Below are 57,671 nucleotides of genomic sequence, written 5' to 3' on the forward strand. Positions count from 1 at the left end.
ATGGTACCTTCCAGGGTCGTGGTACCGCCGGCGCCGGTCGTTGCGCCAGTGCTTGCGAAGACGCCGATGCTGGCGCCGAGCGTCGTGGTGCCGGTCGCCGCCGTGGTGCCGCCGGCCGCGCCGCTATACAGCACGTTGCTGGATGCCGTGGCGCTGGCATAGGAGGTCGTGCCACGCAGGTCGGCCGCCGTCGCACCGGAGATGGTGGCGGAGACGTTGGACTTGGTGGAGTAGCCGACCGTGGTCTGCAGAGCCTGGTTGGCGATCGACTTGGCGCTGTCGATCAGCTTCTGCAGCGAGGTGATGCCGGTGTTGGCCGCCTGCAGCACCTGCACGCCGTTGGCGATGCCATCGAGCAGGTTGTTGATGTCGCTGGCGCGGTTGTCGAGCGACTGTGCGGTGAAGAAGTTGGTGGGATTGTCCAGGGCCGAATTGACGCTCTTGCCGGTCGACAGACGGTTCTGCGTGGTGGCGAGAAGATCAGCGGTGGACTGGAGGGAGAGGAGGTTCTGGCGAACCGACGCGGAGAGGACGATGCCTGACATAACTCTGTTACCTTTCTGGTAAACGACGCAACTGTTACTCGTCTGCTTGGATCGAGCTTGACCCAGCGACCGCCGGACCGTGGCGCCGAGACCTCTAACGAAACATGAAATGAAATCCGTGCCTTTGCCGGGTTTCGCGTGATTCGGCCGGGGACGCCGCGCAAGATCGCCGCGCAGCCGCATGGGTACGACCTTGAAACTATTGCGATTTCCCGCGCGAACGGCGGGAATTTACAGGTCGTTAACTAATTCCGAGCGAGAATCACGTCTTCATAGGCCGCAACGAGCGCTCGGTTACGAAAGCGTTGATGGAGAACAGGCAATGGCCCTCAAGGTCGAGCTCAGACCGCACGAACGCATCATCGTCGGTAACTGCGTGATTACCAACACGGACCAGCGCGCGCGCCTCCTGATCGACGGCGACAACGTACCGATCCTGCGCGAGCGCGACATCCTCACGCCGGAGACCGCGGATTCGCCAGCGAAGCTCGTCTATCTGGCGGTCCAGCTCATGTACATCTCGCCGGATCCGCAGAGCCAGCACGGCACCTATTTCAACCTGGTGCGCGATATCGTCACCGCGGTGCCGAGCGCCTGGCCGATCATCGAGGGTATCAACAACAACATCCTGAACGGCGACCTCTACCGGGCGCTGAAGGATGCCCGCAAGCTGATCGCCTATGAAGAGAAGCTGCGGAGCCAATTCGAGGCCACCCATCCCCAGACGGAAGCGGCCAAGGACGTGAGCTCCGCCGCCTGACCATCGACGTTCACCTCCGCAAACGACAACGGCCCCGGATCGCCTCCGGGGCCGTTGTCGTTTCAGCCATGCACCAGTGCTATTGCGCCGCGAGCGGCGGTGCCTCGACCTCGATCATCCCGTCGCCGCACCGCCGGCTGCCGAACTCCAGCACGGCTGCGACCAGCGCATCAATGTCCGCCTCCTCGGTGCGGTGATTGACGATCGCGGCGCGGATCGCAAACCTGCCGCCCAGCGTCGTGCTCGAGGGAGCTGCTATTCCGGACTCCTGGATGTCGGCGACAATCTCACGATTGACCGCATCATCGGCGCGATAGCGGAAGCAGACGATATTGAGGTTGACCGGCGCCAGCAATTCCAGCCGCGGTTCGGCCATTACGCGGGCCTCCAGATATTTCGCCAGCGCGCAGCTTCTCGTGATCGTCGCACCCAGCCGATCGGTGCCGAATGTCTTCAGCGTGAACCACGTCTTCAGCGCACGGAAACCGCGCGACAGATCGGGGCCGAGATCGCAGGGCCAGACCGCGCCCGCCGCAAGCCCCCTCGCCTCGCGGCGCAGATAGGCCGCGGGCTGCGCAAAGGCCTGCCGATGCTGCTCGCCATCACGCACCAGCAGGAAGCCGGCGTCGTAAGGCACCTGTCCCCATTTGTGGAAGTCGAGCGCAATCGAATCTGCGAGCTCAATGCCGCCGAGCAGCGGCGCGAGTTCGGGCGAGAAGATCGCAAGCGCACCGAAAGCGCCGTCGACGTGAAACCAGATTCCCTCCTCGCGGCACAGCTCCGCGACAGCCTTGAGGTCGTCGATCGCACCAATGTCGACCGTGCCGGCAGATCCAACGACCAGGAACGGCTTGAAGCCGACCTCGCGATCGATTGTGATTTGCGCACGCAGCGCGGCGACGTCGATGCGATGATCGGCATCGACGTCGACCTTGCGCAGCGCATCGGTGCCGAGCCCGGCGATATCCATCGCCCTGGAGACGCAGCCATGCGCGGCCTGCGACGCATAGGCCGTCAGCACCGCACCGTCATTGCCGATGCCGTATTGCCGCGCCAGCGTGCCGAGCGCAGCCGTGCGCGCCACCAGCACCGCCATCAGATTGGCCATCGACGTGCCCGTGACGAAGATGCCGCTCGCACTGTCCGGAAACGCGAACAGACGGCGCATCCAGTCGACGATCTGGCGTTCGACCTCGATCGGCATGTGGTCGCGTCCGCCGAGATTGGCGTTGAGGCCGGCCGCGAGCATGTCCGCGACCATGCCGACCGCGGTGCCGCCGCCATGCACCCAGCCCATGAAGCCGGGATGGACGTTGCCGGTCGCATAGGGCGCGACGTGATCGGCGAACTCGCGATAGACCTCCGCGAGGTCGCTCGCCTCGCGCGGCACGTCGGCCTTGAAGGCTGAGCGGGTCGCATCGGGAATCGGCTGCCAGACCGGGCGCGCCCGAACGTTGGCGATGCCGTCGATCGCATCGTCGAGCATGCGATGGGCGAGCGCGCGAAATTCGCTCCAGTCCTGCGGGTCGAGCGAGCTGTGCGCAGCGGAGCTTTGCGCGTTGCGGATAATCTCGTTCATGCTGCACTCCCCTCGCCTGCTCCTGCATGCCGCGACAGCATCGCCGAGAACGCCGCAAAGATCTTGCGCATCTGTGGCGGCTTGTAAGGAAACACGACCGGCGAATCCATGTTGTGCACGACGGCGGTGTTGTCGGCCTCGAACACCAGGAGCTCGCCGTCCTGGTTCTCGGCGCAATCGACGATGAAATAATCGAGGCCGACGCGCCTGCTCATCTCGTCGAGCGCCTTTCCGTGACGCGCCGCGAAGGCATGATCGAAGTCGCGCATGAAGATCGCCTCTTCGGCACGCTTCTCCTCGCTGAACGCCATGTAGGCGTTGAGATACCAGATGTCCCAGCGGTCGGCGATCGCCATGTGGCAGGCGTAGGGTTTGCCGTCGACCATCGCGAGACGATATTTGCGATAGAGCCCGTCAGGATTCACATAATCGACGAAGCGCGCGACGAAGAAATCCTGCTCATCACGCTCGGCAAGATAAGCTGCGAGCGCTGTGGCATCGTCTAGCTTCGCGAGCCCGACGCCGGCATGCGAGCCGCGCGGCCGCGCGATCATCGGAAAGCGCAATTCACCCGCGATGTCCCGGCAGGCGATCTGCCCTCGCGAAAGATCGGACAATTGCGCGCGCGTCGCGTGGATGGTCGCAGGAATATCGAGACCCGGCACGCCGGCCAGCAGCCGATACAGCTTGTCGCGATCGAGGTTGCCGATGCGATCGGGACGATTGAGCAGCGGCCGCGGCCAATGCGGCGCGGCCTTCTCGATCGAGGCGAGCGCCTCGCGGCATTCCTCGGAATCGGAGGCGACCACGATGGCAACGTCGTGCTCGGGCAAATTCTCCGGCAAACCGACGCCCTTGACCACGTAGAGCGTCAACAGCTCGATGTCGGAGCCTTCGAGCAGAAAATCGATCGGCGTGTTGCCGCCCATGTCGATGTCGGCTGCTAGCGCGAGCACGCGCAAGCCCGGCTTCGGAGCAGCGCTCGGCGTGCGAAACAATTGGTGGAAGCTCAGCAACTCCGACTGGATCGCAAGTCCTCGATCCTTGTCGCCGAGAAGCTGGGTGATCAACGACAGATCCAACCCTTCGCCCGCCAATGCGGTCCCGGCCGCGATCCGCGCCAGCAACTGGTCGCGCAACGGATGCAGGTCGACACCTTCGAAGGCCTGGCGCGTCAGCTGCGCAAAGCCGATGCGATCGGCATAGTTCGCCGCGGTCATACGAAGCGGCGCGGAAACCGGATGCTGCATCTCACACCTCGAACGCGGAGTTTACCGGCGCAGCCGCGACCGCGCCACGGTCGAGCAGCAGCTCGATCTTTACCAGGACATGAGCGATGCGATCGAGAATGTCCTGCACGTTGCGTCGCGCCTGCGCGATGTCGGGAGACCAGGCCTCGGTCACGAGCCGTGCGCCGACACAGAGGCGCAGCACCGCCTGCGGTGCCTCGTCCTGCCACTCCAGCCGGACCGGCTGGCCGATCAGGCAGCGCTGCATCGCGACCTGCCGGTCCAACGCACTGCCGCCGATCGCCTCGTTCATGTCACGCGCCAGCGCGCGATGAACGGCCGCGGTCTCGGCGATCGAGACCGGCTTGCCGTCGCGCAGCAGGATGAACGGAAAGATCGTGGTTTGTGCAAATTCCTCGTCATCCACGCCGGCGGTCCCGATCGCGGATGGGACGGGGCGAAGCGACGGCGACAGCGCGATCATGCTGTCGATGCCGGCGGCGAGCTCGGCGAGCATCTCGGCGCGGAAAGCCCCTGATACGGCGTAGTAGCGGCCGATCTCGGCCAACGCCGCTTCCCAGCGCAGCCATTGACCGAAGTTCGGACGGCGTTCGAAGCGCGAACGCAGCGCCGTCCAGGCCACCGGCCAATCGCAACGGCCGGCATAGTCGAAGATTCCGGGCGCAATCCCCTCGACCCGGTCGAGCGACCGCGAAAGGCCCTTCGGCACCAGCACCGCGCCACTGAAAGCGGGTCCACCGAAGAATTTCGAGCCTGTCATCAGCACCATATAGCCGCGGTCGAGATAGGAGCGCAGCCGGCGGCGGCCGAGCCGGGCCTGACAGGCGTCGACGACGATCTGGACCTTGCGCGGCCAGCGCCGCGCGATCTCGTCGAGACAGGCCGCGCTCGGTGCGCGCCAGCCGAGCTTGGATGCATCCATGATCTGGAGCAGCACGGGCGCGCCTTGCGCGATCGTGGCCTCGATCGCATGCAGCACCGCGGCATCCGCGTCCGCGCGCATCGCAATCCCGGGCGCGGTTCCGAGCAGCGGCAATGCGAGACTGGCGCCGGCGAGCCCCGCAACCGCACCGTCCTTGCGAACCGCAAGGCCGCTCGCCGTCATGGAGCTGAAATGGTGCCCGCGGGCGGTGTGGATCGTCCCGCTTCCGGTCTGGTCGGCGCCGACCACGATCGTCACCGGCGGCGCCCCGAGCACCGCGCGCGCCAGGAACAGGGCGTGGAGCTGGGAGTCGGTACCGGAGGGCGAGAACACGACGTCGACGCGCGGCGAGAGCTGGAGATGGCCGCCCAGCTCGTCCCGCATGTCCTCGCAGCGCGCATCGAAGGCGATCTCGACCTCGTCGAGCAGGCACTTGTGCATCAGCTCTTCGCGCGCCAGCGCGGCACGGTCGTAAGCCACTTGCGAGATCGTCGATGCGGTCGAGGAGGCGAAATTCCAGATCTCCGGCTCCGGCGAAGCCGCGCAGCCATAGCCGTTGACGCGATCCCTGGCGTCGAGCGCCAGCCGCGGGTCGCCGCCGGAGACGAGCAGCGTGTCCAGAGGTGTGAAGAGATCGCGCAGGCGATAACGCGAGCCGCCGTCGGGGGCGCGCTCCTGACCTGACAGACGGGATGCGCCGGCGCTCATCCCGGAAGGCTTACGCCGCATCGGCCGCCGCCGCCGGCGCGAATTGCGAGGCGATATCGCCGTGGAACACCGACGGCCCGACGTGATCGAGCGAGCTCTGGATGTCGGCCCAGATCTCGCCGCCGATATCGGTCCAGCGCTTGCAGAAGGCGAAGTCCTCGGACAGATACGTGCCGGTCGCCGGATCGATCACGCATTCGAACAGCGCAAACCGGTTCTGGCTCGCCGCCAGCGTGTCGTGCGAATGCTCGCGGAAGAACTGCAAGGCCGCATAGTCCGGATGACGGCACATCGCCTCCAGCGCCTGGCGCCGGATCATCAGGAAGCCCGTGCCCGCATAACGCACCCGGGTAAAACCGTTGACGACGACGATGCGGTCGGGGTCCTCGATCTCGAGCACGTAGTCGAGCGAGGCGGCCGGCACGTCGGTGCGGCCCGACTGGATCGCCCGCGCGGCCTTGTCCCAATTGACCCGCTTGATCGGATAGCAGCCGGCGACGACGTCAGCGCCGCATTCGATCAGCCTGAACACCTGCTCCGGCTTGAAGCCGATATCGGCGTCGATGAACAGGAAATGCGTCGCCTTGGGATCGTCCAGGAACATCGCGACCAGATTGGCCCGTGCGCGGGTGATCAGCGCATCGCCGTCGCGCAGCAGCACCTTGAGCTCGAGATTGGACATGCCGTGCACGGCGCGCTGCAGCGCGAAGATCGAGCTCGCATAGATGCTCGACACCTGCCCGCCGAAGCACGGCGTTGCCACCACCAGTTGCATCCTGTCCGACATCGGCAGCTCCGCCCCGCTCCAATCCTCACCAAGAGGTAAAGAGGCATGGTTAACGGCGTCTTAACGCATCCTTACAGGAACTTGACGAGCGAGAGCTGCGCGAGGTTCGAGGTCACCTGGTAGGACGCCTGGAGCGCGTTCTGCAGCGCCAGCAGCTGGCTCGCGACCTCGTCCGGCGAGGCCGATTCCGCCTGGTCGATGATGGTCTGGAGCTGCGCCTTGGCCTGAGTCTGGCGCGTGCTCGCGTCCTTCATCGTGTTCTGGGCCATCGCAATGTCGGTCTGGATGTCCTCGATGCGCTGCTGGCCGGGCTGCTGGGTCAGCGCCTGGGTCGTGCGCAGGCTCAGCGCGGCGACCTGCCCGCCCGAATACTGCCCGGTCGGCGAGGTCGAGAAGATCCCGAACACCGCGATCGCCTGCAGCTGCCGGCGGATCGCGTCCTCGTTCGCCTGGGCGCCGTACTGCACCGTGACGGAATCGTCGACCCGCGCCATCGCGGTGGAGCGCGCCGAGCCGGGCCCGTCATTGCCAAGGTACCATTCCACGGTGGTGGCCGAGCCGTTGACCAGCGTCGTCGCCGAGCTCGCGGGCGAGGAGCCGACGCGGAGCGGCGGCTGCGTGGCAGTCACCGGCGTCGAGGCAAAGCCGAGCGAACCCAGCGCGCCCGTATTCGAGCTGGTGATGTTCAGGCTGGCCGCATCGTCGGTGTTGATCGTGATCGAACCGCCATGGATTGTCGACGGCTTCGACGTCCCCGTGATCGCGTCGATCTTGCTCATCAGCGTCTGGATGCTGTCGCCGACGTTGAGCTGGTTGCCGGTCGCGCCCGAGGCCACGAAGGTCAGCGTGGTGCCGTTGACGGTGATGGTGTCGCCCGCGACGAAACCCGGCGAGATCGAGTCGGTGGGGCTGGCCCCGGACAGCGCCGTCGCTCCGCTGATCGGTACGAGCGGGCCCGCCTGGCTGGTCTTGGGCGCGCCGATCGCAGAGCTCGCGGTGTTGAAGAAATTGTCGCCCGCGGTAACCGCGGATGCTGCCACCAACGAGGTGCCCGCGAGCTTCTTGATCGCGGTGTTCAGCGCCGTGTTGAGGTTCGTCGCGGTGTTGGCCGGGTTGACGGGGATGCTGGCGTCGATCGCGAAGCTGCCCACCGGGGTCGGCGTCGCCGTCGAGGCGGTCAGGTCGATCTGCTCGGTCGAGCCGTCCGGCAAGGTGAACTGAACGCTGAGCTTGTCGCCGTTGTTCGGATTGACGCCGTTAAGATTGACCGAGAACGACACCGGCGAGCCGCTCGGGCCGGTGATGGTGGCGCCCGTCAGTGTCGAGGAGACCGCCGCGATCTTCAGACCGAACGGCGAACCGGCAACGTCCTCGGACACCTGTATCGCGCCCGACGGCAGCGTCGACTGCACGAGACGCCCCATTCCGTCGCCGAGGTCGGCGGCCTGGCGCTCCGCCATCACGGTCTTGAACCCCGCCTGCGTCGTGGTGCCGTTGATGATGTCGCCGGCATCCGCAACCGACTGCGTGTTGACGGCGGTTCCGGAGAACAGATAGCGGTTGCCCGTCTGCGTGTTGAGCACGCCGACCATGGAGCCGAACTGGGCCGCGGCGGTGTTCTGCGCGATGGTCTGACCGTTGACGTTGAGATCCTGCGCGGTGTTGGCGGAGCCCGTCTGCACCGTGCTGCGGATCTTGGTCAGCGACTGCAACGCGGTGTTGGCGAGGTTGATGCTGACATTGACGTTGGTGATGGTGTCGGTATAGGCGGCGATGTTGGAGAGCTGCGCGCGTCCGGCGATCGCAAAGCCCTCGTTGGTGCCCATCCCGGAATAGTTCTGCGACAGCTTGCCGGTCGCAAGCTGCGTCGACAGATCGGTGAGCTGCTGATTGATGTTGCGGATCTGCGCTCCGAGAACCGACGAAGAGTAGTTGATGCTGCTGATCGACATGTTTCAGAGCCTGTTACTGCTTACACTTGAGCCTGGATCAACGTGTTCATCATGCTCTGCACCACCGACATGACGTGAGCGTTGGCGGCATAGGCATTCTGGAGCTGGATCAGGTTCGACATCTCGGAGTCGAGGTTGACCTTGGCGGTGGAATCGAACTTGGCCTGCAGCGTCGAGACCACGACGCTCTGGCCCTGCTGGAGCTGCGTGGCCTGCGTCGAGGCGTTGGCCTGGATGCTCAGGAACTGCTGCAGGTAGTTCGAGACGCTGCCGCTGAAGGGCTGGTTTGCCGAGCCGAGGCCGGTCGCCGGCGAATAGGAGAACACCGCCGAGGTGAGCTGCGCGTAGAGATAGTCCGAACGCGTAGTGTCGCCCGCGGGGGTCACCGGCGAAGTGTTGTAGACCGACATCCTGGTCGGGTCGGCGGCCAGCTGCGTGTTGACCTTGATGCGTCCGGCAAGGCCGGTCAGCTGCGAGCCCGACGATGTGATCGCGCCGGTGTAGAGCGCCTGCCCGCCGTCGGTGAACACGGCCAATTGCGGATTGCCCGAGGTCAGCGACGAGATCGTCTTGCTGATCGAGGCCGAATTGACCTTGGCGAGCCCGGAATTGTCGTCCGTGACCCGCAGCGTCGTGGCGCTCGCCGGCGCTGGCGCCGCAGAGAAGCTGAGATGCGAGGTCGAAAGCGCGGTGTTGAGCGCCGAGGCGATCGCGCCCATGCCGCCGGAAAAGTTCACGCCGATCTGCATCGGGTTGGCGTTGGTCGCATTCTGCAGCGGCAACGCCGCCGGGTCGGTCACGTTCACCAGCGTGATCTGGCGCTGGGTGTTGGTGGCCGTGTCGGTGTAAGTGAAGGTGGCGGTGTTGCCCGGGAGGGCACCGCCGAGGTCGATGTCGAAGCCGGCAGGCGGACCCGATACCGTGCTACCGGCCGTGGTCTTGTCGGACAATGCGCTCGACATCGTCGCGGCGAGCTGGTCGATCTGGTTCTGGGCCTGCACCAGCGTCTGGTCGCGCAACTTCAGATCAGCCGCGATCTGGCCCGATGAGACCACGTTGTTGGCGACGACGTCGACCTTCGAGCCGTTCGGCAGCACGATGTTGAGCGCGCCGACGCCGGACTTGGCCGGATCGATGTTGTAAAGCGAGGTCGCAGACATCGCCCCGGCGGAAGCAAAAGTGAATTGCGAGGCGAGCCCGGCGCCGACCAGCTGGATGCCCGTCGTGGTGTAGAGGTTGGCCTGGTTCGAACCGTCGGTGGTGACGCGGACGTCGACATATTTCGACAGCGTGTTGATGGCCTGGTCGCGCTGGTCCATCAGCGTGGCAGCCGAGGGGTCGTTGGCCGACAGGCCCTGCAGCTTGGAGTTGATGGTGGCGACCTGCTGCATGGCAGCGTTCGCGGCCTGCGCCGAGGTGCCGAGATCCTGCTCGACGTTGGAGCGCAGCGACTGGATGCCCTTGGTGGTGACGTTGAGCTGCGTGGCCAGCGCCTGCGCCGCACCGAGGGCAACCGTTTGCGCCGACGACGCGCCCGAGCTGGTCGACAGCGCCTGCAGCGCCGTGGTGAAATTGTTCAGCGCGGTTTCGAGCGTGCCGCTGTTGCCGGGCGTGCCATAGACACTCTGAAGCTGCTTCAGAATGTTGGCCATCTGGTCGGCGTAACCACCGCCGCCGGTCTCGGTGCGCAGCTGGTTCAGCACAAAGCTGTCGAGCTCCCGGCTGACGCCGGTCGTCATCGCCGTCGAGCCGAAATCGCCGGTAGTGACCTCGATCTGGTTCGGGCTCTGGACGACGTAACCCGGCGTCTGCGAATTCGCGACGTTCGAGGAGACGATCGAGAGCGCGGCCTGGTTGGCACGCAGACCGCTCATCGCACTGGCGAGGGCTGAACTCAAACCCATGTTACTTGCCGCCTTTGGTTACGTTACGCGCCGGTCAGCGCAACACGTTCAGAAGGTCCTGCACCATCGAATTCGCGGTCGTGATCACCTTGGTGTTGGCCGAATAGGCCTGCTGCGTCACGATCAGCTTAGTGAATTCGTCGGCGATGTCGGTGTTCGAGCCTTCCAGCGAAGAACCGCTGATGCTTCCCGATGCGCCGTCGATCGCGGCGCCCGACTGTTCGGTCGCTGCATACGCGCCACCATCCATCGCCTTCAAATAATTGGTGCCGTTGAAGTGCGACAGCGAGACTTGGGCGAGGTTGAGGTTCTGGCCGTTCGAGAAGGTGCCGACCACGAGACCGCTGTTGTTGACCGCGACCGACCGCAACTGGCCTGCGGCGTAGCCGTTCTGCGTGATGGTGTTGATGGTCACGGCACCCGACGTGCTGGCATATTGCGTCAGGCCGCCGCTCGAGATGTTGAAGGCGACGGAGCCAAGCGACTGGCCGCTGACGCTGACATTGTTGATGGTGATGCCGGAGCCGGCCGGCGTGGTCAGCGAGCCGTCGGAAGCGAAGGTGAAGGCCTGGCCCGTATTGACCCAGCCGACCGTCGTGCCGGTCGCGTTCGGATCAGTCTGGTAGAACAAATTCCAGCTGTCGGAGTGACCTGCGCCCAGCGAGGCGCTGTCAGTCTTGGCCCAGCGCAATTGCAGGTTCACCGGCGTACCGGCAGCGTTGTAGGCGGTCACCGCGCCACCGCTGATCGACTCCTTGGTGAAGGTCGCGATGTCGTTGCCGATCACGCCGCCGGTGCCCGCGGTGCCGCCGCCGTTACGGTTCTTTGTGATGGTGGAGGTAAAGCCGAGCGCGGCGAAGGCGGCGCTGTTGGAGCTCGACACCGACAGGTTGGACACGGTGCCCGTGTTCAACGTGATCACACCGCTGGTGCTGACGGAGGAGCCGGTGGCGCCGGAGAGCGCATCGATCTTGCTGAGCAGGGTCGTGATGTTGTCGGTGATGTTGATCTGGTTCGGACCGCTCGCGCCCGAAGCCATGAATGTCAGCGTCTGGCCGTTGACGGTGATCGTGTCGGCAGGCGGGCCCGCCGAAAAACCCGAGGAGAGAACCTGGGCGCCGCCGGCCGTCGCGCTGCCGCTCAACAGCGTCGCCCCGGAGATGGCGGGCGAGGACAGCACGTTGCCGCCGCGCGTCACGCTGGTGATGCCGAGCGCCGTGGCCGCTGTGCCGCTGTTCACCGCCACGTCTGTGGTGGTGCCGCTCGAAATCACGATGTTGCCGCTGGCGCTCAAGGAAGCGGTGACGCCGGGGCCGGCTGCGTTCTGAATTGCGGTCAGAATGTCCTGGACCGTCGCAGGCGTGCCGGCGCCCAGACCGATGGTCGAGTTGGTGCCGAGCGTGACGGTGTTGCCGGCGTTGAAGGTGATCGTGTTGCTGCCGTTGATGGTCAGCGTCTGGCCGCTCAACGCGGTGAGGATGCTCGATGCCAGATGCGTGCCGGCGGCATTATCCAGCGATGTCGTCGTCGATGCCACGGCCGACGAGTTGTTCTGGAGAGCGACCGATCCGGTGTTCGTCGTCGACGAATAGGGCGAGCGGAGGTTGCCCGTTGCCGCGGCGCCCGAAGCGGTGTTGTTGGTGTAAGGCGCGGGCGGCGTGCCAACCGGAAGCGGGTTGGCAGCGAAATCCGATGGGTTGAGGCCGCCGGCCGCCAGCAGCGTCCCGGGCGAAGCGGTCGAGCTCGCCGCAGTGTTCGGCTGGGTCGGCAGGTTGGCCGCGTACTGGATCGAGGTCGTCGCCTGGGCGGGGATGAAGTTATTCTGGAATTTCAGGACGTTCGCAACGTTGCCGGTCGGGTTGCCGGTCTTCGGGTCAACCGTGACGCCCATCAGGTAGTAGCCGGCGCCGTTGACCAGATTGCCATTGGCGTTGAGCTGGAAGTCGCCGCGGCGGGTGTAATAGGTGACGCCGCTGAACACCGGCACGTTGTCGACGACGCCGGTCGCCTTCTGAATGGAGAAGAAGCCGTCGCCGGTGATCGCCATGTTGGTGGCGACGGTGGAGCCGGAGATCGTGCCCTGCGTGGTGATGGTGGCCTTGGCGTTGGCCGTCACGCCGCCCGCGACCTGCTTGCTCGGGACCGAGGAGTCGGGAATGAGATCGACGAAGCTGGTGCCGATGCCCTTGTAACCGGTGGTGGATGAGTTCGCGATGTTGCCGGAAATGTTCTGCAGCGCGTAGGACTGCGCCTGCAGGCCACCCACCGAGGTGTTCATTGCATCGAAGATACCCATAACTTTGTCTCCAAATCCGATCTCGGCGGCGGGTCGACATGGCCGCAGTCGGAGGAGACAGTCGCAAGGGCTATGCCAATGCGGGTATTCTCAGGAAATCAATGACTTAATGAAAAAGCCCCAGCCTGACGACCGGGGCACATTTGCCGGGACCGGCAACAATTGCCGGGAGATGGGGTCGTTCCGGAGCGGTCCGCAGGACGAATCCGGAAGTTCGAGATTCCGGGTTCGGTCCTGCGGACCGCCCCCGGAATGACACTTCAACTCACTACGTCGCAGACGCCGCCGCCGGGCGGAAGACCAGCCCGAAACCGTCGATGCAATAGCGCAATCCGGTCGGCTTCGGACCGTCGTCGAAGACGTGGCCGAGGTGGCCGCCGCAGCGCCGGCAATGCACCTCGGTGCGAACCATGCCGTAGGCGCGGTCCTCGGTCTTGCCGACATTGCCCTCGATCGGCTGGTAGAAGCTCGGCCAGCCGGTGCCGCTCTCGAATTTGGTCTCGGAGGCAAACAGCGGCAGATCGCAGCCGGCGCAGGCGAAGATGCCCTTGCGGTGCTCCTTCAGCAACGGGCTGGAGCCGGGCCGCTCGGTGCCGTGGTTGCGCAGGATCTCATATTGCTGCGGCGTGAGCTGGGCGCGCCATTCAGCCTCCGTCTTCGTGATCTCGAACTTTTCCGCGGCTTTCTCGCCAGCCTCGGCAGGCGTTCCTCTCAGCCAGCGGAAGGCCCCAAGGCCGAACAGGCCGGCGGCAGTCGTCAACAGGATGCGGCGGTCAAACATCTCATTCTCCGTGCGGGAGCTCCACGCCCTGAGATACGGGCTCTGTCGGCCGACGTTACACTGGCGGGCGGAATTTCTCTCAACTTATTGGGAGGCGACGCCATCTTCCGAGGCCGGTTCCACGGCCTGTTCTGCCTCCCGGACCGCGGGTTTCGGCGGCGGGGCCGGCCGCGGCCGGACGCCGGCCGGTGGGCGGCGCGGACCGGTGCCGGCGGCCCGATTGGCTTCGGCCAGACGCGCCTCGCGCTGCCGGTCCTTGACCCTGGCACGTTCGCGGTAGCGGGCGAGCGAACCCGCGGCGGCGGAACTCGCCCTGCCCCAGATCCCGACCAACTGGCCCGCGACCCGCCCGGTGGCTCCGCCCGCCCAGACCAGCTCGAACGGCGAGAACAGCTTCCAGCGCTCATCGCCCCACAGGATGCTGCGGGCGATCATCTGCCCGGCCATGGCCGAAATGTTCATGCCCTGGCGGCCGAACCCGCTCGCCACCCACAGGCCTTTGCGCAACTGGCCGATCTGCGGCATGCCGTGCACGGTCTGGCCGGTGGCGCCGCCGAACATTTCGCTGATCTCGACATTGCCGAGCTCCGGAAAGATCGTGCGGATCCGCCGCCTGATGCTGCCTGCAAAGCGCTGCGGCCGCGCGGCCCAGGTGGTCTCCGGGCTCTCCCACAGCAGCCGGTCACCCTCGACGATGCGGAAATGGTCGACGCCGTCGGAATCCATCACCGCTCCCTTGAAGGCGATGACCTCGTGCACGCGCTCGCCGAGCGCCGCGGTGATGCCGGCATAGCGCCAGACCGGCAGCAGCGTCTCCGACAGCCGGCGCAAGGGCGCGCCGAGATGGATGTTGCCGGCAAGCACGATGTGGGTTGCGCGCATACGCGCCGAGGGCGTGACGATGCGCTTGCGGATGCCGGAATGATCGATGCTGACGACCGGCGTGTCCTCGAAGATGCGGGCGCCTGCCCGCCGCGCCAGCGCCGCGAGGCCGTGCACATATTTGCGGCCGTCGACCTGGAATCCTTTGGGATAATACACGCCGTGGAAGTAGCGATCGGTCTTGAGCACCTCGCGGACGCGATCGACCTGCCAGCCCTCGACCTCGGTGTCGAAATCCTCGTTCAGCATCTGCAACCGGCTGATCAGTCGGTCGCCGGCATCGACGTTGGAGACCTCGAGCACCCCGTTGCTCAGGGCGATCCCCGGCATGTTCTCTTCCGTGGCATTGGCACGGACGAACTCGGCCCCCTCCTTCGACAGCGTCCACAATTCACGCGCGTCCTCGAAGCCGATGCGCTCGATCAGGTCGGTGAGCGGCAGCGCAAAGCCAGGCGTCACCGTGCCGAGCTGGTTGCCGGAGGCGTTCCAGCCGATATGACGGCCCTCGAGCACCGCGACACTGGCCCCGAGCCGGGCGGCCTCCAGTGCGATGGAGAGCCCGGCAAGCCCGGCCCCGATGACGCAGATGTCGGCGTCGAGATCGAACGACAGCCGTACACGGTCGCGAAAGCCGGCTTCTTCCTGGGACATGCTTGTGAAAGTCTCGCTCATGCCGTTTTCTTAGAGGACTGAGCGGGCGCTTGTCACCTTGTCCTCACCCGCGTCTGTACATTATCCGCGACCGTAACGATTCGAGAATGCCATGCGCCGTTTGATGCTGCTGCGTCACGCCAAAACCGAGACCGACGCGCCGAGCGGCCGTGACCAGGACCGACGGCTCGACGATCGCGGCCACAAGGATGCCGCCCGGATCGGCGACTGGATCGCCGCCCATCCGCCCTTCCCCGAGACCGTGCTGGTGTCGCACGCCGTCCGGGCCCGGCAGACCTGGGACATCGCCTGGGAGGTGATGAAGGACCGCGTCCCGACGCCGCAGGTCGAGATTCTGCCGGAACTCTACGGCGCCGATCCTGCGCAGATCCTGGAGTCCATTCGCACCGCAACCGCCCCGGCCGACCCGAAGCAATTGCTGCTGGTCGCCCATAATCCCGGCATGCACGAGGCCGCCTTGATGCTGATGGGCGGCGGCGATCATGATGGCGCCAGGGCGCTCAGTGACAATCTGCCCACCGCGGGGCTTGCGATCTTCGACTTTGACGTCAAGGATTGGGGTGACGTGGGCTACCGCCGCGGCAAGCTGGTGCGGTTCACCAGCCCCAAGCTGCTTCGATCGGGATGATCGCGACGGCCGGCAAAACGTGCTGACTGGAAGATTTGGAGGCGCAGATGTTCAAGTCCATCCTCGTGCCCATCGACCTCGCCGACACCGACCTCGCCAAGCCGGCGATCGCGACCGCGGCAACGCTGTCGCAGACCTGGAGCGGCCAGGTGCGCCTGCTCAACGTGCTGCCGATGACGCCGGTGATGCTGGCCGAATACGTGCCGGCCGATTTCGACGAGCAGCAGCGCCAGACCTCGGAAGAAGCCCTCGCCATCGTCGCACGCGAATCCGGCATCGAGGCGTCCCGCATCTCCAGTGTGGTGCGCCAGGGCGGGATCTATCACGAGATCCTGGAGGAAGCCGTGCACATGAAGGCCGATCTGATCGTGATGACCTCGCACCGGCCGGCGATGCGCACCTATTTTCTCGGCTCCAACGCCGGCCACGTCGTGCGCTACGCGAAGTGCTCGGTGCTGGTGGTGAGGCATTGAGGATCGTCATAGCCCGGTCTCGTAGGGTGGGTTAGACGTGCGGACTGCGCGAAGCGCTGACCGCTCGGCGTAACCCACCACTTTATTATCCGCGGCGGCAAAGAGGTGGGTTACGCCTGGGGCTGCACTTCGCGCGGCCCGGGGCTAACCCACCCTACTCGTCTACAATCCCTTGCGTTGCGCGACGGGCAAAACACCCAATACGTCGGTCAATTCGCCCCGCCAAAAATATTCCACTTTACCGAAATTCTGAAATAACGTATTCATCCCCTCAACCCGGCCCAAGGAAGAGGGGCGTATCGCGATCGTCACGAACGCGGGCCGGGCGGCGGTGGACGCAGGTGACATCGGCGCGAAAAGCTTCGCAGGGCAGGCAACTGTGAGCGAAGACCTCGCGCACACGACCGGTGTGATTGGCGTACGGCAAAATCGTGTGGTCCTGACGCCCGGGGTCTGTGCGTCAAGTGTTGCGGTGATGTGGCGGCTCAACTGGGCACGCGCATCAGCCATCCGCAAGGCGACGGGGGCAATAGTGCAACGCTCCCCGGGGAGAGCACGACATAAGCCGTAAAACCACTGCGCAGGGAAGGCCGGGATGTCCTGGCTACACCTGTATGCCGCTGTGCAAACTTCTCACTACAACTTCGCACAGTGGACCTCGGGTGCCAGCGGGCTCCCGGTCTTCCCTGCGCCCTCTTTCAATTATGAGGGTGAAGCGATGAAGCAAAGCTCGGGCGAAATGCGCCGCGAGGCTGACGAACTATGTCTATCGTTGAACAAAGGTCTCGTGCCCCGGACGCCGCGCAGCGCCTCTTCGGCGGTGCGCTGCAGAGCCGGGGCCCATGTGGCAGCACGTGCTGTGGCTTCCTGGGTCCCGGCTCTGCACCGCAACGCCAAGAGCGTTGCGGCGCGTCCGGGACACGGAAGGAGCGAGCGCGTCAGAAGCGCCTCACAGATACCGCGTCAGCTCGGCCTTGACCTGCCCGTAGACGGCGTCCTCGATCTGGCTGCGGGTGATCCCGATGTCGCGCAGGGCGCGGTCGTCGAGTTCGTTCAATGTCTTGACGGCCGAGCGGCGCTCGAGGCGGTTGAACAGCGCATAGGCGCCTTGGGCGAGCGTTGCAAAGAATCCGCCCGTTGAGGATGGGCGTAAACTCCGCCCGGCAGTTTGCGAGATCGTGGTCATGTTTCTTCTCCGGCCTGTTGTCCCGCGCGGCGAAGCAGGTGCCGTTGGCGCCGACGCGGTCAGCGTCTGCACCTCATTTGCCGTCGGATTGCTCTCGCTCTCCTCGGCTCAATCGTGGAACTTGATGGAACTTAAATGCTCCAGTACACTGCTCGGAGCAAGTAAAACATTGCTCTCGGTGCAATAATGTCCAAGTTCGAGTACGTGAAGCTTGCCGATGCCATTGCCTCGGATATCTCTAACGGCACGTTAAGGCCCGGCGATCGGCTGCCGCCGCAGCGCAATTTTGCCTATGACCGCGGCATCGCGGTCTCGACGGCGAGCCGGGTTTATACGGAGTTGCTCCGGCGTGGGCTCGTCGTCGGCGAGGTCGGCCGCGGCACTTTCATCTCCGGCGACATCAGGCGCGAGGTCGAGGCATTGAGCGAGCCGCGCGATGCGCGGATCGATTTCGAGGTGAATTATCCGCTATTGCCGCAGCAATGGGCGATGATCGCCAAGAGCCTTGCGGGGCTGGAGCGCGTCGACGCGCTCGAATCCGCGCTGCGCGTCTCGACCAGCACCGGCACCAAGAGCGCGCGCAATGCGGCCGCCGCCTATCTCGCGCGCAAGGATTTCGCGCCGCAGGCCGAGCAGATCGTCTTCACCGCCAACGGCAAGCAATCGCTCGCGGCCGCGCTCGCGGCGCTGGTGCCCACCGGCGGCCGCTGCGGCGTCGAGGCGCTGACCTACCCTTACGTCAAGAGCATCGCGGCGCGGCTCGGCATCACGCTGGTCCCGATTCCCATGGACGAATTCGGAGCACGTCCCGATGCGATCCAGAAAGCGCATCGCGAGGCGCACCTGTCGGCGCTGTATCTCCAGCCCATCATCCAAAACCCGCTCGGCGTCACCATGAATGCGACCCGGCGCGCCGACATCATGCGCGTCGCCGAAAAGCTCGACCTCACCATCATCGAGGACGCCGTCTACGGCTTCCTCGCCGACGACACGCCGCTGGCTGCGCTCGGCCCGGACCGTTGCATCGTGCTCGACAGCCTGTCCAAGAAGGTCGCGCCGGGCCTTGCGCTCGGCATCCTCGTGGCGCCGCCGCACTTGCGCGAAAGCGTGATGAGCGCGGTCCGCACCGGCGGCTGGATCGCCTCGGGCCATGCGCTGGCGGCCGGCCAGCGGCTGATGGCCGACGGCACCGTCGCCGAGCTGACACGGCTCAAGCGCATCGACGCCGTGCGGCGACAGCAGACCGCGGCAAGGCTGCTCGCGGGCTACCAGCACGCCGCCGATCCGCGCTCCTACCATCTCTGGCTGACGCTGCCGTCGCACTGGCGCTCGCAGACCTTCGTCGCGGCCGCGGCCCGGCGCGGCATCGCGCTGACGCCCTCCTCCACCTTTGCGATCGCCCACGGCCATGCACCGAATGCGGTGCGCCTCGCCCTCGCCCCGCCCACCTTCGAGCAGCTCGATTCCGGCCTGCGCACCATCGTGTCGCTGCTCGGCACCAAGGAAGAGGATTTCGACTCGACCGAGTAGCGCGCTGAGGCCTCTCAGGCCTCCGGCCACTCCGCGATGAAGCCCTTCGCCTTGTACGGCTCGATCTTGTCCCATTCGTGCAGTATGCGGCGGCAAAATTCGGCGTCGGTGTGCCAGAGCGCACGCGGCGTCGCGAAACTGTCGACGGTGAGAAGCATCTTCGTCACCTCCGGCCAATGCCGGTGCAGCGTCATCGGATAGCGCCGCGCGGTCCAGGTATTGCCAAGGCAGATCACGCTGCGAAGTTTCGAAAGGCCCAGCGCCGCATCGATGATCGGCAGCGAGAAGATCACGTTCTCGCCGGTGTTCATTGCGCGATGCTCTTCGAGGACAAGTTCCGCCGGAATGCCCGCTTCGACCATCGCCGCCTTGATGATCGTGCACTCGGATTGCTCCGAGCCCGGCGTCACGCCGCCGCTGACAATCGACCAGCGGAAATAGCCCCCGCGCCACAGCCGCGCGGCGGTGTCGGCGCGCAAGCCGACGTCCTCGCGGGTGCCGAACATGAACAGCAAGTCGGCGGGCCGGAGCGGCGTATCGATCAGATGGGTGCGGTTGATTCCGGTGATCTCATCTGCCGTCGGCAGACGCGTGCTGCGGTCCATCACTGACATCGCGGCACGATGCGACATGGACGCGGTTGCGCGAAGTCAATTTTGATTGCGACCGATTGCACCTAAGGCAGCAAGGCCTTAGGCACCTGATCGAAGCTGTATCTCTGCGGCTGGTTGCGCCGCACGAAGCCGCCGACCTGCCAGGCGAACAGCGCGGCAAAGCCGAGGATGAACAGCGCGCCGGCGAACTCGCCGCTCACGAGGGCTCGGATCAACAGGCCGACCATCGCCACCGTCAGCACCACCAGGAATGCCAGCACGGCCGCATAGGCCGGGCGGCCGAGCCCCGCCGTCAGCACCGCGCGGCTGCCCGCCTTCGCCATCCGGGCGTGCAGCGCGAGGATGAACGCGCGAAAGCCGTTGTCCTGCGGCGCCATCAGCGCCGCGGTCTGCCAGCTCGTCGACAGGATCGCGATGCGGCGGCCGCTGCTGTGGCTGACATCGGCGCGAAAGCGGTGCTGCTGCATCGACACCGGGCGGAACGACAGCCGGATCGCGCTGATCTCGTCATAGGGCCACAGCGAGGTGCGGCCGCCGATGTGCCAGGACAGCCCCTGCTCGGTCAGCTCGAAGCGATGCGCCGACCCGATCAGCGACGCCTTGTAGGCATAGCTCGTGACCGACGCGGTCTCAGCTTCCGACCCCTGCATCCTGACAATCGATCCCGTCCGCGCCATCCCGTCTGCGCAATCCCGCCCGCGATCCGCTTGCGCGATCGCCCTCGCCCATCCTACAAGCGAGGCATGGCTGAGACGACCTTTTTTCCGCGCCGCCTGATTCTCGGCGCCGCCGTGATATCAGGCGTGCTGCTCGCGCTCGCGGTGCACATGCTGGGCGCGCGCTACGGGCTCGACCTCGGCGGTCTCTGGCGCTTCGACACGCATGAGTTCATCCCGGCGGGCGCGGCGATCGCGTGGTGGCTGATCGCGACCGTCGGCTTCTCCGGCGGCTATTTCACCGCGACGTTGATGCAGAGCGCCGTCTCCGGCCAGATCCCGCAACGGATGCGGCAGTTCCTGATCGCGGTCGGCGTGCTGCTGCTCGCGGGTGCCGGCCAGGTGGCTTCGGCGCCGAGCCCGATCCCGACCGTCTCGGGCGTGCTGGCCGGGCTCGCCGCGCTGTGCCTCGGCGCCGTCATGGCATTCTGCGGCGCCCATTTCGCGCTGCGCCGCAGCTGGAGCGTGATCCGGAAAAGTGCGAAGCGGTTTTCCGAATAGATCATGCTCAAACAATAGGGTCCTCAGGCCGACGCAAGCAGCCGCGGGCGGTTGAGCATCACCGCCACGTCGGAGGCGGGCCGCGGCTTGCTGAACAGATAGCCCTGCGCCTGGGTGCAGCCTTCGCGCCTGAGCAGCTCGAGCTGCGTGTCGTTCTCAACGCCTTCCGCGGTGGTGACGATGCCGAGGCTGCGGCCGAGACCGGTCACGGCGCGGATGATGGCCATGGAATCCTCGCGCGTCGCCAGCTCCGACACGAAGGAGCGGTCGATCTTGATCTTGTCGAACGGAAAGCTGCGCAGATAGCTCAGCGACGAATAGCCGGTGCCGAAATCGTCCAGCGAGATGCGCACGCCCATGGCGCGCAGCTCGTGCAGCGTGGTCAGCGTCGCCTCGCTGTTCTGCAGCAGCACGGATTCGGTGATCTCGAGCTCGAGACGGCGCGCGTCGAGTCCCGAGGCGGCCAGCGCCGCGATCACGGATGCGATCAGGTTCGGATTCTTGAACTGCACCGGCGACAAATTGACGGCGAGGTCGACATCAGCGGGCCAGGTGGCCGCATCGATGCAGGCCGATCGCAGCACGAATTCACCGAGCTGGACGATCAGACCGGTCTCCTCGGCCAGCGGGATGAAGTCGATGGGTGCGATCAGGCCGCGCTGCGGATGGTTCCAGCGCAGCAGCGCCTCGAAGGCGACGACGCGGCCGCTGGCGACGTCGCGGATCGGCTGGTAATACGCCTCGAACTCGTCGCGCTGCACCGCGGCGCGCAGGTCCATTTCCAGGAGGCGCCGCGCCTGCGCGCGTGCATCCATGCCGGTCTCGAAGAAGCGATAGGTGCCGCGGCCATCCGCCTTGGCGCGGTAGAGCGCGAGGTCGGCGTTTTTCAACAGCTCGCTCGGATCGCTGCCGTCCTGCGGCGACAGCGAGATGCCGATCGAGACGCCGATCACGATCTGATGGTCGTCGATCTCGTAGGGTGCCGAGATGACCTCGACGAGGCGGCCGGCGAGCGATCTCGCAGCGGTTTCCTCGGAACGACCGATCTGGACCACGGCGAACTCGTCGCCGCCCAGTCGCGCCACCGTGTCGCTTTCGCCGACGGCGGCCGTCAGCCTGCAGCCGACCTCCTTCAGCAGCGCATCGCCGATGGGATGACCGAGCGAGTCGTTGATGTCCTTGAAGTGATCGAGATCGAGACAAAGCACCGCGAGCTGATCGCCCGACCTGGTGCGGCGCAGTCCCTGCTCGAGCTGCTCGTGGAACAGCACGCGGTTCGGCAGGCTGGTCAGCGCGTCATGGCGCGCCATGTGCGAGATCTTGGCCTGCGCCTCGAGCCATTCGGTGATGTCCTCGAAGGTCGCGACCCAGCCGCCGCCCTGCATCGGCTGGTTGACGACACGGATGGAGCGGCCGAACCGGCTGACGATGTCGGTCGTGGTGCGGCCCTCGCGCGCGTCGGCGACGAGGCGGGCGAAGAATTGATCCGCATCGCCCTGCCACTGGCCCTTGGCCTGCTCCTCCCTGAGCACGTCGACCAGCAGGCGGCCGGTCAGCGCGATGTCGGTGCGACGAAGCATGGCGGCATAGCGCTCGTTGAACAGCATGATCTTGCCGTCGGCATCGAACATGCACAGACCCTGCGACATGTTCTCGAGCGCCGTATCCAGCACCATTTGCTGGGCGCCCAGTTCGCCCTTGGCGCGGCGGTCGAGCAGCGCAGCCACGAGCGCGATCGCGATGATCGCGACCGCGGCGCTGGCCGTGAGGAAGGACAGCGAGGCCGGCGGGATCGACAGGCCGCCGATCGCGAGCGTCGGATCCGGCGTCAGCAGCACCGCACCCATGGCGGTAAAATGATGCGCGACGATCGCGACGGTCAGCAGGACCGTCGCGGTCAGTGCATGGAAGAGGTCGTCGCGCCGCGCGGCCACGAACAATGCAAGTGCCGCAAAGACGATTCCTGACAGCACCGAAACGGCGACCGTGGTTCCGATCCAGTCCACACGCGCCGGTAGCTCCAGCGCCGCCATGCCGGTGTAGTGCATCGCCGCGACCCCGGTGCCGACGATGGCGCCGCCGAGGACGATCCACACCGCCCGCAAGGACGATACGGCGATGCTCAGCCCCACGAAGGTCACGGAGATCGCAAAGATCAACGACAGGATCGTCACCGGGATGTTGTAGGCGCCGGCGCCGCCCGGCCCGTAGGCGAGCATCGCGATGAAATGGGTCGCCCAGATGCCGCAGCCGCTGACGGCGGCGTCGAGGCCGAGCCAGGCCAGCCGTCCGACGCCGTTGGTCGCGCGCGCCCGGTGGAACAGGCTGATCGCCGCCGCGCTGGCGAGCAGACACACCGCGCCGCCAAGCGCGACGAGCCGCCAATCGTGCTCTTCGGTGAGACAGTAGAGAACTTGATACATCGCGGGCCCCTATGGACCCGCAGTTGAACCAACAGAGGTGGACAGGTGGTAACTGGCTACGCGCCTGTTGCGGCAATGGTGAACGGAAGATGTGCCCATTCACTCGGATTGTTCATCCTCGCGCCGGCGCACCGAGGCCGATCGCGACGGCAGCGAGCAGCAGGACGGATGCGGACACGACCAGCGACAGATGCAGCCCCGCCATGAACGCCCCCTCGGCGGCCACCAGCGAACCGAACAGCGCGACGCCGAGGACGCTGCCGGTCTGCCGCGTCGCGTTCAGGACCCCCGCGGCGATGCCGGAGCGCGCTTTGTCGACACTGCCCAGCAAGGTCGAGGTCAGCGGCGGAACCAGCAGCCCAAGTCCGCCGCTGATCGCGATCATCTGCGCGAAGATCGCCCAATAACTGGTATCGGCTTCGATCCACAGCAGACCGAGGCAGCCGAGCGCCGACACGCTGGCACCGACCACGATGGTCGGGCACGGGCCGATGCGCTCGGCGAGGCGCGGCGCCAGCAGATTGACCGGCAGCACGGCCGCCATCATCGGCACGAAGGCGAGCCCGGTCCACCACGCCGACAGCCCGTTGATCCGCTGGAAGTACAGGCTGAGCACGAAGATCAGGCCGTAGATCGCGATATTGACGAGCAGACCGACGAGCGAGGTCAGCGCGAACAGCCTCTGGCCGAACAGCGACAGCGGCAGCATCGGCTGAGCCGCGCGGCTCTCGCGCCAGATGAAGAGCACGGCGAGACCCACGGCCCCGACGAAGGCTGCGATCACGGCCGGATGATCCCACCCGAGCGCACCGCCTTCGATGATCGCGCCCGCCAGCGCCCCCAATGCCCCGATCGCGGCCAGCTGGCCGGGCAGATCGATCTCGCGCGAGCGGGCCCGCGTGGTCTCGCTGGCGTAGCGCCAGCTCAGCCACAGGCCGGCGAGCCCGATCGGCAGATTGACCAGGAAGATCGCGCGCCAGCCGACCAGCGTGATCAGCGCGCCGCCGACGAAGGGGCCGGCGGTGAGCGCAAGGCTCGCTCCGGCAGCCCAGACCGCGACGGCGCGGCCGCGCGCACGCTCGTCCGGATAGGCATGATTGAGTAGCGCGAGGGAATTCGGCACCAGGATCGCCGCCGCCAGCCCCTGCACCAGCCGCGCTGCGATCAACACGGTCGCATTGGGAGACAGCGCGCAGGCGAGCGAGGCCGCGGTGAAGATGGCGAACCCCGCCATGAAGACTCGCTTGGCGCCGATGCGGTCGCCGAGCGCGCCTGCGGTCAGGATGAAGGCGGCAAACGCGATGGTGTAGGCGCTGACGACCCATTGCAGCTCGGCGACACCGCCGCCGAGCGTCCTGCCCATCGCATCGAGTGCGGTGTTGACGATGGTGACGTCGAGCTGCACCACGCCATAGCCGAGGCTCATCGCGGCGAGCGTGAGCGAGGTCGCAAGACGCGAACCGGCACGCGACGCGCCGGCGGCGTCGAAGGTTTCATATTTGATGATGTTTGCGCGCATGCTGCCACCTCGATCGCAGCCCCATGCGGAATATAGGCGGCCGGCCCGCTGTCATGCTTCGACAACGGACGAAGGATGGATGTGTAGCGATCCGCCTACTTCACATTCGATGTCATCGCCCGCGCAGGCGGGCGATCCAGTACGCCGGGGCGGACATTGCGAAATCCAATCGGCGCCGCGGAGTACTGGATGCCCCGCTTTCGCGGGGCATGACACCGGATGGTGGAGAAGCAGAAGCGCCACGCAGATAACCGCGCGGCGCCTCGATCATCGCGTCTCTTCCTTTAGCTCGCCGCGCGCAGATTGACCTTGCTCTCGGCGAGTGTGGTCAGCTTCTTGTCGGTCGCCTTCTCCTCCTCCAGCGTCTTGGCGAGCACGGTCGCGCAGTCATTGCGGCCGAGCTGCTTGGCCCAGGCAATCAGGCTGCCGTAGCGTACGATCTCGTAATGTTCGGCGGCCTGTGCCGCGTTGATCAGGGCGGCGTCGAGCACCGCCTTGTCGGCGACTTCGCCGGCGGTCTCGTCGGCCTCCTCGATGATGCCGTCGATCGCCGGACAATCGACCGCCTTCACGGGGACGCCGTGCATCTTGAACACTTCTTCGAGCCGCGCGACGTGCTGCTTGGTTTCTTCGAGGTGCGTCAAAAAGCCCTGCTTCAGCTGCGGATCGGTGGCCTTACTGGCCATCTTCGGCAGCGCCTTGGTCAGCTGCTGCTCAGCGTAATAGATGTCCTGGAGCTGGTGCACGAACAGATCGTTCATGGTCTTGATGTCTTTTGTGAACAGTCCCATCGTTCCATCCTCTTTCGGTTTTGTGGAACACGAAGGCCGCGGCTTGCACGAAAAGCCGCTTATTCCGCCATGTTCGGTTGCTGATGGGGCCCAACGAGCACGCCGCATCGACGTTCCAAAAAGACCCGGTCTCGCTTGCGCTGGAACAATGCGGACCGCGCCGGCATCTGAAATCATGTCGGCATACGAAACGCGCGGGGCCGAGCCGGTTTCACGACTCATATGCTTAACGCGCCGCCGATGTGAACCGCGTATGACAAAAGTGACCGGTCCGATGCAGAACCAATTGTTGTCAAGGGCTGCACAAGCCGGTGTTTTTGCCTTAAATGAGCTGGATCATGCCCAGCGATCGATGCCTGCTTTTGGCCGTGATCGTACCCGACTGGCCAATGTCTGGCCCGGTCGGTCTTGCCCCCCGCCGGGAGGATGAATGCACGGACTGCTGCCCGCGCTGCAACGCGGCTTCAAGAGATGGATCGGCTGGCGACGGCTCGGAGTAGCCGCGAGCGTCTTCATCATCGCCTTCGCGATCACCTCGCTGGTGCGAACCCTCAAGGGCATCGATACCGGGGTCATCCTGACCGCGTTAACCGAGATTCCCCGCGGGAGCATCGGGCTGGCGGCGATCTGCGTGTTCTTTGCGTTCTGTACGCTGACCTTCTACGATTTTTTTGCACTGCGAACGATCGGCAAGAAGCACGTGCCGTACCGCATTGCGGCGCTCTCCAGCTTCACGTCCTATTCGATCGGCCACAACATCGGCGCCACGGTCTTCACCGGCGGCGCGATCCGCTTCCGGATCTATTCGGATTACGGGCTGAACGCGATCGACGTCGCCAAGATCTGCTTCCTGTCGGGACTGACCTTCTGGCTCGGTAACATCTTCGTGCTCTCGATCGGCATGGCGATCCATCCGGATGCGGCGTCCTCGATGGACCAGCTCCCCTCCTCGATCAACCGGCTGATCGCGCTCGGCGGCCTCGCCTCGATCGGCGCCTATCTGGTCTGGCTGTGCATGGGCGAGAAGCGGCGCGAGCTCGGCCAGAAGGGCTGGAAGGTGGTGCTGCCGTCGGCGCCGCTGACGCTGGTCCAGATCCTGATCGGGGTGGTCGATCTCGGCTTCTGCGCCACGGCGATGTACCTGCTGATGCCGGCCAATCCGCCGATCGACTTCATGTCGCTGGCCGTGGTGTTCATCCTGGCGACGCTGCTCGGCTTCGCCAGCCATGCCCCCGGCTCGATCGGCGTGTTCGATGCCGCCATGCTGCTGGCGCTGCCCGAATTCGGCCGCGAGCAGCTTCTGGCGACGCTGCTGGTGTTCCGCCTCCTCTATTTCGTGATCCCGTTCGGCCTTGCCATCTCCATCATGGGCACGCGCGAGCTCTGGATGAACGTGGTCGAGCCCTGGCAGGAGCGGCGGCGGCTGGCGGAGGCCTGCGCGCAGGCCAATCTGCCCAAGCAGGTGACGCCGATGGAGCGCGAGCGGATACTGCGGCAGGCCAACAAGCGGTAGGCCGCGATCTGGACCCGGAGGGGTTGCGGCCGGCAGAGCAATGCTCTCTTATTTCCGCCTCAACTTTGCCGTTGAAGACGCGGGCCATGATCCCTGTATTCCTTCGTACCCTTTCCGCAGGCGCCCTGTTGCTTGCCGGGATTCTGACGGCCATGCCGCCCGAGCGCGCGAGCGCTCAGGACGCCGGCGCCCTGCAGATCAATTGGGAGGTGCGTAACCGCTTCCGGCTGTTCCGCGAGGAGCGCGACTTCCTGCTCCATGTCGAGAACGCCCGCAACCGCAGCATCCTCGCCGCCGAGCAATCGCTGGAGCTCCAGAGCGAGGGCCGCGGCTGGGCGCGCAACATGGTCAACCGGCTCTGCATCGACCTCCAGGGCCGGGTCAACCAGCCCTGCACCCGCGACAACACCAAGGAAAACTACCTCACCCCCATCGATCACCCCGTCACCGTCCGTCTCGTTGGCGCGGTGCCGGTCGGCGCCACCTGCGCCTGGTCGTTCGATGACGGCGACGGGCCGCAACAATCGACCTTCGACTGCGCCGAGCCGATCAATCTGCGCGTCCGCTACGGCAAGCAGACGGTCGCGACCGTCGACGTCTCCTCCGGCTCCGATCCGACCCAGCGCGTCCAGACCGAGATCCAGGTGCGCGACATCTTCGTCGCCGGCCTCGGGGACAGCATCGCCTCCGGCGAGGGCAATCCGGACCGGCCGCTGGCGCTGTCGGACGAAGGATTTTGCTTCCGCTCCTATCTGGGCACCGCCGGCGCGCAGTACTACCGGCCGAGCCGCCACGGCTTCAAAGGCGGCCGCGCCTGCGAGGCGCCGGACACGCTCGCCAACTGGCAGCGCTACAGCGCGCTCTGGTTCAACTCGCCCTGCCACCGCTCGCTCTATAGCTACCAGACGCGCACCGCCCTCGCACTCGCGGTGCGCTACACCCACATCGCAGTGACCTACCTGCCGCTCGCCTGCACCGGCGCCAGCATCGGCGACGGCCTGCTCGGCTCGCAGCGCGCCCGCGAATGCCCGCCCGGCAAGACCGGTGTCTGCAACACCAGCGTGAACGCCCAGGTCGCCGAGTTGCGCGAGGCGCTCACCGCGGCGAAGAAACGCCAGCCCGACCGCACGCTCGATCTCGTGCTGCTCTCGGTCGGCGCCAACGACGTCTATTTCTCCGGCCTCGTCGCCGACGTGATCGTCGAGACCGCGACCGAGCGCGCGCTGTTCCGCCGCTCCGGCGTGATGGCGAGCGTCGACGATTCCCGCGATGCGCTGGCGCGCGAACTGCCGCAGAATTTCGTCAAGCTGCGCGAGGCGCTCAAGCCGCTGGTCGGGGGCGACCTCTCGCACGTCGTCTATGTCTCCTACGCCAACCCCGCGCTCGCCGATGGCGGCGTACCCTGCCGCGGCGGCCGGGCCGGCTTCGACATCCATCCGGCCTTCAACGCCGATCCGCAGCGCCTTGCCCGCGTCTCGACCTTCGTCGATACCGAGTTCTTGCCGCAGCTGAAGGGGCTCGCCACCTGCACCCGCGGCGCGCTGTGCCGCGAGCCCGAAGCCGACCGCATGACGTTCGTCGATGCGCATCAGGCCGCGTTTGCCGATCACGGCTTCTGCGCCCATTCCGGCAACGACCCCGAATTCGACCGCAGCTGCTTTGCCGAGAACGGCCAAAGCTTCAATCCAGACATCGTGAGCGCGGCGAGCCAGCCGATGCTGTGCGGCCGCGGCGCCTCGGAATACCGCGCCTATTTGCCCCGCGCGCGCTGGATCCGTGACGCCAATGACAGCTATTTTGCCGCGATGACCTATCCGCAGGGATTGCCGGCGGCGAGCCAGCCGACCGACATTCACGACGCGACCTGGGGCGTGCTCTCCGCCGTCTATGGCGGCGCGGTGCATCCGAGCGCAGAAGGGCATGCGGCGATGGCGGATGCGGCACTGCCGGCCGCGAGCGCGGTGCTTGGACTGGACGCAGTGCCACCGGGCGTCACGCGGGGATTTCTGCCGCAGCTGTTGCCGAGCGCAAAGCAGTAGCGCGCGCGAAGACCCATTTTACGAGTCGTAGCCCGGATCAGCGCAGCGACATCCGGGGCCACTCTCCCCGCATATCGCTTCGCTCATGCGGCTACGCGCAACGTCCTCGCACTCGGTGTCGTCGCCCGGCTTGACCGGGCGATCCAGTACGCCGTGACGGCAGCGATTGAATCGAGCAGCCACGGCGTACTGGATTCCCCGCCTTCGCCTTCGCGGGGAATGACAGCGGAGTGCTTGGGGCTCGCACATCACCATCGCTCGCACATTCACTCCGCACCAGCATCGTTCCCCGCTACCTGCCGTTTCATCAATCCAAAAACGGTATCGATCGATACCCCCTTGAGCTTGGACACTTTGCCGCGCGCGCCTCTAGGAGTCGGATCGAGGAAACATTTCGACTTGAGGAGGCGCCTGATGAGCGCAGTAGTGTCCGCAGCGGACGTGAGAAGGTCTCGCGTCAGGCTGCTCATCGTGACCATGTTGTTCCTGGTCACCACCGTCAATTATGCCGACCGCGCCACGCTGTCGATCGCAGGCCCGGCGCTGTCCAAGGAGCTGCATCTCGATCCCGTCGCCATGGGCTGGATCTTCTCGGCGTTCGGCTGGTCCTATGTCGCGGCGCAGGTCCCGGGCGGCTGGCTGCTCGACCGTTATGGCTCGCGTCTCGTCTATGCCTTCAGCATCATCATCTGGTCGCTGTTCACGCTGATGCAGGGCTGGGTCGGCTTCCTCAGCGCCGGCACGGCTGTTGTCGTGCTGTTCGCGCTCCGCCTCCTGGTCGGCGTCGCGGAAGCGCCCTCCTTCCCCGCCAACGCCCGCATCGTCGCAGCGTGGTTTCCGGGCAACGAGCGCGGCACCGCATCGGCCTTCTTCAACTCGGGACAGTATTTCGCCACCGTCATCTTCGCGCCGCTGATGGGCTGGATCGCGCACGCCCATGGCTGGCGCTTCGTGTTCTTCGTGATGGGCGCGCTCGGCATCGTCATGGGCTTCGTCTGGCTCAAGACCATCTACGGCCCGAAGGAGCATCCTTCGATCAACGATGCCGAGTTCGACTACATCAAGGAAGGCGGCGCGCTGGTCGATCTCGACGCGCCCAGGAACGATCAGCTGCGCGAGCGTGCGCAACAGGCCGGCTCCGGCTGGGACCACATCCGCCAGCTGCTCTCCAACCGCATGATGCTCGGCGTCTATCTCGGCCAGTATTGCATCAACACGCTGACCTATTTCTTCCTGACCTGGTTCCCGGTCTATCTGGTCAAGGAGCGCGGCCTGTCGATCCTGCAGGCCGGCTTCGTCGCGACGCTGCCGGCTTTGTGCGGCTTCATCGGCGGCGTGCTCGGCGGCATCATCTCCGATGCGATCCTGCGCAGGACCGGCTCGCTGACCATGGCGCGCAAGATTCCGATCGTCGGCGGCATGCTGCTGTCGATGTCGATCATCGCCTGCAACTATGTCGACGGACAGGCGCTGGTAGTCGGCTTCATGGCGCTCGCCTTCTTCGGCAAGGGCATCGGTGCGCTCGGCTGGGCGGTCGTCTCCGACACCTCGCCTAAGGAAGCCGGCGGCGTCTCCGGCGGCCTGTTCAACACCTTCGGCAATCTGTCCTCGATCACCACGCCGATCGTGATCGGCTACATCCTGGCCGCGACCGGCTCGTTCAACGGCGCGCTGGTGTTCGTGGGCCTCAACGCGCTGGTGGCGGCGTTCGCCTATCTCGTCATCGTCGGCAAGATCGAGCGGGTGACGCTCAAACGTTCCTCCTGAGGGCTCCCGATGGGAGCTTGACCAGGCAACTCAACGGCGGCCCAAAAAGCCGCCGTCTTTGTTTTGGGGATGATCGATGCTAGAAGTACCGGGGAAACGCCTTATCCATCTAAGGCATGTATCGATGTTCGACCTCAACCAGCTCCGCTGTTTCGTCACGGTGGCGGAGGAATTGCATTTCGGCCGCGCCGCGACGCGACTGAACATGACCCAGCCGCCGCTGTCCCGGCAGATCCAGGTGCTCGAGCACATCATCGATGCGCCGCTGCTGGAGCGCACCAGCCGCTCGGTGCGCCTCACCCCGGCGGGGCGCAGCTTTCTGCCGGAGGCGCGGCGCATCCTCAAGCTTGCCGAGAGCGCCTCGCAGGTCGCCCGCCGCATCGCGCTCGGCAAGACCGGCTCGCTGAAGATCGGCTTCACCGCGGCCGCGGCGTATGGCTTCCTGCCCGAACTGGTCGCGGCCTGCCGCGCAAAACTGCCCGAGGTGGATTTCTCGCTGAAAGAGATGGTCTCGGGCGACCAGTTCGAGGCGCTGACCTCGGGCCAGATCGACGCCGGCCTGCTGAGGCCGCCGATCGCACGGCCCGAGCTCACCAGCCGCCGCGTCGTCGCCGAGCCCCTGCTCGCCGCGATCCCGAAGAAGCATCCGCTGGCGAATGCCGACAGCATCACCATCAAGGATTTCGACGACCAGCCCTTCGTGATGTATTCGCCCTATGAGAGCCGCTACTTCCACGATCTCCTGGTGGCGCTGTTCACCCGCGCCGACGTGCTGCCGCGCTACGTCCAGCATCTGAGCCAGATCCACTCGATCCTCGCCATGGTGCGCGCCGGCCTCGGCCTTGCCATCGTGCCGGCGGCGGCTGCGAGCCTGAAGATTTCCGACGTGCGCCTGCGCCCGCTGAAGCTGCGCACGCGCGTCCCCGTCGAGCTGTTCATGGTCTGGCGCCGCGACGACGAGAATCCGCTGCTGTCGGCGCTCGTCAAAATCGCCGGCGAACTGGCCTCTGCGGAGCCATCCGAAGATTGATGCTGATTTCGCATCGGTCGATATAGGCTTTGGCTTGGACCCGCATCGAACGGTCTCCTAAACCACGGCGCATGGACGCGCAGCCTTCTGCTTGCGTCCTCCACAACACGCAATGAGGGAGCCGCGCCCATGAGCAAGATGACCCCGCAGGAAATGGCCCAGAAGATCGGATCTGGCCTCCTGTCTTTCCCCGTCACGCCCTTCAAGGCTGACTACTCCTTCGACGAGGCGACCTATCGCGCCAACATGGACTGGCTGTGCGGCTACGACGTCGCAGGCCTGTTCGCCGCCGGCGGCACCGGCGAATTCTTCTCGCTGACGCCGACCGAGGTCCCTGAAGTCGTCAAGGTCGCCGTCGACGAGACCAAGGGCCGCGTGCCCGTTCTCGCCGGCACCGGCTATGGCACCGCGATAGCCCGCGAGATCGCAATCGGCGCGGAGAAGGCCGGCGCGGACGGCCTGCTGCTGCTGCCGCCCTACCTCACCCACTCCGAGCAAGAGGGTCTTGCCGCCCATGTCGAGGCGGTCTGCGCTGCCGTGAAGATCGGCGTCATCGTCTACAACCGCGACAACGCGATCCTGCAGCCCGACACGCTCGCGCGGCTTGCCGAGCGCTGCCCGAACCTCGTCGGCTACAAGGACGGCATCGGCGACATCGAGCTGATGACCCGCGTCTACACCAAGCTCTGCGATCGTCTCACCTATGTCGGCGGCCTGCCGACCGCGGAGACCTTCGCGCTGCCCTATCTCGACATGGGCGTGACGACCTATTCCTCGGCCGTGTTCAATTTCGTGCCGGAATTCGCCACCAACTTCTACGCCGCGGTGCGCAAGCGCGACCATGCCACGATCCAGGCCGGGCTGAAGGACTTCATCCTGCCACTGATCGCGATCCGCAACCGCAAGAAGGGCTATGCCGTCTCGATCATCAAGGCCGGCATGAAGGTGATCGGCCGCGACTCCGGCCCGGTCCGCCCGCCGCTCACCGACCTCACCGAGCAGGAGATCGCCGAAGTGACCGCGCTGGTGAAGAATCTGCCCGCCATCCGATCGACACAACAAGCGGCAGAATAGGCCGACCACAGCGAGGAGCAGTAATGGCCCTGACCGAGATTCCTGGCGCACCAATCGTCACCGCGATGCAGGTGATCCCGGTCGCGGGCCGCGACAGCATGCTCCTCAACCTCAGCGGCGCGCATGCGCCGTTCTTCACCCGCAACATCGTCATCCTCACCGACAATGCCGGCCACACCGGCGTCGGCGAGGTGCCGGGCGGGCAGAAGATCTGGCAGACGCTCCAGGACGCGCGCGATCTCGTGATCGGCAAGACCGTCGGCGCGCTCAACAACATCCTCGCCGACGTCCGCGCCGCCTTCGCCGACCGCGACGCCGGCGGCCGCGGCAAGCAGACTTTCGATCTTCGCGTCATGATCCACGCGGTCACCGCAATCGAATCCGCACTGCTTGATCTGCTTGGCCAGCATCTCAACTTGCCTGTCGCCGCGCTGCTCGGCGAAGGCCAGCAACGCAACAGCGTCGAGACGCTCGGCTATCTCTTCTTCGTCGGCGACATCAGCAAGTCGAAGCTGAACTACGTCCAGGGCGAGACCGGCAAGCCCGAATGGTTCAACCTCCGCCATCAGGAGGCGATGACGCCGGAGACCGTGGTGCGGCTCGCGGAAGCCACCCACGACCATTACGGCTTCGCCGACTTCAAGCTGAAAGGCGGCGTGCTGCGCGGCGAGCAGGAGATCGAGGCCGTCACCGCGATCGCCAAGCGCTTCCCCAACGCCCGCGTGACGCTCGATCCCAACGGCGCCTGGTCGCTCGACGAGGCGATCCGCCTCTGCAAGGACATGCACGGCATCCTCGCCTATGCCGAGGACCCCTGCGGCGCCGAGGCCGGCTTTTCCGGCCGCGAGATCATGGCCGAGTTCCGCCGCGCCACCGGCCTGCCGACCGCAACCAACATGATCGCCACCGACTGGCGGCAGCTCTCCCACGCGCTGCGTCTCGGCGCGGTGGACATTCCGCTCGCCGACCCCCATTTCTGGACCATGCAGGGCTCGGTGCGGGTGGCGCAGACCTGCCGTGACAACGGCCTGACCTGGGGCTCGCACTCCAACAACCATTTCGACATTTCGCTGGCCATGTTCACCCATGTCGGCGCCGCCGCCCCCGGCAAGGTCACCGCGATCGACACCCATTGGATCTGGCAGGACGGCCAGGCGCTCACCAAAGAGCCGCTCCAGATCAAGGGCGGCAAGATTGCGGTCCCCGATAGCCCGGGCCTGGGTATCGAAATCGACAGGGCCGCCATCGACGCGGCGCATGACCTCTACAAGCAGCATGGACTCGGTGCCCGCGATGACGCTATTGCAATGCAGGACCTGATCCCCGGCTGGACCTTCGACGACAAGCGTCCGTGCCTCGTGCGTTAGAAACTTCAGGCATGATCCCGGAAAAGTGGACACCGGTTTTCCGATAGGGATCATGCCCCTTAAATGACTTGGAGGAATGAGATGACTGCGATCCTGAAGAACTTCATCGGCGGCGAATGGGTCGACGGCTCCGGCGTCACCAGGAACATCAACCCCTCCAACACCAACGACGTCGTCGGCGAATACGCCAAGGCCGACAAGGCGCAGACCGAGAAGGCCATTGCAGCCGCCAAGGCCGCCTTCCCCGCCTGGGCGCAGTCGACCCCGCAGGTTCGCTATGACGCGCTGAACAAGATCTCCCTCGAGATCCTCGCTCGCAAGGAAGAGCTCGGCCGCCTGCTCGCCCGCGAGGAAGGCAAGACGCTCCCCGAGGGCATCGGCGAGGTCGCCCGCGCCGGCCAGATCTTTGCGTTCTTCGCCGGCGAGGCGCTCCGCCTGATCGGCGAGAAGGGCGCCTCCGTGCGTCCCGGCCTCGACGTCGAGCTCACCCGTGAGCCGGTCGGCGTCGTCGGCATGATCACGCCCTGGAATTTCCCGATCGCGATCCCGGCCTGGAAGATCGCGCCCGCGCTCTGCTACGGCAACACGGTGGTGTTCAAGCCGGCTGAGCTGGTGCCGGGCTCGGGTCACGCGCTGGCCGAAATCATCACCCGCTCCGGCATTCCCGCCGGCGTGTTCAACCTCGTGGTCGGCTCCGGCTCGGTGGTCGGCCAGACCCTGCTCGACCACCCCGACGTTGCCGCGATCTCCTTCACCGGCTCGGTGCAGACCGGCCGCAAGATCGCGCAGGCCTGCGTGCTCTCGAACCCGATGAAGAAGTTCCAGCTGGAGATGGGCGGCAAGAATCCGCTGGTCGTACTCGATGACGCCGACCTCAAGACCGCCGTCGAGGTCGCCGTCAACGGCGCCTATTTCTCCACCGGCCAGCGCTGCACCGCCTCCTCCCGCCTGATCGTCACCGAAGGCATTCACGACCGCTTCGTCGCGGCGGTGGCCGAGCGCCTGAGCGGCCTGTCGGTCGACGACGCGCTCAAGGCTGGCGTGCATATCGGCCCTGTCGTGGACCAGAGCCAGCTCGACCAGGACCTGCGCTACATCAAGATCGGCCAGGACGAAGGCGCCAAGCTGTCGTTCGGCGGCGAGCTGCTCAAGCGCGAGACGCCCGGCCATTACCTGCAGCCGGCGCTGTTCACCGAAGCCAACAACAACATGCGCATCGCGCGTGAGGAGATCTTTGGCCCGGTCGCCGCCGTCATCCGCGCCAAGAACTACGAGGAAGCGCTGGCGATCTCCAACGACACCGAGTTCGGCCTGGCCTCGGGCATCTGCACCACCAGCCTGAAATACGCCTCGCATTACAAGCGCAACAGCGAGTCCGGCATGGTGATGGTCAATCTGCCGACCGCCGGCGTCGACTATCACGTGCCGTTCGGCGGCCGGAAGGGCTCGAGCTACGGCGCCCGCGAACAGGGCTCCTACGCGCGCGAGTTCTACACGACGGTGAAGACGGCTTATACGTTCCCGGGCTGATAGGCCGATATCGTAGGGTGGATTAGCCCGCGGCTGCGCGAAGCGCAGTCCGCTGGCGCTCTTCTGCCTCCGCGGATAGAGACCGTGGCGGGTTACGCCTTCGGCTAACCCGCCCTACAAGACGGAGTCCTCCCATGGACCAGGACGTCGCAGCGAAAGAGCAGCCCCGCTACATCAAGCTCAACGAGCGCGACAACGTCGCGATCGTGGTCAATGATTTCGGGCTTCCTGCCGGCTCCCGCTTTGCCAGCGGCCTGACACTGCGCGCCTTCGTGCCGCAGGGGCACAAGACGGCGCTGGTCGATATCGCGCAAGATCAGCCGATCGTCCGCTACGGCGAGGTGATCGGCTACGCGCTGTCGCCGATCCTGGCCGGCGAATGGGTCGACGAGGCACGCATTCGCATGCCGGATGCCCCTGACCTCGACAAGCTGGAGATCTCGACCGCAGTCCCCGCGCCGTTGCCGCCGCTCGAAGGCTTTACGTTCGAAGGCTATCGCAATCCTGATGGATCGGTCGGCACCAAGAACATCCTCGGCATCTCCTCCTCCGTGCAATGCGTCAAGGGCACGATGGAATATGCGGTCAAGCGCATCCGCGCCGAGTTGCTGCCGAAATACCCCAACGTCGACGACGTCGTGCCGCTGACGCATGCCTATGGCTGCGGCGTCGCCATCACCGCGCCTGATGCGGTGGTGCCGATCCGCACGCTGCAGAACATTGCGCTCAATCCGAATTTCGGAGGCGAGATCCTGGTCGTCGGCCTTGGCTGCGAGAAGCTCGCGCCTGAGCGGCTGGTGCCGGAAGGCGTCAGCGATGCCATCGTGCGCATGCAGGATGAAGCCTTCGACGGCTTCGGCGCAATCGTCGATGCGATCATGACCCAGGCGGAAGCCCGCCTGAAAATCCTCAACAAGCGCACCCGCGAGACCTGCCCGGCCTCCGACCTCGTCATCGGCCTGCAATGCGGCGGCAGCGATGCCTTCTCCGGCGTCACCGCGAACCCCGCCGTCGGCTTCGCCGCGGACCTCCTGGTACGCGCCGGCGCCACCGTGATGTTCTCGGAAGTGACGGAAGTGCGCGACGCCATCCAGCTCCTCACCCGCCGCGCCATCAACGAGGACGTCGGCCGCGCGCTGGTGCGCGAGATGGCCTGGTACGATTCCTATCTCGCGCGCGGCGGCGCCGACCGCAGCGCCAACACCACACCCGGCAACAAGAAGGGCGGCCTCGCCAACATCGTCGAGAAGTCGCTTGGCTCGATCGTCAAGTCCGGCTCGTCCGCGATCACCGGCGTGCTCTCGCCCGGTGAGAAGGCGACCCAGAAGGGCATGCTGTTCGCGGCAACGCCGGCCTCCGACTTCATCTGCGGCACACTCCAGCTCGCCTCCGGCATGACGCTGCAAGTGTTCACCACCGGCCGCGGCACGCCCTACGGCCTTGCGGCCGCGCCCGTGATCAAGGTCGCGACCCGCACCGAGCTTGCCCGCCGCTGGAAGGACCTGATCGACTTCGACGCCGGCAGCATCGCCACCGGCGAGAAGACCATCGAGGAAACCGGCTGGGACCTGTTCCGCCTGATCCTCGATGTCGCCAGCGGCCGAACGAAGCCGTGGTCGGACCGCTGGGGCATCCACAACGATCTCACGCTGTTCAATCCCGCGCCGGTGACCTGAGGCCGCCGGCCGGCTTCACTGACCACCGATCAGATGCATGTCGTCCAGCGTGACGGGGAGGCTGCGCGTGATGAGGTCCGCAATCGCCGCGCGCAGCCGTTCGCTCGAAGCCGGACCGTCAAATGTCCCGTCGATCGGCCCGCTTGGGCCTGCGATCCTCAGGGTCCCGGTGTTGTCGAGCGGCGCGGCCGCCCGCTTTTCGATCACGTCGAACGTCTTGCCGTCGATGACGCGGACCTCGTACAGCGCGTGGATCAGGCCGTAGTCCGCAAGCAGCGTCCGGTATTCGGCGATCCCGACACCCTCGACGTTGCGGCCGTTGCCGAGTTTCGATCTCGCGCGGGTAATGACGATGTACGCATCCAGCCCCTGGGGCGTGACATCGGTGCGAACCAGCTCCTTGAACGGATCGGTCCGCAGCAGATTGACCGGCGTGACCGCCGAATCCCGGATCGCGGCGAACGCGGCGCGGGTATAGTTGACGGCCTGAACGCGATAGCGTGCGCCCAATAGCCTGGTCGCCTGCTGGACGATCAGCTCGTCCAGTCCCCATGCACTGATCGAAGCGCTTTGCCCGGTTGAGCCGAGCTTGGTAAGGCCTGCCTGTGAAAGGCTCATCTCCTCGCCGATGGCGGAGACGATGCCGACGGTCTTGATCGCCTGGAGCCGGCTCGCGCGCGTCTCGAACGCCGCGGCGGCGCCGAGAGCGACGCAAGCGGCTGCGAGCCCAATCCATAGAAAAGCAATGCGACGCATGGTGACCTATCGAATCCTCAAATCGAACGAATAGGACGCGCCGAGGCCGACAGTGGTCTGATTCGACGATCCACGCAGCTTCACGAGCGGGCTGTCCGCGGCATCGCCCAACAGCTTCTCGTATTCGACATAGGCATGGACCTCCCATTGCGGATTGATGCGATAGGAGATCTGGCTGCCGAAGCCGACCGAGTGCGCGCCGGCTTTGGCATTGTATGTCGGCAATCCCGACGCCAGCGCCTGCACGGCATCGACGCCGAAATACGGCGCGGTCGCGTTGGTGCTTTTCCAGGTGAAGCGCGGGCCAGCCGAGATCGTCAGCCTTTGAATCAGCGGCACGATGACGTCGGCGGAGATGTCGGCGACGGTGCCGGTATGGCCACCCACGCCCTGGCGCAATTCGCTGCGCAGGCGCAGCCAGTCGACCGGATAATATTCGACGAAGCCGCCGAGCTCGTAGGCGGCCTTGACGTCGCCAAGGCCTGTCAGCTCGGCATATTTGTCGGCCTTGCGCGAGGTGACGTATTTGAACGCAGGCCCTGCGCGAAAATTGCCGACGTCGAGCAGCGCGATGCTGGCGCTGTCGCGCGGGCCCCGAAACTGGTCGATCGATCCGGCGCGGCGGATGGAGAAGATTGGGATCGGCATGAGCTTGCCGTTCTTCGATCCGACGAAATCCGGTGTGTACTCACCACCGATGCCGACCATGACCGTCCAATTGCCGGAGGGCGAAGGCAGCATCGGCAGCTCGAACGGCGGCGCCGGCAGCGTGAACGCAGTCTGCGCCGATGCGGATTGAGGGATCGCCATGATCGCGCCGAGTGCGGCGAGCAAGGTGGTCGTGAGCCGCACATTCACCGTGAGGCGAAGAGCGGCGTCGTCAAAATGCTTCATTACAGGGCCCCGGACCGGCCTTCCTGGCCTGGTCGACTTGTGTGGTTGGAGCTCCAGCATGTGGTCCGGCAAAATTGCCCCAAGATTGCAAGGCGAAAACCACCGCCCCAAGATGCTCCCGGCGCGCACGAAGTGCGCGCCATCGAACCAACATTGCCCGAACATTGCCGGGCGGCGCTCACGCGCCCAAACTTTGACCGCCGGTGTCGGCCAGCGCCCTCACCACTGCCTTTTATTCGCCAAGCTCGCTGCCTTTATGGGAACCCTGCGCAGGAGCCGAAACGCCAGACTTCGGCCAGGGAGCGTCACGCTCGGGATTTTGTTGCCCAGCAGAGTCAAGGACGACCCGCGTGCGTTCCCTCGTAATCGAAGACGAACCGCAGATCGGCGCCTATGTCAGCCGCCTGCTCGGGCAATTGCACGGGATCGTCGACCTCGTCGGCTCGATCGCCGATGCCCGTCAGGCGCTCGACAATTTCAAATATGATCTCGCGATCGTCGACCGGATGCTGCCCGACGGCGATGCGCTCCAGGTGGTCACGGCCTTGAACCAATCGCCCGACCGCCCCGCGATCATCATCCTGACGTCCAAGGACGCCAAGGAAGACATCGTCGAGGGCCTCAACGGCGGCGCCGACGACTATCTCGGAAAACCGTTCGAGCCGCAGGAATTGATTGCGCGCGTACGCGCGGTGCTGCGGCGCCCCCGGCTGCTCGCCCCCTCGGTATTGTCGCTCGGCAACGTCGAGCTGCATCTCGGCAGCAACGAGGCCGTCGTCGCCGACACCAGAATCCTGCTGCGACGGCGCGAAGCGCTGATCCTGGGGGCGCTGCTGATGCGGCGAGACCGTGTCATCACCCGCGCCGCCCTGATCTACGGCTTCGACGACGAGATCGAATCCAACACGCTCGAAGCTCAGGTCTCGCGCCTGAGGAAGAAATTGCTCGAGCTCGGCGGCGACGTCGAGATCCGCAGCATGCGAGGCATCGGATATATCCTGCGGCTGGCAACGCCGCGATGAGGTCGATCGCCCAAACGTTTGCGTTTTCGCTTGGCGTCGCCGCAACGACGATCTTCCTGATCATGGTGGCGATCTTCGTCTCGCGGTACCCGATGGAGGAGCGCGAGTTCAGGGCGTGCCGGGTCGTGGCCGCCGTTCTCGATCGCGCCACTGTTGTCGATGGGCAAAACCTGGTGGTGCGCCCCACTCCCGCGCTCGAGGAGCTGAAGGCGGACAGCCCGAACCTCTGGTACGTTGTATCCGTGGGCGATCTCGTCAGCGAGTACGGCAGCGAGCACCGGCCACAGCTTCCCTTCGCCTTTCCCTATCGCGGGCCTGTCGGCCTGTCCGTCTTCAGCACACCCGACCAGAACAGCACGTTCTGTCTCGCGGTTGCGCAGCGGGGCGCCTCGCGGCTCACGACGATGGTCGGCGAGCCTCAGGTCCGCTTCGGGCGGCTCGCAAGAAGCTTCCTCGCCCGCAGCTACTTTTCGATCATCCTGGTGGCGCTGGCCTTTGCAGCCACCGTCGCGATCGGCTCGGCGCTTGCTGCACGTTTCGTCTCGCGCGGCATTGAACGGGTCGCTCGGCGCGCTCTCGCGATCGATCCCTCTGCCCCGCAAGGCCTGATCTCGCTGTCCGAAGTCCCCTCCGAGTTGAAGCCCCTGGTCGAGGCGCTGAACCGCGCCTTCGGCGAGATCGATGCCTATATCAGGATGCAGCGCCGCTTCCTCGGCAATGCCGCCCATCAGCTGCGCACGCCGCTGACGCTGCTGCGCGCGAAGATCGAGGACGTGCCCGAGCCTGCACTGAGGACCGAATTGGTGCGCGACGTCCGCCGCCTGACGTCGCTGGTGTCCGCCATGCTCGACCTGGCCCGGCTGCAAAACCATGCGATCGAAAAACGGCCGATCAATCTCGCCCAGATCATACTGGAGGTGCTCGCCGATTTCGGCCCCTCGGCACTGGACGCCGGCATCGAGCTCGCGCTGGAACAGTCCGAGAAGGGTCCGTTCCTGGTGCAGGGTGTGGATGCCGCGGTTCGCAGCGCGCTTGCCAATCTCGTCGGCAACGCGCTCATCCACGCCCATGGCGCACGACGCATCGTCGCCACGCTCGGCCGCGACGGCATCTCGATTGTCGACGACGGCGCAGGCCTGCCGGACGGCGTGGAGCACGGGCTGACCGAGCCGTTTCAGACCGGCAACACTTCCGGCGAGGGTGCGGGCCTTGGCCTGTCGATCGTCCGCGAGATCATGGCCGCGCACGGTGGCGAGCTGGTCATCACCTCCACGCCTGGCCGCGGCACGAGCATGAGCCTGCGTTTTCCGGCCGCCGCCGCGCCGACTAGATCTCCGCACATGGATCTGCAAGCAGGCTGACTGCGTGCGCCCGTCGATCCGCGAAACTGTACGGAAACATTGGCGCCAAAAACGTCTTTCTCGTTTCGTCGTTGCGCATCAAGCAACCAATATGTTCGCCGACGGCCACAGGAATGTTCTCGCACAAGCGAACCTGGTCCGGCATCGAGACGACCAAACCTCCGATTGACATCTTCAACGGAGATTTTCCAATGCGTGTTCTCACAATGATTGCCGTCGCCAGCGCCGTGATTGCGAACTCGACCGGTGCTTTCGCCAGTGAACTTCCCACTTACGAAGTGAAGTCGTTGCCGATCTCGGCGACGCAGGTGCAGGTGCTCGGCGGCGCCGGCGTCGAGGAGCAGTCGACCGCGCCCTCGATGATCGTCGCCGGCATGCCTGCCTCGCCCGCGCAGGTCTCGGTGCTGTCGCCGCGCGTCAAGCGGCTTGCGAGCGCCGGTTCGGGCAGCGAAGCGCGCTGAGCCTTTCGCATCGCTTGCGGCGCCTGCATCCGATGCGGGCGCCGTCAGCGTTTTCAGGTCATGCTGCCCGGCATGAAGCAGCGCACCCGCGGGTGGCCGTCGATATAGTGCTTCCACACCATGGTGCGACCGATCTTGTTGGGCACGGTGATGACAGCACCCTCGGGCACCACAACCCACTCGTTGTCGATAAGGACTCGGTAGCGTCCCTGGTTGGACTCCCAGTCGACATCGGCGACGACATAGCCGTCCGCATCCGTGCAGCATTGCCCGTATTCGCTATGCAGGCTCTCGAACCAGGGTTTTAGCGGTGAGTTGGCGTAGCGCCCGTCGTCGCGCGCCAGCGCCGAATTGGTCAGCAGAACCGTCAGCCCCAGCAGCACGGCGGCACACTGTCTTGCAGGTCTCATGTCGTCTCCGCGGTCGAAGTGATCGCCGCGAGGCAAACGCTGCCGTCTGCCCGCGGCACCGCGCACGGCGGGCATGGAGACGGCGACTCGCTCCCCAGCAGCTTTGCAGACAGCTATGCAAATCCGGCGCCAGCGCGCATTCCGGGGAACTACTGGAGCAGGCGCGGCACGCATTCGCCTTTCGGCGAACGTCGCCGCGAAGCCCGTCTGCTCATGCGGGGAATGACCGTGAGCGGAAGATACCGCCGATCAGGCAGCTCAGAGCTCGAGCCTACTGCTTGGGCGCCGGCGCCATCATCGTGCCGCCGCTCTTCTTCGTCGGTGCCGGCGGCTTGGTGGCAGCGGCCTGCGCGGGCAGATATTTCGCGACGATGGCGGGATCGACCTGGGCGAGGTTGGTGTCAGGCAGGCGCGTCCAGGCCTCGTCCTTGCCGAGCAGGGCGATGCCGAGATAGCCGCGCAGGGTCAGGGTCTGGCCGTCAGGACTGACCTTCATGTTGGCCTTCCAGATCTGACCGTCGCGCGGATTGAGCACGTTGCCGCCCTCGTACTTCAATCCGTCGCGCTTCATGTTGCGGACGAAGGAGATGCCGAGCACCGGCGCGTTCTTGCGATCGTCGGTGCACTTGCTGCAGATCTCGTTCGGATCGTCGCCGGGCCGCGGGAAGGTTTTTGCGATCACGCCTTCGAAGATGCCGTTGTGGTCGATGAAGAGAAACCATCCGACCGTCTTGCCGTCTTCGACCTTCTGCCAGAGGCCCGCCGCCGTGGGCTCGGCGATTTGTGCCGCAGACGGCGTCACCGTCGCGAGCGACAATGCGAGCGCGAGGAAGGGGAGCAGCCGAGAGCTGGAAAAAATCCGCATTAGATCACCTTGTTATTCCACGACCGGAATGGCCGCAGACTACGGCGATTTCGCGAACGGTTCCAGCGCCAGAAACATGGGGCATCCCCTCTCCACCCCTCCGCCGTCAGTTGACACCGAGCTTCTTTTGCAGGCTGGAGGACGAGGTCGTGTACTGGAACACGAGCCGCTTCTCCGGGTAGACGTAGCGATGGGCTTTTTGCGACATCAGCGCGCCCTCGTGGAAGCCGCACAGGATCAGCTTGATCTTGCCGGGATAGGTGTTGATGTCGCCGATCGCGAAGATGCCGGGAACATTGGTCTCGAACGCGGACGTCTCGACCGGCACCAGGTTGTTCTCCAGCGCAATGCCCCAGTTCGCGACCGGGCCGAGCTTCATGGTCAGCCCGAAGAACGGCAGCATGGTGTCGCAGGCAATGTCCGTGACGCTGTTGTCGTTGCCCTTGATGGTGGCGCCGGCGAGCATGCCCTCAGCGCCGGAGAGAGCGGTGACCTGGCCGAGCCGGAGATCCATCTTGCCGCCGGCAACCAGCGCGCGCATCTGCTCGACGCTGTGGGGCGCGGCGCGAAACTCGTCGCGCCGGTGCAACAGCGTGATGCGCCTCGCGATCGGATGCAGATTGAGCGTCCAGTCGAGCGCGGAATCGCCGCCGCCGACGACCAGCACATTCTTGTCGCGGAACGTCTCCATCTTGCGCACGGCGTAATGGACTGAAGTGCCTTCATAGGCCTCGATGCCCGGCACCGGCGGACGCTTGGGCTGGAACGAGCCGCCGCCGGCCGCGATCACCAGCACCTTGCATTCGAACACCTTGCCGGCGTCGGTGGTGCAGCGGAAGGCGGGATCGCCGATCTTCTCCACCGTCTCGACCATCTCGCCGAGATGGAAGGTCGGATGGAACGGCTTGATCTGCTCCATCAGCGCATCGGTGAGGCCCTGCCCCGAAACCTGCGGAATGCCGGGAATGTCGTAGATCGGCTTTTCCGGATAGAGCTCGGCGCACTGGCCGCCGACCTTGTCGAGGATGTCGACGAAATGCGCCTTCATGTCGAGAAGGCCAAGCTCGAAAGCGGCGAACAGACCGCAGGGGCCGGCGCCAATAATCAGCACATCGGTTTTGATCACATCGCTCATGTCGTCTCTTTATCGGTCGTTATCGGTTGGACGGCGGCCCGGCGGGCAGAGGTGACCCCACCTGTCTAGCCAACGGGGATGGATCAGGGAAGGCATAAAAGCGGGAGCGCCCCGCAGCCGCGCCCACTTGCCGGGGCAAAATAACTGGGCTGTAACGAGGAAAGATATGACGGAGATCAATCGGTGAACGCACCAAGCCGCCTCGATACGACGCCGCGCCTGGAGGACTATCCCTACCGCCTCAGCGACAACGTCCGCTTCGGCGATCTCGACCCCAACCAGCACGTCAACAACGCGGTCTACGCCACCTATTTCGAGACCGGCCGCGTCACGCTGATGAAGCTGCCGGAGTACGGGCTGACCCCGCCAGGGCTCGCCTGGATCATGGTGCGGCTCGACATCCATTTCCGCGCCGAGCTGCACTGGCCGAACAAGATCGAGCTCGGCCTCGGCGTGGTGAAGCTCGGACGGACGTCAGTGACCTTCGAGCAGGTTGTGTTCTCGCAAGGAAAGTGCATCGCCTCGGCGCTGTCGGTCGGCGTCATGCTCGACGAGGCGACGCGGCGGCCAGCGCCGCTCAGCGCGGAGATCGTCAAGAAGCTCAGACCCTGGCACAAGCGCGGCATCGCGGTCGCGACACCGAACATATAATTCAACTCAGAAGCGTCAGGACCAGGCCTGCAGCGTCAGGACCAGGCCTGCCAGAATTAGGCCTGGCGTTCCGGCGTCGTCACGACGAGACCGTCGAGATCGTCGGAGACCTTGATCTGGCAGGACAGGCGCGAATTCGGGCGCACGTCGAACCCGAAGTCGAGCATGTCCTCTTCCATCGGCGTCGGGCTGCCGACCTTCTCACGCCAGGCTTCGTCGACATAGACATGGCAGGTCGCGCAGGCGCAGGCGCCGCCGCATTCGGCCTCGACGCCGGGAACGCTATTGCGGATTGCGGCTTCCATCACGGTTGCGCCGTTCTCGATTTCCACCGTGCGGGTTTCGCCCTTGTGGTCGACAAAGTGAATCTTGGCCATGTGTGCTCGTGCTGCCGCGGTGCTGGGAATGAAGGAGGGTCCGGGCTGTCCTATAACGGGTCGATCAGGCCGGCGCCATAGGGTTTTCAGGCGAAGTGAATCCCGCTTTGCGGTAAGAAAACGCGTCAAAACAAAAGACTAGAGTCCGGCTCGGCCGCATGGCCTCAAGGCTTCAGCATCGCCTCGATGGCGGCGCGGGCCTCGGTCACTGCCTCCTTCAGCGCGGCGAAGGCGTGGCGCTGGTCATGGCCGGTCTGGACCGCGATCTCCAGGCTTGCGGCCGCATCCGCCACCGCAAAAGCGCCGATCCCGCGCGCCGAGCCCTTGAGCTTGTGGGCCAGTGCGCCCGCCTCGGCCGGCAGCGCCGCCATCGCCGCGATCAGGCGGACCGCCTGCTCGGCGAACATGGCCAGCACTTCCTGTTCCAGCTCCATGTCGCCGAGCGTCATCCGGGAGAGATGGTCGAGGTCGAGCGGGCTGTCGATAGGTGCAAGCGGGGGCGAGGGCATCCAGTCCATCCGTTGCAGTTCAGGCGTCATGGCGCAGGCCCCGGCATCGCGCGACGGTTCCGCCGGTCCGGCGGTGAGATTGACCTCACCCAAGCATGGAAATGGTTAACGAAATGTTTGGGGTCAGAGACGCAGTTCTGCCGGTTTATTGACGAAAAGTTGCCGCAATCGGCCGAGTCCAGTGGAGAATTGCATTTATTGCTAAGGCGTTACGGCGCGATCCTGTTAACGATGATTAAGATTGTCTTAATCGCGGGCATTTCATTCGCCACGCTCTGCCAATAGGATGTTGCGGAAATTGGCGGACAAGCCGTCCGGGTGGGGACGGCTCGGAGATCCGCGCAAGCGGCATGATCCGGTCTGTGGGCTTGCGCAGCGCGCAGGGCTCGCGGGGGGACGCGTACAAGTAACGAGGGCTCGGACTGAACATGGCGAACACTCCGAAAAAGGTCAAAGACCCCACAGAAGTTGCGCTTTCTGCGATCCAGGAAGCCCTGAACATCAGCGACACGGCTGCCGACACCAGCCGCAACGCCGCGATGCGCAACGAAACCGCGCCTTCGGTGGCGCCGCCGCCCCCCATCTTCGACGAGCCGAGCTTCGAGCCGCGCCCTGCCGCCAACGAACGCTCGACCGTGTTCGATCCGGTCGAGGAGCCGCGCTCTTCGCGCCGCGCCGCCAATGACGACCGCGAGACCATCGGCCAGCTGCTCCAGGCCCTGCAGAAGGGCCGCCCTGCCCGCAACGTCTATACCTTCGCCACCATCTTTGCCGGCGTCTGGCTCGCCGCCTGCGCCGCGCTGACCTTCGGCTTCCTGCCCTCGATCCAGGCCGCCATGGGCCAGAGCGGCGGCGTGCTCGTCATCGCCGGCCTGGTCGCGATGTTCTTCGCGCCGATCATGCTGTTCTACTTCCTTGCGAGCCTCGTCTGGCGCGGCCAGGAAATGCGCATGATCGCGCAGGCGATGGCGCAGGTCGCGATCCGCTTCTCCGAGCCCGAGGGCTCGGCCTCCGATTCCATGGTCACCGTCGGCCAGGCCATCCGCCGCGAGGTCGCGGCGATGGGCGACGGCATCGAGCGCGCCATCGCGCGCGCCGGCGAGCTCGAGACGCTGGTCGCCAACGAGGTCGCCGCGCTCGAACGCGCCTATTCCGACAACGAAGTGCGCATCCGCGCCCTGCTGCAGGACATCGCGCATCAGCGCGACAATCTGGTCGGCCAGGCCGAGCAGGTCCGCAGCGCCATCTCCGGCGTGCAGATCGATTTGCGCCACGACATCGCGCTGATCTCCGATGCGATCGCCTCGCGCGTCGACGAGGTCGCCAAGTCCATCACCGGCGCGCTGGAAGAGCGCGGCGCCCACATCACCAGCGCGCTGAGCAATGCCGGCGACAACATGATCCTGGCGCTCGGCGAGCGCGGCGGCGATCTGCTCGACCGCCTCGAGGAAGCCAGCAACGAGACCACGCGCGCCGTGCTCGATGCCAGCGAGCGGCTGACCACCAGCCTCAACTTCAAGACCGGCCACGTCCACGACGAGTTCGTCGACCTCGCCGACCGCGTTCACGAGATGCTGAACGAGCGCATCGACCGCATCACCGGCGAGTTCGAGCAGCGCTCCGCCGCGATCGTCGACGGCATCTCCGAACGCACCGAGCAGGTGCACGACAGCCTGAAGAATTCCTCGGATTCGCTGCTGCTCGAGCTCGAGCTGCGCTCCAACGATCTCTCCGCCAAGATCGACGACGCCGGCAACCGCCTCGCCGGCCAGATCCTGACGAGCGGCGACAAGGCGAGCGAGGCGCTCGACGCCACCGTCAACACCCTCGTCGCCAAGGTCGTGAGCCAGACCGAGACCGCGCACGACTCGCTGTCGCTGCAGATGAGCGCGTTCGACGAGCTGGTCAGGAACCAGGGCACCGAGCTGGTCGAGAAGTTCGCCCGCGACTCCGGTACGCTGGGCGCGCTGATTACGCGCCACATCTCCGAGTTCGACCGCACCGTGAAGACCTTCGGCGGCGAGATCGTCGAGCGCATGGGCCAGCGCACGCAGGACATCCATGAGTCGCTGAAGACCTATGTCGACAATTTCGACACCCGCTTCACCGCCAACGGCGGCGAGATCACGGCCGTGCTCGACCAGCGCCTGGTGCAGTTCGAGACCACGGTCGGCGAACGCGTCAACCACCTCGACGCATCGCTGAACAGCAAGATCGCCAGCCTCGACGGCACGATCGATGGTCACATCAAGACCTTCGACGAGCAGCTCGTCGGCCGCGTCGCCGCGCTCGAACAGTCGTTCGACACCCGCGCGCAATCGATGACCGAGACCATCGACGGGCGCATCAACACGCTCGCGACCTCGCTGACGGACGGCGCCGCGCAGGCGATCCACTCGATCGACTCCCGCCTCACCCACCTCACGACGTCGCTGACCGGCGGTGCATCGCAGGCCATCGAAACCATCGATGCGCGCCTCAACCATCTCACGAGCTCGTTGACCGATGGCGCCTCGCAGACCATCCAGTCGATCGATACCCGCCTGACGCACCTCACGACGACGCTGACGGGCAATGCGACGCAGGCGCTCGAGTCCATCGACTCCCGCCTCACCTACCTGACCACCGCGGTCACGAACGGCGCCTCGCAGGCCGTGCAGTCGATCGACACGCGCCTGACCCTGCTGACCTCCACCCTCACGGACGGCACCGCGCAGGCGATCGAGGCGGTCGACCGCCGCATCACCGGCGTCACCGAGATCATCGACGGCCGCAGCACGCACCTGACCGACACGGTCACGGCGCGCTTCCAGGAAATCCATCAGGTCATCGAGACCCGGGTCGGTTCGGTCGCCAGCGACATCGACGTGCGCGTGGCGCAGTTCGAGGACCTGCTCGGCTCGCGCGTCGAGGCCGTCGCCGGCCGCATCGAAAGCAGCGGCCGCCAGGCCAGCGAGGACATGATGTCCCGCGCCGAGATGATCTCGACCGCGATCCGCTCGCATGTCGAGGACGCCGAGCGCTCGCTCACCAACCTCGTCGTCAACACCAGCGAGACGATCCAGACCGGTGCGCGCACCGCCCAGCAGTCGCTGATGACGGTCTCCTCCGACGTCAACGCCCAGCTCAAGATGACCTCTGCCGAGGTCGAGCGCGCGCTGACCGCGGTCGGCACCGGTTCGGCGAACTCGATCCTGAGCAGCGCCCGCGAGGCGCAGTCGACGCTGGTCGCAGCCTCGGGCGAAGCCTCCAACCAGATCAAGGGGCTTGCGGCCGACGTCGAGCGTACGCTGTCGGCGGCAGGTTCTGCCACCGCAGCCTCGATCCTGGCCGGCGCCCGCGAGGTGCAGACCACCCTCGTCACGGCGTCCTCGGACGCGGCCAACCACGTCAAGACGCTCACCGCCGACGTGCAGCGCTCGCTGTCGATGGCCGGCACCACCACGGCGGAATCGATCACCGCCGGCGCTCGCGATGCGCAGAGCGCGTTGATCGCGGCCTCGAGCGAGACCGCCAATCAGATCAAGGCGCTCTCCTCCGACGTGCAGCGTTCGCTCACGATGGCCGGCACCTCGACCGCCGAGATCCTCACCTCCGGCGCGCGCGAGGCGCAGAACACGCTGGTTGCCGGGTCCTCGGATGCGGCGGCGCAGGTCAAGTCGCTCACCGCCGATGTGCAGCGCTCGCTCTCGATGGCCGGCACCTCGACCGCCGAGACCATCACCGCCGGCGCGCGAGAGGCGCAGAACATGCTGGTCACGGCGTCTTCCGAGGCGGCGAGCCAGGTCAAGTCGCTCGCGGCCGAAGTGCATCGTTCGCTCTCGCAGGTCGGCCAGTCGACCGCCGAGACGATCACCACCAGCGCCCGCGACGCTCAGACCACCCTGCTCTCGGTCTCGGCCGAGCAGACCAGCCAGGTCCGTTCGCTCGCGGCCGAGATGCAGCGCGCACTGGCAACCGCCGGCGGCGCCACCATCGAGGCGCTCACCAGCGGCGTGCGCGAGGCCCAGGGCTCGCTGATCTCCGCTTCGACCGATGCGGCCAGCCAGATCAAGTCGCTGACCACCGACATCGAGCGCACGCTGACCGCGGTCGGCGCCGACACCGCCTCGACCATTCTCAACAGCGCGCGTGAGGCCCAGACCTCGCTGACCTCGACCTCGGCGGACGCCGCGAGCCAGATCCGCACGATCTCGACCGAGATCGAGCGGACGCTGAGCGCGGCCACCGCGAACGCGACCAACGACATCCAGACCAGCGCGCTCAACGCCCAGAACGCGCTGATCTCGGCCTCCAACGAGGCGAGCTCGCGGGTCAAGTCGAGCTCGTCCGACGTCGAGCGTTCGGTGCTCGCCGCCAGCTCCAGCTTCGGCCAGGCCATGACCGGCAAGACCGACGAGATCGTCACCTACGTGCAGCAGCAGGCCGACCGCCTGTCGAACATGATCGACGCCAAGCGCGGCGCCCTGGTCGACGCGATCGGCTCCAAGACCAGCCAGCTCACGCTCGACATCGACCGCGTCACCTCGGACGCGCTGAAGTCGATCGAGACGCGCGGCCAGGCCTTCTCGCAGACCATGATGGGCAACGGCTCGGAAGTCGCGCGCACCATCAACGCGGCGAGCGAGATCGCCACCGGCGCGGTCGGCAAGTCGCTCAAGGACCTCGAGCAGGCCTCGCGCGCGGCGATCGACCAGTCGCGCCAGGTCTCGATCGCGGCCGTCACCGAGATGCAGGAGACCAGCAAGATCCTGCGTACCGACACGGTGGCGCTGTTCGAGCGCCTGCGCGAAGGCAACATCCTGCTTCAGGAGGTGCTGACCGGTGCGCATGACAACCTCAACTCGCTCGAGCGGGCGCTGGTGACGCGCGTCGCCGACTTCGTCTCGGCGATGAACGACGTCACCTCGCGCAACGGCGCGGCGACGCAGAACCTGGAAGAGCAGCTCAACGTCTTCAACAGCAAGACCACGAAGGCGCTGCAGGATCTCGGCGAGCTGTCGACCCAGTTCGACGCGCACGGCAAGGCCCTGGTCGACGCTGCGCAGGTCGTCGAGCAGAGCAACAAGAACACCACCGCCTCGCTCGCCGAGCGCAAGCAGGCGCTGGAATCGCTCGTCACCACGATCGACCTCCGCACGGCCGATCTCGACCAGCGCCTGTCGCGCTTCACCGGCCTGCTCGATGAATCGCTGGCCGCCGCCGAAGAGCGTGCCCGCGACATCGCCCGCGTCGTCGCCGAGACCGCCGGCGCAGGCTCGGCCGCGATCACCCGCCAGTTCGAGGCGGTGCGCGTCGCATCCGAGGAAGAGCACCGGCAGACCATCGAGGCCATGCACGACATCTACCGCCAGACCACGGACGAGGCGGATACGATGTTCAAGCAGTCGACCGAGAAGTTCACCAACCTCGTCTCCAGCATGAAGCAGATGGCCTTCGAGATGCACAACGAGCTCGAAGCCACCCGCAACGAGCTGCGCCGCGGCGTGCTCGAGATGCCGCAGGAGGCCGCCGAGAGCACTGCGCAGATGCGCAAGGTGATCGTCGACCAGATCGAGGCCCTCGCCGAGCTCAACCGCATCGTGGCCCAGCATGGCCGCGGCCTCGACGTCACCACGACGGGCCGCGCGTCCGTCGCGGTCCAGCGCCAGGAGGAGCCGATCATGGCAGCTGCGGGCGGACGTAGCGCCGAGACCCGCATGCGCGACACCGGCAGCGCTTCCACGCTGCCGCCGCCGGATCTCGGGGTGCCGGCCGCGCGCCGCACCGAAGCACCGCCGGTCGCGCCCGCCGGCAGCGACCAGGGCCGTGACGGCTGGCTGTCGGACCTGCTCAACCGCACGGACGCCAATCAGGGCGCCCCGACCGGCCGTGAGGCTCCGCGTGGCCGCGCCGCACCCGCGCCGCAGCCGCAGGCTCCGCAGGCAAGCGGCAATCCGCTGGAATCGCTGTCGCTCGACATCGGCCGGCTGATGGACCGCAACCTCGCCGCCGAGATGTGGGACCGCTACCAGCGCGGCGAGAACAAGGCCTTCACCAAGCGCCTCTACACGCCCGCCGGCCAGAAGGCCTTCGACGAGGTCGCCCGCAAGTACCGCGCCGACCGCAACTTCAAGGGCACGGTCGACCGCTACGTCGCCGAGTTCGAACGCCTGCTCGACGAAGTCGCCCGCGACGGCCGCGGCCCGCAGGAGCTGCGCAGCCACCTGACCTCGGAGACGGGCCTGGTGTACACGCTGCTCGCACATGCGGCAGGACGGCTGGGGTGAGCGGCGATTAGCAACGAGAAGCGAATGTAAACGGGGGCCTCACGGCCTCCGTTTTTGTTTGGATGTTCTGAAGCTCAATTGCTGCCGGGCTGGCCGAACGACAGCCGTTCAGCGAGGACGGCCGCCTGCGTGCGCGAGCCGACGCCGAGCTTGCGCAAGATCGTCGAGACGTGGCCCTTCACCGTCTGCTCGGCGATATCGAGCTCGCCCGCGATCTGCTTGTTGAGCTTGCCTTCCACGATCATCGCGAGAATGCGCAGCTGCTGCGCCGAGAGGGTGGCCATGCGCCCGGCGAGCTCGATGTCGGCGCTCTGGATCGAGCCGCGGCCGCCGACATTGGGCGGCATCCAGATCTCGCCGGCGAGGATCTTTGTGATCGCATCCGCCATCTCGGGCAGGCTGAGCGATTTCGGGATGTAACCGGATGCGCCATAGGCGATGGCGCGACGGATGGTGGCGGCGTCCTGCCGGGCCGAGATGATCGCGACCGGCACCGTCGGGAATTGCGCCGACAGGATGAACAGCGCGGCAAAGCCCTGAATGCCCGGCATCGTCAGATCCCACAGGATCAGGTCGATCTCGTCGGACTGGACCGCCAGCACGCTGAGCGCCTCGTCCAGCGACTGGCAGGCGACGATGTCGAGATCGGGCAGCACGGTCGACAACGCGCTACGGAGCGCGGCCTGCACCAGCGGGTGGTCGTCGCCGATCAGGATGCGCATCGTCAGGGAGTCTCCGGTTTCGTGCCGAACTGCCGGCTCAGGGCTTCGCCGCCGAGAAAGCGCCGCAGGGCCGCCGGCTTGACCGGCTTCGACAGGATCTCGCAGCCGCGCGCCCTCGCCGCCTGGCGCACCGCCTCGCTGCGATCGCCGGTGACGACCAGCGCACGGACCTCGCGGCCCGACTTCTGCCTGAGATTGTCGAGAAAGTCCAAGCCGTTGCAGCCGCCGTCGAGATGGTAATCGAGCAGCACGACGTCTGGCAGGACGGTCGCGGCCGCGTCCATCGCCGCGGCGGCGTCGGCTGCGACCAGCACGTGATGCCCCCAGCCGCCGAGCAGCGCGGAGAGGCCGTCGAGAATCGTCGCGTCATTGTCCAGGCACAGGATGGTCAGAGCGCGTTCCGCCGGCGCCGGCGCGGCCATCGCAGGGTTGCTCTGAAGCGGCCGGCCCGGTCCGTGCGCCAGCGGCACCGTGACGGCAAAGCACGAACCTTGTCCCGGGCGCGACCGGACATCGACGGCGTGGTCCAGCAGCCGCGACACGCGCTCGACGATGGCGAGCCCGAGGCCCAATCCCTTCTCCGCCCCCGGCGCGAGGCGCTGGAACTCCTCGAAGATGCGCTTCTGGTCTGCCGCCGCGATTCCCACGCCGGTGTCCCAGACCTCGATGCGCAGCGTCCCCGCGCCGCCGGCAGCCGAGCAGGATGCGTCCCTTGGGCGTGTAGCGAAGCGCATTCGACAGCAGGTTCTGCAGGATCCGGCGCAGCAGATGCGGATCGCTGCGCACCGCAAGGCCGCAATCGACAACGCGGAAGGCAATCCCGCGCTCGCGCGCCATCGCCGAGAATTCGACGTTCAACTGCACGAAGAGATCGGCGATCGGAAAGTCGGATATCTCGGCGCGCACGGCGCCGGCATCATAGGAGGAGATGTCGAGCAGCCGGTCGAGCACGTGCTCGGTCGATCGTAGCGCCGTAACCGCGCTGCTCGCCAGGGTGCGCTCCTTGTCGGCGTCGCCAGCGCGCGACGGAGCGCTCAGGCTCTCGTCGAGCGCGGACAGAAACAGACGGGCCGCATTCAGCGGCTGCAGCAAATCGTGGCTGGCCGCGGCCAAAAAGCGCGTCTTGCCGAGATTGGCCTGCTCGGCTTCGGCCTTCGCTTGCTCGAGCGCCTCGGTGCGCTCGCGGACGCGCAGCTCGAGCCCTTCATTGGCGCGTCGCAAGGCCTCGGCGGCACGGTGACGCTCGGTGACGTCGGTATAGGTCGAGACGTAGCCGCCCTCGGCGACGCGGTCGTAGACGATCTCCAGCACCGTGCCATCCGGCCGCTTGCGCTCGTAAAGATAAGGCCAGCTCTGCGTGGTGACGTCGCGGTTGACCAGGAGCGAGGCGAATTCGGACGCGGCATATTCGCCGCGCTCGACATTGAAGGCGATGAGATCCGCCAGCGGAAGCCCCACGCGCACGAAGTCCGGCGGCAGATCGAGCAGCGCGATGAACCGACCGTTCCAGGCTGTAATGTTGAAATCGGCGTCGAAGGCGCAGATGCCCTGCGGTACGCTTTCCAGCGTGGACTGCAACAGGCTGCGGTTGAAGCGCAGCGCCTCCGAGGCCTCGTCGAGCATCGCCATCGCCTCCCGCCGCGACAGCGAGTGGCCTTCCAGCGACGCCGCGATCACCACGCGCGCCGATGCCGCGCCGATCGCGCCGGCCAGCAAATTTTCGGTGAACCGAATCGAGTCGAGATCGACCAGTCCCGACGGATCGAGACGCGGCCCCGTCCCTACGATGCGAGCCGCCAGATAAGCGTTGAAGGCCGCCGCGCCGCGCTCGGCGCCGACGAAACGCAGCGCCAGCGCGCGGAGATCATCGAGCCGCACCACCACGCGCGACGACAGTTTGGGGATGGATTCGCGGACGACGCCGTCGGCGAACGCGGCCGCCTGATTACGCTCGACTGTCGATTGCCGGCCCAGCGCCGAGACCATCAGGAAGCAGACGAGATTGGCGCCAAGGCTCCACAGCGTGGCGTGCGAGATCGGATCGATCCCTTCGAGGCCCAGCAGCGCATTCGGCTTGAGCCAGGCGACTTGCCAGGGACCTTGGCGAACGATCTCCTCGATCCCCGGCCAGAGCGGCGCGGCCGAGGGCAACAGCAGCGTATAGGCCCAGACGAAGAAGCCGACCGCGATCCCGAGCGAGGCGCCGGCCTTGTTGGCCCGCGGCCAGAACAGCCCGCCGACGAACGCCGGACCGAATTGTGCGACCGCGACGAACGACAACAGGCCGATCACGGTGAGTGGATAGGACTGGTTGACGAGGCGGTGCATCAGATAGGCGAGCAGCAGGATGCTGAGGATCGAGAGCCGGCGCACCGTCACCAGCACCGACGTCATCGGCCGGCTCTGCGCGTGCAGGCCGAAGACGCGCGAGCGCAGCAGCAGCGGCATGATGACGTCGTTGCAGAGCATGGTGCTGAGCGCAACGGATGTCATGATCACCATGCCGGTGGCGGCCGACAGCCCGCCCAGAAACGCGATCAGGCTGATGGTGCCCGCATCGGCCGCGATCGGCAGCGAGATGACATAGGTGTCGGGGTCCATCATCCCGCCGAAGCGGGTGAGCCCGGCCGCAGCGATCGGCAGGATCAAGAGGCTGAACAGCGCAAGATAAGCCGGATAGAGCCAGGCCGCGGTGCGCGTATGGCTTGGGCTCTCATTCTCGACGACGGCGACATGGAAGGCCTGCGGCAGGCAGAGGAAAGCAATCGCCGAGATGATGATCGTTGCAGGCCACACCGGCTGCGCCGGATCGAAGCTCAGGATGCCGCCCAATTGCGGATCCGATTGAAACTGCGACAGCAGAGCGGCCGGCCCGCCGGAGGGTCCGAACAGCACGAACAGCGCGACGATCAGGAATGCGAGCAGCTTGACGACGCTCTCGAAGGCGATCGCGAGCATCAGGCCGCGATGATGCTCACTGGCATGGACGTGCCGGACACCGAACACGATCGCGAACAGCGCCATCGATGCAGCGACGCCGAACGCCGAGTCCTGCCAGAACCGCAGCGCCTCGCCGCCGGCACGCTCGGGCTGGAGGATCAGATAATCAAAACTCTTGCCGACGGCCTTGAGCTGGAGCGCGATATAGGGAAGCACGCCGAGCAGCGATGCGAGCGTCACGAAGGCCGCAAGCACCTGGCTCTTGCCGTAACGCGCGGCGATGAAGTCCGCGATCGAGGTGACGTTCTGTGCCTTGGCGATCGCAATCACCTTGGACAGGAGCCGCTGGCCGAACAGCAGCACCAGGGTCGGGCCGACATAGATCGTGGCGAAGTCCAGCCCGCTGGTGGCGGCCCGTCCGACCGAGCCGTAGAAGCTCCACGAGGTGTTGTAGACCGCAAGCGTCAGGCAATAGCTGATCGCGGCCGCCCAGGAGTTTGGCGACACCAGCGGCCCGCCGGCACTTCGCCGGTCGCCCCACCAGGCCACCAGGAACAGCGTGGTCACATAGCCGGCAGCGACCGCAAGAACGAACCACGCCTGCAAGACATCCTCACCCGAAACAGTCTGATGCGCTCGCGACGAGCGGCCGGGCGCGGGCGGATACTAGAGCGTTTTCAATCGCATGGAAGGCCGTTTCAGTCCGGAGACAAGCGGCGACCGAAGGGATTCTCCGGCCGCCGCCCGCAATCGCTCAGGCCGCCTCGCGGGACAGCCGTTGCTGCGGCATGCGCTTGAGCGCCAGGTTGAGCACGACGGCCACCACGATGTTGAGCGCGAGCGCCAACAGACCGGTGTAGATCGCGACCTTGCCGGCGCCGAAGTCGATGCTGTGCAGCGGCTTCAATCCGTCCGACCAGGCGAGCCACGATCCGCCTGCCAGGCCGACGGCCCAGCCAGCCAGCAGCGCCGGACTCGAGAACCAGTTCAGATAGAGACCGAACACCAGCGCCGGCAGCGTCTGCAGGATCCAGAGGCCCCCGAGCAGCTGCAGGTCGAGCGCGAACTGCGTCGGCATCAGGAGGATGGCAAGCAGCGCGCCGACCTTCACCAGCATGGAGGTGATCTTGGCGACCTTCGCCTCACCTGCCGGCGTCACCTTCGGATCGACCCACACCTTCCAGAAGTTGCGGGTGAACAGATTGGCGGCGCCGATGCTCATGACGGCGGCCGGCACCAGCGCTCCGATCGCAATCGCGGCGAATGCAAAGCCCGCGAACCAGCTCGGGAACAGCGTCTTGAACAGCTCGGGCACGACGTCGTTGTTGCTGGCGAGCTTGAGCCCCGCCGCATGGCCCATGTAACCGAGCAGCGCAAGCAGACCGAGCAGCAGCGTGTAGGCCGGCAGCATCATCGCATTCTTGCGGATGGTGTTGCCGCCCGAGGACGCGAAGATGCCGGTCAGCGTGTGCGGATACATGAAGGCGGCGAGCGCCGAGCCCAGCGCCAGCGACGCGTAAGGCACGATCTGGGCCGGGGACAGCAGGATGCCGCCTGCGCCTTTCGCCGCGAACGCCGCATCCGCCGCGGTGAAGATCGCGCCGTAGCCGCCAAGCTTCGAGGGCACGATCGCAATCGCCGCGATCACCACGATGTAGATCATGATGTCCTTGACGAAGGCGATCAGCGCTGGCGCACGCAGGCCCGACGAATAGGTGTAGAGCGCCAGCACCAGGAAGGCGACAACCAGCGGGATCTCGCCGTGCAGGCCGAGTGCCTTGATCGCCACCTCCATGCCGATCAGCTGGAGCGCAATGTAGGGCATCGTCGCCAGCACGCCGGTGGCCGCGACCGCAAGCTCGAGCCCGCGCGATCCGTAGGCGC

At 65.9% G+C, this 57,671-nt stretch carries 44 protein-coding genes and 2 pseudogenes (1 of these 46 running past the window's edge); 18 read left to right on the forward strand and 28 right to left on the reverse strand.

Annotated elements, in window-relative coordinates:
* Window positions 1-545, reverse strand: a 545-nt coding sequence (locus RAD04_RS21240) for a flagellin N-terminal helical domain-containing protein (protein ID WP_461625311.1), incomplete at its 3' end; no start/stop codon positions are given.
* Window positions 546-867: 322 nt separating this feature from the next.
* On the opposite strand from RAD04_RS21240, the gene flbT reads away from it, so the two are divergent.
* A complete protein-coding gene (gene flbT, locus RAD04_RS21245; RefSeq protein WP_028144338.1) occupies window positions 868-1,305 on the forward strand; it encodes a flagellar biosynthesis repressor FlbT in 438 nt (145 codons plus the stop codon).
* A gap of 79 nt (window positions 1,306-1,384) precedes the next feature.
* Here the strand turns inward: flbT and RAD04_RS21250 are convergent, their stop codons facing one another.
* The 9 genes from RAD04_RS21250 to RAD04_RS21290 form a co-directional block, all read right to left on the reverse strand.
* A complete protein-coding gene (locus RAD04_RS21250; protein ID WP_461625312.1) occupies window positions 1,385-2,884 on the reverse strand; it encodes a pyridoxal phosphate-dependent decarboxylase family protein in 1,500 nt (499 codons plus the stop codon).
* On the reverse strand, window positions 2,881-4,134 hold the full coding sequence (locus RAD04_RS21255; protein WP_461625313.1) for an ATP-grasp domain-containing protein: 1,254 nt from the start codon (window positions 4,132-4,134) through the stop codon (window positions 2,881-2,883). Before RAD04_RS21255 ends, RAD04_RS21250 begins: the two co-directional genes overlap by 4 nt.
* Window position 4,135: 1 nt before the next feature.
* On the reverse strand, window positions 4,136-5,785 hold the full coding sequence (locus tag RAD04_RS21260; protein WP_461625314.1) for a hypothetical protein: 1,650 nt from the start codon (window positions 5,783-5,785) through the stop codon (window positions 4,136-4,138).
* Window positions 5,775-6,551 (reverse strand): hypothetical protein, encoded by a 777-nt coding sequence (locus RAD04_RS21265; RefSeq protein ID WP_461625315.1) that lies wholly within the window; start codon window positions 6,549-6,551, stop codon window positions 5,775-5,777. The genes RAD04_RS21260 and RAD04_RS21265 overlap by 11 nt, the downstream gene beginning before the upstream one ends.
* A gap of 71 nt (window positions 6,552-6,622) precedes the next feature.
* A complete protein-coding gene (locus tag RAD04_RS21270; RefSeq protein WP_461625316.1) occupies window positions 6,623-8,503 on the reverse strand; it encodes a flagellar protein in 1,881 nt (626 codons plus the stop codon).
* 20 nt (window positions 8,504-8,523) lie between these two features.
* Complete coding sequence (flgK, locus tag RAD04_RS21275) at window positions 8,524-10,407, reverse strand: flagellar hook-associated protein FlgK (protein WP_461625317.1); 1,884 nt, start codon at window positions 10,405-10,407, stop codon at window positions 8,524-8,526.
* Window positions 10,408-10,441: 34 nt separating this feature from the next.
* Window positions 10,442-12,703 (reverse strand): flagellar hook-basal body complex protein, encoded by a 2,262-nt coding sequence (locus RAD04_RS21280; RefSeq protein WP_461625318.1) that lies wholly within the window; start codon window positions 12,701-12,703, stop codon window positions 10,442-10,444.
* Window positions 12,704-12,971: 268 nt separating this feature from the next.
* Window positions 12,972-13,484 carry a peptide-methionine (R)-S-oxide reductase MsrB gene (gene msrB / locus RAD04_RS21285; protein WP_091958883.1) on the reverse strand — a complete coding sequence of 171 codons (513 nt, stop codon included), beginning with the start codon at window positions 13,482-13,484 and terminating at the stop codon, window positions 12,972-12,974.
* 84 nt (window positions 13,485-13,568) lie between these two features.
* A complete protein-coding gene (locus tag RAD04_RS21290; RefSeq protein WP_461625319.1) occupies window positions 13,569-15,038 on the reverse strand; it encodes an NAD(P)/FAD-dependent oxidoreductase in 1,470 nt (489 codons plus the stop codon).
* Between the two features lie 91 nt (window positions 15,039-15,129).
* On the opposite strand from RAD04_RS21290, the gene RAD04_RS21295 reads away from it, so the two are divergent.
* A complete protein-coding gene (locus tag RAD04_RS21295) occupies window positions 15,130-15,666 on the forward strand; it encodes a SixA phosphatase family protein (protein WP_461625320.1) in 537 nt (178 codons plus the stop codon).
* Window positions 15,667-15,713: 47 nt separating this feature from the next.
* On the forward strand, window positions 15,714-16,139 hold the full coding sequence (locus RAD04_RS21300) for a universal stress protein (protein WP_026201824.1): 426 nt from the start codon (window positions 15,714-15,716) through the stop codon (window positions 16,137-16,139).
* 949 nt (window positions 16,140-17,088) lie between these two features.
* Here the strand turns inward: RAD04_RS21300 and RAD04_RS21305 are convergent.
* On the reverse strand, window positions 17,089-17,325 hold the full coding sequence (locus tag RAD04_RS21305; RefSeq protein WP_026201826.1) for a DUF1127 domain-containing protein: 237 nt from the start codon (window positions 17,323-17,325) through the stop codon (window positions 17,089-17,091).
* A 186-nt stretch (window positions 17,326-17,511) separates the two neighbouring features.
* Between RAD04_RS21305 and RAD04_RS21310 the strand changes: the two genes are divergently transcribed.
* Entirely contained in the window at window positions 17,512-18,855 is a 1,344-nt protein-coding gene (locus RAD04_RS21310; protein ID WP_091958895.1) for an aminotransferase-like domain-containing protein, read from the forward strand.
* 14 nt (window positions 18,856-18,869) lie between these two features.
* Here the strand turns inward: RAD04_RS21310 and RAD04_RS21315 are convergent, their stop codons facing one another.
* Window positions 18,870-19,469, reverse strand: a complete 600-nt coding sequence (locus RAD04_RS21315) for a YdcF family protein (RefSeq protein WP_461625567.1) — start codon at window positions 19,467-19,469, stop codon at window positions 18,870-18,872.
* 62 nt (window positions 19,470-19,531) lie between these two features.
* Window positions 19,532-20,119, reverse strand: coding sequence for a hypothetical protein (locus RAD04_RS21320; protein ID WP_461625321.1), 588 nt, complete (start codon window positions 20,117-20,119; stop codon window positions 19,532-19,534).
* Between the two features lie 93 nt (window positions 20,120-20,212).
* Between RAD04_RS21320 and RAD04_RS21325 the strand changes: the two genes are divergently transcribed.
* The gene (locus RAD04_RS21325; RefSeq protein ID WP_461625322.1) at window positions 20,213-20,686 is read left to right on the forward strand and encodes a hypothetical protein; all 474 of its coding nucleotides are present in this window, start codon (window positions 20,213-20,215) and stop codon (window positions 20,684-20,686) included.
* A 23-nt stretch (window positions 20,687-20,709) separates the two neighbouring features.
* Here RAD04_RS21325 and RAD04_RS21330 read toward each other — a convergent pair whose 3' ends face one another.
* The 3 genes from RAD04_RS21330 to RAD04_RS21340 form a co-directional block, all read right to left on the reverse strand.
* Window positions 20,710-23,109 carry a putative bifunctional diguanylate cyclase/phosphodiesterase gene (locus RAD04_RS21330; RefSeq protein WP_461625323.1) on the reverse strand — a complete coding sequence of 800 codons (2,400 nt, stop codon included), beginning with the start codon at window positions 23,107-23,109 and terminating at the stop codon, window positions 20,710-20,712.
* Between the two features lie 112 nt (window positions 23,110-23,221).
* Window positions 23,222-24,628: an MFS transporter gene (locus RAD04_RS21335; RefSeq protein ID WP_461625324.1), complete on the reverse strand. Its 1,407-nt coding sequence runs from the start codon at window positions 24,626-24,628 to the stop codon at window positions 23,222-23,224.
* Window positions 24,629-24,912: 284 nt separating this feature from the next.
* Window positions 24,913-25,419 carry a YciE/YciF ferroxidase family protein gene (locus RAD04_RS21340; protein WP_091958911.1) on the reverse strand — a complete coding sequence of 169 codons (507 nt, stop codon included), beginning with the start codon at window positions 25,417-25,419 and terminating at the stop codon, window positions 24,913-24,915.
* A 430-nt stretch (window positions 25,420-25,849) separates the two neighbouring features.
* On the opposite strand from RAD04_RS21340, the gene RAD04_RS21345 reads away from it, so the two are divergent.
* The 8 genes from RAD04_RS21345 to garD all read left to right on the forward strand — a co-directional run bounded on the left by RAD04_RS21345 (window position 25,850) and on the right by garD (window position 37,415).
* A complete protein-coding gene (locus RAD04_RS21345) occupies window positions 25,850-26,932 on the forward strand; it encodes a lysylphosphatidylglycerol synthase transmembrane domain-containing protein (protein WP_018317331.1) in 1,083 nt (360 codons plus the stop codon).
* An 86-nt stretch (window positions 26,933-27,018) separates the two neighbouring features.
* Entirely contained in the window at window positions 27,019-28,971 is a 1,953-nt protein-coding gene (locus RAD04_RS21350) for an SGNH/GDSL hydrolase family protein (protein WP_461625325.1), read from the forward strand.
* 414 nt (window positions 28,972-29,385) lie between these two features.
* Window positions 29,386-30,738 carry an MFS transporter gene (locus tag RAD04_RS21355; RefSeq protein ID WP_461625326.1) on the forward strand — a complete coding sequence of 451 codons (1,353 nt, stop codon included), beginning with the start codon at window positions 29,386-29,388 and terminating at the stop codon, window positions 30,736-30,738.
* A gap of 124 nt (window positions 30,739-30,862) precedes the next feature.
* A complete protein-coding gene (locus tag RAD04_RS21360) occupies window positions 30,863-31,768 on the forward strand; it encodes a LysR family transcriptional regulator (protein ID WP_092261178.1) in 906 nt (301 codons plus the stop codon).
* A 129-nt stretch (window positions 31,769-31,897) separates the two neighbouring features.
* Window positions 31,898-32,842, forward strand: a complete 945-nt coding sequence (kdgD, locus tag RAD04_RS21365; RefSeq protein WP_461625327.1) for a 5-dehydro-4-deoxyglucarate dehydratase — start codon at window positions 31,898-31,900, stop codon at window positions 32,840-32,842.
* A 23-nt stretch (window positions 32,843-32,865) separates the two neighbouring features.
* A complete protein-coding gene (gene gudD / locus RAD04_RS21370; RefSeq protein WP_461625328.1) occupies window positions 32,866-34,209 on the forward strand; it encodes a glucarate dehydratase in 1,344 nt (447 codons plus the stop codon).
* 81 nt (window positions 34,210-34,290) lie between these two features.
* Window positions 34,291-35,739 (forward strand): aldehyde dehydrogenase family protein, encoded by a 1,449-nt coding sequence (locus RAD04_RS21375; RefSeq protein ID WP_461625329.1) that lies wholly within the window; start codon window positions 34,291-34,293, stop codon window positions 35,737-35,739.
* A 134-nt stretch (window positions 35,740-35,873) separates the two neighbouring features.
* On the forward strand, window positions 35,874-37,415 hold the full coding sequence (garD, locus tag RAD04_RS21380; protein WP_461625330.1) for a galactarate dehydratase: 1,542 nt from the start codon (window positions 35,874-35,876) through the stop codon (window positions 37,413-37,415).
* 15 nt (window positions 37,416-37,430) lie between these two features.
* Here garD and RAD04_RS21385 read toward each other — a convergent pair whose 3' ends face one another.
* Entirely contained in the window at window positions 37,431-38,171 is a 741-nt protein-coding gene (locus RAD04_RS21385; protein ID WP_461625331.1) for a hypothetical protein, read from the reverse strand.
* A gap of 6 nt (window positions 38,172-38,177) precedes the next feature.
* Complete coding sequence (locus tag RAD04_RS21390; protein ID WP_461625332.1) at window positions 38,178-39,065, reverse strand: MipA/OmpV family protein; 888 nt, start codon at window positions 39,063-39,065, stop codon at window positions 38,178-38,180.
* 350 nt (window positions 39,066-39,415) lie between these two features.
* Between RAD04_RS21390 and RAD04_RS21395 the strand changes: the two genes are divergently transcribed.
* The 3 genes from RAD04_RS21395 to RAD04_RS21405 all read left to right on the forward strand — a co-directional run bounded on the left by RAD04_RS21395 (window position 39,416) and on the right by RAD04_RS21405 (window position 41,909).
* Entirely contained in the window at window positions 39,416-40,087 is a 672-nt protein-coding gene (locus RAD04_RS21395; protein WP_461625333.1) for a response regulator transcription factor, read from the forward strand.
* Window positions 40,084-41,448 carry a sensor histidine kinase gene (locus tag RAD04_RS21400; protein ID WP_461625334.1) on the forward strand — a complete coding sequence of 455 codons (1,365 nt, stop codon included), beginning with the start codon at window positions 40,084-40,086 and terminating at the stop codon, window positions 41,446-41,448. The genes RAD04_RS21395 and RAD04_RS21400 overlap by 4 nt, the downstream gene beginning before the upstream one ends.
* Window positions 41,449-41,639: 191 nt before the next feature.
* The gene (locus RAD04_RS21405) at window positions 41,640-41,909 is read left to right on the forward strand and encodes a hypothetical protein (RefSeq protein WP_461625335.1); all 270 of its coding nucleotides are present in this window, start codon (window positions 41,640-41,642) and stop codon (window positions 41,907-41,909) included.
* Window positions 41,910-41,962: 53 nt separating this feature from the next.
* On the opposite strand, the gene RAD04_RS21410 is transcribed toward RAD04_RS21405, so the two are convergent.
* The 3 genes from RAD04_RS21410 to RAD04_RS21420 all read right to left on the reverse strand — a co-directional run bounded on the left by RAD04_RS21410 (window position 41,963) and on the right by RAD04_RS21420 (window position 44,319).
* On the reverse strand, window positions 41,963-42,319 hold the full coding sequence (locus tag RAD04_RS21410) for a hypothetical protein (RefSeq protein ID WP_091958944.1): 357 nt from the start codon (window positions 42,317-42,319) through the stop codon (window positions 41,963-41,965).
* Between the two features lie 271 nt (window positions 42,320-42,590).
* Window positions 42,591-43,184: a DUF2147 domain-containing protein gene (locus RAD04_RS21415; RefSeq protein ID WP_104463865.1), complete on the reverse strand. Its 594-nt coding sequence runs from the start codon at window positions 43,182-43,184 to the stop codon at window positions 42,591-42,593.
* Window positions 43,185-43,290: 106 nt separating this feature from the next.
* The gene (locus tag RAD04_RS21420; RefSeq protein ID WP_461625336.1) at window positions 43,291-44,319 is read right to left on the reverse strand and encodes an NAD(P)/FAD-dependent oxidoreductase; all 1,029 of its coding nucleotides are present in this window, start codon (window positions 44,317-44,319) and stop codon (window positions 43,291-43,293) included.
* 183 nt (window positions 44,320-44,502) lie between these two features.
* On the opposite strand from RAD04_RS21420, the gene RAD04_RS21425 reads away from it, so the two are divergent.
* Entirely contained in the window at window positions 44,503-44,970 is a 468-nt protein-coding gene (locus RAD04_RS21425) for an acyl-CoA thioesterase (protein ID WP_461625337.1), read from the forward strand.
* 56 nt (window positions 44,971-45,026) lie between these two features.
* Here the strand turns inward: RAD04_RS21425 and RAD04_RS21430 are convergent, their stop codons facing one another.
* Together RAD04_RS21430 and RAD04_RS21435 are read right to left on the reverse strand one after the other, a co-directional pair.
* Window positions 45,027-45,347: a 2Fe-2S iron-sulfur cluster-binding protein gene (locus tag RAD04_RS21430; protein WP_091958957.1), complete on the reverse strand. Its 321-nt coding sequence runs from the start codon at window positions 45,345-45,347 to the stop codon at window positions 45,027-45,029.
* 164 nt (window positions 45,348-45,511) lie between these two features.
* On the reverse strand, window positions 45,512-45,886 hold the full coding sequence (locus tag RAD04_RS21435) for an Hpt domain-containing protein (protein WP_461625338.1): 375 nt from the start codon (window positions 45,884-45,886) through the stop codon (window positions 45,512-45,514).
* 398 nt (window positions 45,887-46,284) lie between these two features.
* On the opposite strand from RAD04_RS21435, the gene RAD04_RS21440 reads away from it, so the two are divergent.
* A complete protein-coding gene (locus RAD04_RS21440) occupies window positions 46,285-52,125 on the forward strand; it encodes an apolipoprotein A-IV repeat region-like domain-containing protein (RefSeq protein ID WP_461625339.1) in 5,841 nt (1,946 codons plus the stop codon).
* 74 nt (window positions 52,126-52,199) lie between these two features.
* Here the strand turns inward: RAD04_RS21440 and RAD04_RS21445 are convergent, their stop codons facing one another.
* From RAD04_RS21445 to mctP, 5 genes and pseudogenes are all read right to left on the reverse strand, one after another.
* Window positions 52,200-52,853 carry a response regulator gene (locus RAD04_RS21445; RefSeq protein ID WP_461625568.1) on the reverse strand — a complete coding sequence of 218 codons (654 nt, stop codon included), beginning with the start codon at window positions 52,851-52,853 and terminating at the stop codon, window positions 52,200-52,202.
* The gene (locus RAD04_RS21450) at window positions 52,850-53,269 is read right to left on the reverse strand and encodes a response regulator (protein WP_461625569.1); all 420 of its coding nucleotides are present in this window, start codon (window positions 53,267-53,269) and stop codon (window positions 52,850-52,852) included. Before RAD04_RS21450 ends, RAD04_RS21445 begins: the two co-directional genes overlap by 4 nt.
* Window positions 53,270-53,365: 96 nt before the next feature.
* Window positions 53,366-53,581: pseudogene (locus RAD04_RS21455) on the reverse strand (sensor histidine kinase); the annotation flags it as partial.
* A 235-nt stretch (window positions 53,582-53,816) separates the two neighbouring features.
* Window positions 53,817-56,354, reverse strand: a pseudogene (locus RAD04_RS21460) (sodium:solute symporter family transporter); the annotation flags it as partial.
* A gap of 187 nt (window positions 56,355-56,541) precedes the next feature.
* Window positions 56,542-57,671, reverse strand: partial view of a monocarboxylate uptake permease MctP gene (mctP, locus tag RAD04_RS21465; RefSeq protein WP_461625340.1) — the 3' portion only. It continues 361 nt past the right edge of the window; the window shows 1,130 of its 1,491 coding nt (coding positions 362-1,491); its start codon lies beyond the right edge, outside the window; its stop codon occupies window positions 56,542-56,544.

It is taken from the genome of Bradyrhizobium sp. 25ACV (genome assembly GCF_054863005.1).

Excerpts from the sequence above, each read along its gene's own strand:
- flbT (WP_028144338.1), top strand. The coding sequence starts at position 868 with ATGGCCCTCAAGGTCGAGCTCAGACCGCACGAACGCATCATCGTCGGT.
- RAD04_RS21250 (WP_461625312.1), bottom strand. The coding sequence starts at position 2,884 with ATGAACGAGATTATCCGCAACGCGCAAAGCTCCGCTGCGCACAGCTCG.
- RAD04_RS21255 (WP_461625313.1), bottom strand. The coding sequence starts at position 4,134 with ATGCAGCATCCGGTTTCCGCGCCGCTTCGTATGACCGCGGCGAACTAT.
- RAD04_RS21260 (WP_461625314.1), bottom strand. The coding sequence starts at position 5,785 with ATGCGGCGTAAGCCTTCCGGGATGAGCGCCGGCGCATCCCGTCTGTCA.
- RAD04_RS21265 (WP_461625315.1), bottom strand. The coding sequence starts at position 6,551 with ATGTCGGACAGGATGCAACTGGTGGTGGCAACGCCGTGCTTCGGCGGG.
- RAD04_RS21270 (WP_461625316.1), bottom strand. The coding sequence starts at position 8,503 with ATGTCGATCAGCAGCATCAACTACTCTTCGTCGGTTCTCGGAGCGCAG.
- flgK (WP_461625317.1), bottom strand. The coding sequence starts at position 10,407 with ATGGGTTTGAGTTCAGCCCTCGCCAGTGCGATGAGCGGTCTGCGTGCC.
- RAD04_RS21280 (WP_461625318.1), bottom strand. The coding sequence starts at position 12,703 with ATGGGTATCTTCGATGCAATGAACACCTCGGTGGGTGGCCTGCAGGCG.
- msrB (WP_091958883.1), bottom strand. The coding sequence starts at position 13,484 with ATGTTTGACCGCCGCATCCTGTTGACGACTGCCGCCGGCCTGTTCGGC.
- RAD04_RS21290 (WP_461625319.1), bottom strand. The coding sequence starts at position 15,038 with ATGAGCGAGACTTTCACAAGCATGTCCCAGGAAGAAGCCGGCTTTCGC.
- RAD04_RS21295 (WP_461625320.1), top strand. The coding sequence starts at position 15,130 with ATGCGCCGTTTGATGCTGCTGCGTCACGCCAAAACCGAGACCGACGCG.
- RAD04_RS21300 (WP_026201824.1), top strand. The coding sequence starts at position 15,714 with ATGTTCAAGTCCATCCTCGTGCCCATCGACCTCGCCGACACCGACCTC.
- RAD04_RS21305 (WP_026201826.1), bottom strand. The coding sequence starts at position 17,325 with ATGACCACGATCTCGCAAACTGCCGGGCGGAGTTTACGCCCATCCTCA.
- RAD04_RS21310 (WP_091958895.1), top strand. The coding sequence starts at position 17,512 with ATGTCCAAGTTCGAGTACGTGAAGCTTGCCGATGCCATTGCCTCGGAT.
- RAD04_RS21315 (WP_461625567.1), bottom strand. The coding sequence starts at position 19,469 with ATGTCAGTGATGGACCGCAGCACGCGTCTGCCGACGGCAGATGAGATC.
- RAD04_RS21320 (WP_461625321.1), bottom strand. The coding sequence starts at position 20,119 with ATGCAGGGGTCGGAAGCTGAGACCGCGTCGGTCACGAGCTATGCCTAC.
- RAD04_RS21325 (WP_461625322.1), top strand. The coding sequence starts at position 20,213 with ATGGCTGAGACGACCTTTTTTCCGCGCCGCCTGATTCTCGGCGCCGCC.
- RAD04_RS21330 (WP_461625323.1), bottom strand. The coding sequence starts at position 23,109 with ATGTATCAAGTTCTCTACTGTCTCACCGAAGAGCACGATTGGCGGCTC.
- RAD04_RS21335 (WP_461625324.1), bottom strand. The coding sequence starts at position 24,628 with ATGCGCGCAAACATCATCAAATATGAAACCTTCGACGCCGCCGGCGCG.
- RAD04_RS21340 (WP_091958911.1), bottom strand. The coding sequence starts at position 25,419 with ATGGGACTGTTCACAAAAGACATCAAGACCATGAACGATCTGTTCGTG.
- RAD04_RS21345 (WP_018317331.1), top strand. The coding sequence starts at position 25,850 with ATGCACGGACTGCTGCCCGCGCTGCAACGCGGCTTCAAGAGATGGATC.
- RAD04_RS21350 (WP_461625325.1), top strand. The coding sequence starts at position 27,019 with ATGATCCCTGTATTCCTTCGTACCCTTTCCGCAGGCGCCCTGTTGCTT.
- RAD04_RS21355 (WP_461625326.1), top strand. The coding sequence starts at position 29,386 with ATGAGCGCAGTAGTGTCCGCAGCGGACGTGAGAAGGTCTCGCGTCAGG.
- RAD04_RS21360 (WP_092261178.1), top strand. The coding sequence starts at position 30,863 with ATGTTCGACCTCAACCAGCTCCGCTGTTTCGTCACGGTGGCGGAGGAA.
- kdgD (WP_461625327.1), top strand. The coding sequence starts at position 31,898 with ATGAGCAAGATGACCCCGCAGGAAATGGCCCAGAAGATCGGATCTGGC.
- gudD (WP_461625328.1), top strand. The coding sequence starts at position 32,866 with ATGGCCCTGACCGAGATTCCTGGCGCACCAATCGTCACCGCGATGCAG.
- RAD04_RS21375 (WP_461625329.1), top strand. The coding sequence starts at position 34,291 with ATGACTGCGATCCTGAAGAACTTCATCGGCGGCGAATGGGTCGACGGC.
- garD (WP_461625330.1), top strand. The coding sequence starts at position 35,874 with ATGGACCAGGACGTCGCAGCGAAAGAGCAGCCCCGCTACATCAAGCTC.
- RAD04_RS21385 (WP_461625331.1), bottom strand. The coding sequence starts at position 38,171 with ATGCGTCGCATTGCTTTTCTATGGATTGGGCTCGCAGCCGCTTGCGTC.
- RAD04_RS21390 (WP_461625332.1), bottom strand. The coding sequence starts at position 39,065 with ATGAAGCATTTTGACGACGCCGCTCTTCGCCTCACGGTGAATGTGCGG.
- RAD04_RS21400 (WP_461625334.1), top strand. The coding sequence starts at position 40,084 with ATGAGGTCGATCGCCCAAACGTTTGCGTTTTCGCTTGGCGTCGCCGCA.
- RAD04_RS21405 (WP_461625335.1), top strand. The coding sequence starts at position 41,640 with ATGCGTGTTCTCACAATGATTGCCGTCGCCAGCGCCGTGATTGCGAAC.
- RAD04_RS21410 (WP_091958944.1), bottom strand. The coding sequence starts at position 42,319 with ATGAGACCTGCAAGACAGTGTGCCGCCGTGCTGCTGGGGCTGACGGTT.
- RAD04_RS21415 (WP_104463865.1), bottom strand. The coding sequence starts at position 43,184 with ATGCGGATTTTTTCCAGCTCTCGGCTGCTCCCCTTCCTCGCGCTCGCA.
- RAD04_RS21420 (WP_461625336.1), bottom strand. The coding sequence starts at position 44,319 with ATGAGCGATGTGATCAAAACCGATGTGCTGATTATTGGCGCCGGCCCC.
- RAD04_RS21430 (WP_091958957.1), bottom strand. The coding sequence starts at position 45,347 with ATGGCCAAGATTCACTTTGTCGACCACAAGGGCGAAACCCGCACGGTG.
- RAD04_RS21435 (WP_461625338.1), bottom strand. The coding sequence starts at position 45,886 with ATGACGCCTGAACTGCAACGGATGGACTGGATGCCCTCGCCCCCGCTT.
- RAD04_RS21440 (WP_461625339.1), top strand. The coding sequence starts at position 46,285 with ATGGCGAACACTCCGAAAAAGGTCAAAGACCCCACAGAAGTTGCGCTT.
- RAD04_RS21450 (WP_461625569.1), bottom strand. The coding sequence starts at position 53,269 with ATGGCCGCGCCGGCGCCGGCGGAACGCGCTCTGACCATCCTGTGCCTG.